The organism is Acetobacter garciniae, from assembly GCF_017377735.1.
GTDB lineage: Bacteria > Pseudomonadota > Alphaproteobacteria > Acetobacterales > Acetobacteraceae > Acetobacter > Acetobacter garciniae.
On the sequence record NZ_JAFVMH010000004.1, the window covers coordinates 227,806 to 282,415 of the forward strand.

A 54,610-nucleotide genomic window follows, 5' to 3' on the forward strand; every position below is an offset into this window, starting at 1 on the left:
ATGTTGCCATAGGACAGGATGGAGTCCGTCTGGTTTGTCAGTTCGTGCTCGTCCGCCATTTCATAGGCGCTGATGGTCGACAGGCGGCCCCATGAAAAATTCTTCGTATAGCGCACGTTCACGCCCCAGAAGAGATTGTCCTCGCGGGGTTTGGTGTTCCTGCCGTCTATGCCGAGTATTTTGGCAAAGCGCGGATCAAGGCCCCATTCGGTCTGGTAGATGTCCTGCGTGACCGGCACGTTGTAGGAATTGTACAGATTGTGCCCGGATGCGTATTCCGACTGGTCCGTGGTCCAATGGCCGCCGATAATCAGGTTGGACGTGTCGTCGATATCCCATTTCAGCTTGGCGCGCAGCGCGCCCAGATTGGCATTGCCGAAGCCCTGGCCCGCAGCATTGTGCTGATAGCCGCCCCCGGTCATGGACTGCCCGGCAATGCGGAATGACACCGACTGGGAAATGGGGCCGGAGACATAACCTTCCACCCGGTTGCGACCGTAGCTTGCGATATCCTCGGTCAGGCCGGCATGGAACTGGCGTGTCGGGTCGGCGGTATGGAAGTCGATTTCGCCCCCCGTGGTGGCCTGGCCATGCGTGTAGCCGGAAGGACCGGCGGCAATGGAAATATCGTCAAGGTCGAACATCATGCCCGTGGTCATGATCGAGACTGGCAGCGCAACGCCGTCCAGATAAGGCATGGTGGAGGGCGTGTTGTTCTGTGTGAAGTCCATCAGCCCCACACCGCGCAACGTGAAGTTCAGCGCCCCGGACCCGAAGGAGGGCTGGATAGTGAGATTGGGGGCCACGCGCTGGATATCGGTCATGACACGGATGTTGCGATCGGCCAGTTCCTGACGGGAAATCACTGTTTCGGAATGGGCGTCATGCTGGCCGGCCCCGGACGCACCCCGGCGGGCGGATACCGTAACCTGTTCGCTCTGCGCGCGCAGGGGGGCGTGATGCCGTACCGGCTTGGCGGCGGGTGTCTGCGTCGCAGCATCAGCCAGTGCGGGCAGCGGCAGGATAACGCCCGCCATAAAGCTGGTCATGATGGCCTGCCTTCTGAAGGAAAGCTCGGCGCAGCGCGGGAAAAGCATGATGGTCTTCCTTGTCTGGTGCGATGGCAGGCGACGGGCACGCGGCCGTGTCCTGATGGCGGGGTCGTTCATTATCTCGAATGTGGAATGATAGTCATGTTTTGTCTACCAGAATCACGCTGTTTGATAAAAAATGTTGCATACAAGATGGAAAGCAAACCGGAACGAAACGCCGCCGAAAAAGGTCACCCCCGGCCCCAAAATGCCCCACAAGGAATCGTGCAAATTAATCCCTTGATTTAAATGAGGAAAATTCCACCTGCCCTTTAACCGGACCTCCCTGCCCTGATTTCTGCGTCATGCCCATGGGGTGCAGAGAAGCAGAGGAACGAAAACCGCCCTCGCCAGGCCAGGGAACACAAGGGCGATTCGCCATCACCGGGCCGGATGTCGATTGCAGAACCCATGCGGGCTGCCTATAGTTCTTGTATGCGAGACAACGCCGAAAAAGATGCCCATAAAAATCCGCACCTGATCGAGGACCGCATCGTCCATGCCGCACTTTCCGGTCGCATCGCGCCGGGAGAGCGCCTGGGCGAGAAGGAATTGTCGGAGATTTTTGGCGTATCACGCACGCTGGTGCGCGAGGCGATGATGCGCCTGCAGGCCCGCGGCATCGTGGAGGTTTCTGCCCGTCGCGGCTGGTTCGTCATCGAGCCTTCCGTCGAGGAAGCGCGCCATACGATCGATGCCCGCCGCGCACTGGAGGTCGGCATGCTGGTCACCATCGACCGGGCCAGCCCGGCCATGATCCGGGCGCTGCGCGCCCATGTACGGGCCGAACAGAAGGCCATTGCCAGTGGCGACCGGGCGGAGCGCAGCTATCTGCTGGGTCATTTCCATGTCTGCCTGGCCGAAACGTTGGGCAATCCGGTCCTTGCGTCGCTGTTGCAGGATCTGACGACGCGCACGGTGCTGATTGCAGCACTCTATCAGTCATCGCACGATGCCCATGAATCCTGCGGCGAACATGTCGAGATCATCGATGCGCTCGAACAGGGCAATATGACAGAGGCCGCGCGCCTGATGGATGTCCATCTACGGCATGTCGAAAAGGCCCTGAACTATCGCAATGTCTCCAATCGCCTGGACCATCTGAAAGCAGCCTTGCAGGGAACGACCGACTGATAGCGCGCCCGGCGCTGGTAACGGGGTTGCTTTCTGCGCTTTCTTGTATACAAGATTCGACGGGACATACGCTCCCACTATCCCCGTTTGAGGAGTCGATGGCGTTGTGAGACGTTCGCTGGATCATCCTGAACATATGACGCTTGGGGGCATTCGCTCGGTCGCGCGGTGCGATGAACTGGGCGCGGCCCCTTACTCGGACGATCCGGCCGCCCTCTTCCGCCCCTATCTGGGACCGGGGTATAGAGCGACGCTTGCACGGATCACGACCTGGATGGTTGAGGCGGGCATGACCACGCGGATCGACGCCGCAGGCAACATCGTCGGCCGGTACGAAGGTCTCTCGCCAGACGCCCCGGCATTGATGATCGGGTCGCATGTGGACAGCGTGCGCAACGCCGGGCGGTATGACGGCATGCTGGGCGTCATGCTGGGGATCGAGACCGTCGCGTGGTTTGCCGCCCGCCAGCAGCGCTTTCCCTTCGCCATCGAGGTAATCGGCTTCGGGGATGAAGAAGGATCGCGCTTTCCCGTTTCGATGCTGGCGACCCGCGCCGTGGCCGGCACATTGGCGGAACAGACCCTGGACCTGCTGGACACGGACGGTACCAGCCTGGCCACGGCGCTGGAGACTTTCGGCCTTGACCTGGCCCACCTGCCCCAGGCGGCACGCCCGCGTGAACACGTGCTGGCCTATGTGGAGGCCCATATCGAGCAGGGCCCGGTGCTGGAAGCCGAGAATCGCGCGCTGGGCGTCGTCAGCGCCATTGCCGCGCAGTTCCGCCTTCGCGCGACGGTGGGCGGTGTCGCGGGCCATGCCGGCACGATGGCGATGCACCTGCGGCGCGACGCCCTGGCCGCCGCCGCCGAGATGGTGCTTGCCATCGAACGGATCGGCGGCGCGGGTCCGGACGATCTGGTGGCGACCGTCGGCCGGATGGAGGTCCATCCCGACGTGCCCAATGTCGTGCCGGGCGACGTGGTTTTCAGCATCGATATCCGTGCCGGGACCGATGCGGTTCGCAACCGTGCCGCCGATGCAATCCGCGCGGCACTGGCCGATATTGCAGCCCGCCGACAGGTGACGCTGAATGTTGCGGTGCAGCACGACCTGAAGGCCACACCCTGCGATCCCGGCCTGACGCGCCTGATGGAACAGGCCGTGCAAACGGCCACCGATGCTGCGCCGCGTACCCTGGTCAGCGGGGCCGGACACGATGCGATGGTAATGGCCGCTCTGGCGCCGGTTTCCATGCTGTTCATGCGCTGCCGGGGTGGTGTCAGCCACCATCCTGCCGAAGCGGTGATGGAAGACGATGTCGAGGCGGCATTGCGGGCCATGACGAATTTTATCGAACGCTTCGCTGCATGGGCTTCGGGCTGAAATGGGTCCATCGTCAAAATCGATGGACAACAAAAGGGCTTTTGAGCACGCAGGCGTGACAGGACGAGAGGAAACAGGGGCGATGTTTGAACAGATTGATCCGCCGTCGCGGCTGCTGATGGGACCGGGGCCGGTCAACGTGCATCCGCGCGTTCTGCGGGCGATGACGGCGGACATGCTGGGCCAGTTCGACCCGGAAATGACCGGCTACATGAACCAGACAATGGCGCTGTACCGTCAGGTGTTCATGACAGAGAACCGCTGGACATTCCTGATCGACGGCACGGCGCGCGCGGGGATCGAGGCAGCCCTGGTCTCGCTGGTCGAACCAGGGGCACGGCTGCTGATCCTGCGCGCGGGGCGGTTCGGCTTGCTTCTGTCCGAAATAGCCCAGCGCATCGGCGCCGATATCCGCACCCTCGACATCCCGTGGGGGGAGGTCGCGACGCTGGAACAGATCGAGGCCGCGATCGTCGAACATCGGCCACAGGTCTTCGCCGCGATCCATGGCGATACCTCCACCACCATGGCCCAGCCGCTGGACGGCGTGGGCGCGATCTGCCGCCGGCACGATGTGCTGTCCTATGTCGACGCCACGGCGACACTGGGCGGTATGGCGGTGGCGACCGACCCATGGGGCGTGGATGTGGTAACGGGTGGGTTGCAGAAATGCATGGGCGGGCCGCCGGGTTCGTCCCCCATCACCATCTCGGACCGGGCGGCGGCGCATATCATGGCCCGCCGGCATGTGGAGGCGGGAATCAGGGGCGCGAACACGCAGGATGGCAGCCGGGCGCGGATTGGGTCCAACTATTTCGACCTTGCCATGATCATGGAATACTGGTCCGAAAAGCGCCTGAACCATCATACCGAAGCGACCTCCATGCTCTACGCGGCGCGCGAGGCCGCCCGTATCATGGTGGAAGAAGGGCTGGAGACCCGTTTTGCCCGGCACCGCGCGGCAGGTGCTGCCATGTGTGCCGGATTGCGGGCAATGGGGCTGACGCTATACGGCCAGGATGCGCACCGTATGACCAATGTGACCGGTGTGGTCATTCCCGATGGGGTTGACGGCGAACGGGTGCGGACGCGGATGCGTGAGGAATTCGAAATCGAGATCGGCACCGCCTTCGGCCCGCTTGCCGGAAAGATCTGGCGCATCGGGGCCATGGGATACAACGCCATGAAACATAAGGTGCTGATCACGCTGGGCGCGCTGGACGCCGTCCTGGCCGCCGAAGGCTATCCCCTGCCACGCGGGGCCGGGGTGGACGCCGCCCACGCATCCTATCAGGGGTAAGAAAAGACCGATCGACCGGCCCGGAGCGCCCTCACCTCTTCCACTTCCGAACCACGGAAAGGCGTGACAACTGTCGGCGCGCCGGGCCAGTATCGCGCCGCTCCTGGCCGTTCGACTGGGTTCCACTTGTCCGCCCCCACTCGATCGCCGCAGCAACAGGCACGAGATTGCCGCGGCAGGCTCATGCCATCCGGCTCCTTCCGCCTGCTGAAGCGGTTTGGCAGAACCGCGTGCCAACTGACGAGACACCCCAGGATATTCCGATTTTCATGGCCATTCGCATTGAGAGCCGCTCCGCGTTCTTGAAAAATCGATCATTGATCGGTATAAGGAGATCAATGATCGAGTTCAGGGGGCAGCAATGGACGAAACGGTACCCACTCCGCGCGGTCTTCCTTTTGTCGGCAACCTGTTCGAACTGGACGGCCACGCACTGATCCAGAGCCTGATGCGCCTCTGGCGGGAACTTGGACCGATCTACCGGTTGAACGTGCTGGGCCAGTCTGGACTGGTCGTGGGGTCGCAGGCTCTGGTCAATGAAGTCTGCGATGAAACACGGTTTGAAAAATTCGTTCACAGCGCATTGATCAACCTCCGCCCCGCGACGGGGGACGGTCTGTTTACCGCTCAAAATAACGAAGCGAACTGGGAAATAGCCCACCGTATCCTGATGCCGGCTTTCGGCCCCCTCGGCCTGCGCGACATGCACGGCAAGATGCTCGATATCGCAGGCCAGATGCTGGATCGTTGGGAACGGTTTGGAGAAGACGCCGAAATCGACGTCGTGGACAGCATGACCCGCCTTACACTGGATACATTGGCGCTCTGTGCTTTCGATTACCGCTTCAACAGTTTCTATCGCGATTCCATGCATTCGTTCGTTGATTCGATGGTCAGTGCATTGCTCGAAGCATCCGCCCGCGACAGGCGGCCGGCCCTGCTGTCTCGCGCAATGCTCCGAACGCAGAGAAAGTTCCGGCATGATGTGGCCATGATGCATGAACTTGCAGATTCACTGGTTGCGGACCGTCGGGAAAAGGGGGCGATGGGGTCACGCGGCGATCTGCTCGATTCAATGCTTCTGGGCCGTGATCCGACTTCCGGCAAACAACTGAGTGATGAAAACATACGTTTCCAGCTCGTGACATTCCTGATTGCGGGGCATGAGACGACCAGCGGCCTGCTGTCCTTCACCCTCTACCACCTGCTGAAATATCCGGAAATCCTGCGAAAGGCACAGCATTGTGTCGATGATGTTCTGGGATCAAGGCTCCCCACACCCGCAGACATGCCCCGGCTGGACTATCTCGAGCATATTCTCATGGAAAGCCTGCGCCTGTGGCCCACGGCGCCGGCATTTGCGGTTACCCCGATCGCACCGACACGGCTTGCGGGCAAATATCCCGTCATGCCGGGGGATGAAATCCTCGTTCTTCTTCCAGCCCTGCATCGCGATCCTCTTGTCTGGGGTGACGATGTAGAGACATTCCGCCCCGAACGCTTTGAACGGGAGGCAGTAGCCCGTTTGCCGCCGAATGCATGGAAACCTTTTGGCAATGGGCAACGGGCCTGTATTGGTCGCGGCTTTGCAATGCAGGAAGCCCAGCTTGTTCTGGCCATGACGTTGCAGCGCTTCGATATCTCGGCGGTCGATAAAAACTATGAAATGAAGATTGCCGAGACCCTGACCATAAAGCCGGACGGGTTGCGCATGCATGTACGTGCCCGACCACGTGATGACACGCACGATCCGGCCTATCGTCAAAACAAGCAAGGCGCCGGATCTTCAATTGGATCGACGCAGTCTGCTGCTGAAGGCGAGCCACTTCTCATCCTGCATGGCGGCAGCACGGGCACTTGTGAAACATTCGCGCGAAAGATCGCGAAACAGGCGCGGCAGCATGGCTATACTGTGCGCATCATGTCGTTGAATGACGGATCTGCGGAGCTTTCAAATATAAAGAAGGCCGTTTTCATTATTGCCTCGTTTGAAGGAGAACCGTCTGACTCCGCACGGAAGGGTCTGGAATGGATCGAGCATCTTCCGCGCGAAGCACTGTCGAATCTTGACTATGCCATTCTCGGCTGCGGCAATCGGAACTGGACGCGGACATATCAGGCCGTTCCCAAGCGCCTGGAAGCGGCATTGAACAAGGCCGGCGCGCAGCCATTCGTGCCGAGAGGGGAATCCGATGCCGCGGGTGATTTTATCGAGATCGTGGAGCAGTGGATTACGGGTCTGTGGGTTGCTCTGGGCAGCAGCGCCATTTCCGTCATGTCGGCCACGCAACTCGAGTTCCTGCCTTCCCTAAGGCAGGCCGGCATGTCCACAGCGACTGCACGCTGCCTGGACAATACAAGGATGACACCCGAACAGTATCGCGGATATCATAAGCATCATATCGTTCTTGAACTCTCACCCACACTGCACTACAAAACCGGGGATTACCTTTGCGTACTGCCAAGCAACCCACCGGAAACCGTGGCAAGAGGCCTGCGGAGGCTCGGCCTCGATCCCGAGACACGCATTCGTCTTCATAATTCAGGCAATCAGGACTGGCCCGTTCCCGAACACGAATCTCTCCCCGTAAAAACCATCCTTGCGGATTTTGTCGAGCTTGAACAACCCGTCACATTGGACCAGCTCCGTCTGTTTGCTACGCGGACTGCCTGCCCGCCGGAAAAGGCACATATAGAGCGCCTGCTCGATCCCGCGCTTTATCAACGCGAGATCATGCACCCCCGGATTGGCACGCTGAGTTTTCTCGAACGGTTTGCATCCTGTACCGTCGGCCTTGCAGAGCTTCTGCCGCTGCTTCCGCCGATAGCGCCACGGCGTTATTCCATTTCATCGGCCCCCGAAGTCAACTCCCGTCGCTGTACGCTGACAGTTTCCGTTATCGATGACGCACCTGCTTCGGGAACCGGCCGGCATATCGGCGTGGCTTCGGGGTATCTGGCACGGCTGGTCAAGGATTCCGCCCTGACTGTCTCCGTTATGCCCGGCAGCACGGCGTTCCGCCTGCCCGAAGACCCGACAGTGCCGCTCATCATGATCGGTGCGGGAAGTGGCATTGCACCTTTCCGCGGCTTTCTGGAAGAACGCATGCAGCAGAAACGGGACGGTCTTTCCGTCGGCCCTGCGATAATGTTCTTTGGCTGTCGGAACCCGGACCAGGATTTTCTTTACAAGGGTATGCTGGCCCAATGGGAAAATGCGGGGATTGTCAGAGTGTTTCCCGCCTTTTCCTGTCCCGACCAAGGAACCGGGCAGTATGTGCAGGACCTGCTTGTCCAGCATGCCGGGCGGGTCATCGAACTGATGGCGCTGGGGGGCCGGATTTATTGCTGCGGCAATGCGCGCACGGTCATACCAGGAATAGAACAGGCCCTTATGGAACTTTGCACCCACGCATTGGAGACCAGCCCTGCCGTAGCCATGCGTTGGGCACGGCGCAATATTATACAAAAGAACCGTTATGCTGTAGATGCTTTCTCCTAGAGGGCCTGGATGCGCCCTGCACCAGGAGACATGCAACGTGGCGGACGCCAACAGCCTTGACCACATCCTTCCCCGCAGCGAAGGGGTCCAGAGACGGGGGCAGCAGCGCAAGGAAGCGTTGCTGGAAGCGGCTGAGATCCTGATTGCCGAATGCGGGCTGGACGGGCTGTCCATGCGTGAGCTTGGACGCAGGGCCGGCCTGCCCATCGCCTCGATCTATCATTATTTTCCGTCGGCGCAGGCCATTGTCCTGTCCCTTGCCGTCAAGCAACTCAAGCATATCGAGAGCTTCACAAACGAATTCCTCAGCGATGCCAACCCGACAGACATGACCGCCGAACAGTTGGCAGAGCTTGCCACCAAGGCTGTCGATGCTCTGGCAGAACGGCTGGCCCGGACACCGGCGGCACCAGCCATATGGAACGCCTTGCGCTCCACCCCCGCTCTGCGGAACATCGACCGCAACGATACGCTCAATCGTGCGCAGGTGATCGTTCCGTTCATCGCCTGCCTCCGCCCGCATGACACGGCTGAAGAACTGACCCGGCTGGCGGTCATATTTCTTGAATCGACCATCATCAACGTGATGTTTGCGCTTGAATCGCCAGAGCCGATGCGTTCTAAATTTCTGGCATCCCTACGCGATTACGTTGCCTGCACATTGCGCGGCTTCAAGCAGTCCTGAACGCTCAGGACGCGTCCTGTCGCACCATGTCGCATTGCGCCGCGCGTTCGCGCAGCTTTTCGAAGAACGAATAACGGTTCCACGACAGCTCATGTATGATGCGCTCTGAATCCGATTCAGGCTCCTCGATCAGCCATTCGATGGCCGCCGTCACCAGTTCCACATCCAGCCTGAGGGCGATCCGGAGCTGGTTGTCGTCCAGCCCGACCTTTACTACCTGCATCAGACGGTCAACGACGCGCTCGCGCGAGTTGACGCGCACCTGACGCAGAACCGGCGTCGCACGCATGGCCCGTATGATCCATATGCCGCCCGCATGGCTTTGCGTGATTCGGACCATTTCCCGGATCAGGGTACAGAATTTCTCGTGCACTTCATCCGTGGACGTGGCTTCGAGACCGCCCTGTTCGATCCATGCAAAAAGGGCCTCGTCCTGGGCTTCCATCAGGCGTTCGCCCATGGCTACCAGCAATGCGTATTTGTTTGGAAAATATCTGTACAGCGCAGGCGGGGTTACCTGGGCATGCAGGCATACGCGGTTGGTGGAGAACTGTTCCAGCCCGACCTCGGCCAGCAGTTCTCCCGCAGCGAGCAGGAGAGTCTCATAAGTCTGCCGCGAGCGGTCCTGCTGCGGGGCAGACTTCTGCTTCAACTTCACTTGCCTGGGTGCGTTCCTCATGCCCTCCCTGTATCATAATAACGGGACCCGAATATAGGCACTCCTCGGTTGCGCCATGCGCAGGCGTGTCAGTGGTCGACCATTTTGCGCAAGATGGCAAGTTCGGGTGGTGCGGTCAGTTCCGCTTCACACTGCCGCAGCGCTGCGAACGATTCATTGGCTGCCGCGATCGTCTGCGCGATGTCGTCTTCGGTCATTGCGTCGTTCAGGAACATGTTGTGCCACGGATGCACGTAAATGCCCCGCGCCAGCATTTCCGTCGTCCAGCGATATCCGAGTCGCATGTCGGGATCGCCTTCGAAGAGAAACAGCGGCATTTCAACCGGGCCGGTCTGCTGGAACGCATAACCGTGCCGTGTCGCGACCTCGTCCAGCCCGGTCCGCAGGGCCTCCCCAAGGCGGGACAGTTTTTCCAGATAGGGCGTTTCGCGAATCAGCCGCATGGTGACGTTCGCGGCTGCCATGGCGGCGGCCCCGTACCAGTAGGAGCCCGTGACATAGATGCTTGCCGCGGCTGCGCGCAGCCTGTCCGAACCCAGCACGGCAGAAAGCGGATGCCCGTTGGCCAGCACCTTGCCCCAGGTCGAAAGATCAGGCGCGACCCCGTTCAGCGTCATGGCGGAATCACGGGAAAGCCGGAAGCCGCACCGGATTTCGTCGGCAATCAGCACGGCATCCAGACGATCGCACGCGTCCCGGGCCAGACGCATGTAAGCGGGGTCGGCCATGGCTTGCGGTGCGAATGTGTCATGCTGGAACGGGGTTACGAAGATTGCCGCCAGATCGTCTCCCGCTTCATCGATCGCGGCCTGCAGGCTTGCGGTGTCGTTATAGTCGCAGAAAATCTGATGCGCCGTATCTTCGGCGATCACACCATGTCTGATCGGCGTGCACCATGACGCAGAACCATGATAGGCGCGCCGCGCGCGGATGATCTTTCGTCGGCCTGTATGGGCGCGCGCGATCATCAAGGCGATGGAGGACGCATCTGTTCCATCCTTGCAGAACATCGCCCAGTCGGCGTGGCCGATCATGCCCGTCATGTTTTCCGCAAGATCGACCATGGCCGGGCCGGGTCCGGTCAGCACATCCCCCGCCTGCATCTGTTCCACGAAGGCCGCATTGACTTCGGGCTGGCCGTAACCGAACAGGTTGGGGCCGTAGGCACACATATAATCGAGATAGCGGTTTCCATCGGTATCCCAGACATACGCCCCTTCTCCGCGCGCAAAAAACTGCGGCACACGGCCGGTCGGCAGGAGCATGGTGGAAAGATGGCCATACATCCCGTTCGGGATGACCTTGCGTGCACGCGCGCGAAGCTGCTCGTCATGATGGAGGGGATAGGAAATCAGGCTGTTTTTCATTGTAATATCTCTATTTCAGACGAAAAGACGTTTGGAACGACCAGGAAGGTCCTGGCGCGAAACTGCTGCGAGGGTAAGAAGCAAGGAGATGACGAACAGCGCCATGTCGGCCTCGAAGGCATATCCAAGACCCGATTGCGTCACGAAGGCCGACGTAATCGCGGGGCCGAGCGAGGACCCGAACAGCTGCGCGCTTGAAAGCTGCATGGACGTACGTCGTGACGGATCAATGTCGATCAGGAACTTGACCTGAAAAGGCAGCGCCATCATCCACAGAAATCCGAAGAGACTGATCGATGCGACGTAAAGCCACAGAGAAGGCGTGGTGCCCAGCGCCCAGGTGACGGCAAGCATTCCGATATCGGCCACCATGAGCATGACAACGGCCGGAAGCTTTCTTTCCAGAACCGTTCCCATCGCGCTTCCAAAAATCTGGGCGAGAAGAACGGTGGATACGGCGCTGCCGATAACATAGGCGTTCAGCCCGGAAATTTCCCCGATCCGTTCGACGAACACCCACAGCCCCATGATGCCTGCCGTGTAGAACAGGCAACCTGCAAGGCCCGTCCACCCCTGGGGGCGTATCTTTCCCCCTGCGTCTTCCGCATCTTCATGAAACTGCACGAGGGGCGAAAGTGCCGATGGAACAAGGGCAATGGCTGGAACGGCGCATAGGGTAAGAATACCCATGGCAACGAACGCGCCGCTGACACCGAACGAAGGCATGATCGTGACCGATAGAAATTCAGCGACAACAGCCTGCCAGATCGTCTGCACGGCAAGAAAAATGCCACTGACGCGACCGGGTGATACCGAGCGGGTGCTGATGCATATCACCAGCCAGACCAGTATCCCCGACGCCATTCCGGCCACGCCGCGTGCGATGTCGATCATGAAGCCTGTACCGAACCCGGTTAGTCCATCCGCCAGGGCCAGAACGGCGCAGGCTGCGCCGGCCCAGTATCGCAGATGCATTTCCCGAAGATAGCGGACAGACAGAAAGATCGTGAGCCCCAGTGCAAGAAGCTCAACCATCGACAGGCGTCCAAGCTCACCGGCGGTAATGCGATGCGCGCTGAGAAGGCCGTCCAGCACAAGGGGTTGCACGCCAAGCATCAGCAGGGCGGCGGAGCCAAGCACCATGCCCCCTGCAATCTGCGTGCGTGTGACCAGGGGCGGAAGTTCAGGAGCCATTGAAGAATCTCCGTTCGACATCGAAGGATGCCAGCATATATTTGTATTCAGAAAGTATAGTTTGCTTCCCCACCGAAATATCGCGGTGTTCCAACAACTTCTTCAAGAATTCCCAGCCCGCTGGAAAGGTTACTCATGAAATTGAGATATTTCTCACCGGTGAGATTCTTGCCAATGAAGGAGATCTGCAGGTTCGGCTTGGCCAGGGCATAGGTGATCTTGCCGTTGAACAGCCAGTAGGCGCGCTGCGCCACAAGCGGATTATTTGTGGAGTCGAAATATTGATGGCTGCGATAGGAGGAGTTCAGCATGAACTGCAGATCATCACCGTTCTGGAAGGGAACATGATACATTGCAAGCATCGTGGCTGTGATATGCGGTGCATTCGGCAACTGGTTTCCGCGATAGCTCACGGCGGAGGGCGTGCCGGCCCCCGCGGTGAAGCGACCGAGCTGCGCATTGAGGAAACTCACGTTGAGCTGCATCGTAAGGCGGGGAATGGGCGTCAGGTCGAATTCGGACTCGACCCCCTTGATCTGGGCCCGGGGCGCGTTGCCGAGCGTGCTGAGCGCAACGCCGTTGGAGCCGGGGATGAGATTATAAATCTGCTGATCACGATAGCTGTTAAAGAAACCCGCGGCATTCCAGCGGAGCCGGTGGCGCAGGAAATCCGCCTTGAAGCCGACTTCGTAAGCCGTAACGTATTCCGGCTTTACGGGACGGAGCTGATAGGCTGCATTGACAGGATCTATATCCAGAAAACCGCCGTTAAATCCGCCACTTTTGAAGCCTGTTGAAATACTGCCATATGCCATGATCGCATTCGTGAACTTGTGATCGATCGCCACACGCCATGACGCGGCGCGGTTCGTCAGGTTTTCCTGGATCGAATAGAGCGGCGTTCGCGCGGGCATGACGCCGCCTTCCTCGATTGACGCCAGCGTGTAGTCGTTGAATGCCTTGTGTTCATAGGTCAGGCGCCCGCCCAGGGTCAGGTGGGTACGGTCTAGAATCTCGTAATCCACCTGGCTGAATGCCGCGACGGATTGGGTAAACTGCCCGTTGATCGTGCGGGTGGCCATCGACGTGCCGTCTCCGGCTCCCGCCATACCCAGTATCTGGTCGAGATCCGTCAGTTCGTTAAGGGACTGATCCTGTTTCAGATGTTCGTTCAGGTAGTACAGTCCGACAAGCCAGTGATAGCGCCGTCCCGACCCATTCACACGAAATTCCTGACTGATATCGGTCGAACGCACACCGTAATCGATTTCAAGAATCTGGTTGGGACCGGCATCGGTATCTTCGGGATGAATTTTATGGCTTACTTCATAGCCGGTCAGGGACGTCAGGGTGAAGGGGCCGGGTGACCATTCAAGCTGAACCGAGCCACCCATGGCATTGATCCACAGCGGCCGGTCCCTGTTGTAATATCCTTTGTAGAAGCTTTTTGAGCCATTATAGCCATACAGATCGGTACAATGGCCCGCTGTTATGGCGGAATTGGAACATGTATCGCCAAAAGCACCGTTGAAGGTACCGACATTACGGTATTCATCGGGCCGACGCGAGACCAGGCCGCCATGGAAGTTGAACAGCAAGGTAAGATCATCCGCGGGTTTTGCCTTGATTTGCCCGCGATAGGCGAGATCGTTCGCGCCATTTGTCGTATTGTTATCGGTCAGGTCGCGGAAATATCCGTCAGAATAGTTATAGTTGATGGCAACACGCCCATCGACGCCATCGGCAATCTTGCCATTGAGAATACTTGTCATGGACACCGAATTCCATGATCCGTATTCGATATCCTGATTGGCGTAGAATTTGTCTGTGGGCTTCGCCGTGACATAGCTGATTGCGCCACCGGTCGTGTTCCGACCGTAAAGGGTGCCTTGCGGTCCTTTCAGAACCTCCACACGTTCCAAATCGAATGTCTGAAATGTCTGCCCGGCGGGAGAGGCCTCATATATCCCGTCTACATAGACGCCGTTTGGGCCTGCATTGTTCGTATTGGTGTCGTTCAGGCCGATCCCGCGTATTGCGATAAGGGGCTGGTTTCCCTTCCCGGACGGCATTGCAATCTGCACATCCGTAAGGTGTGACGCCAGGTCATCACTGGATTTGAGATTGAATTTTTTCAATGTCTTGGCGTCAAAGGCCGTAATGGAGATCGGAATATCCTGAATACGCTCCTGACGATGTTGTGACGTAACGACGACGTCCTCTATGGCCGGTGACGCTATTTTTGGTTCTGCTTTTGTGGCAGCAACCTCAGGGGCCTGCTGTGGCGTGCCCCGACTGGCGGTCGGCTTGGGGGTGTTTTTGGCCTTGTGCGGTGTCGATACTGTCGGCTTTTCCGTAGTTCGAGCTTCGCTGTGAGATGTTGCGAACACCAGAAGCGGGCCCAGAAAATACCAAGATGTGGTTGCTTTCATAACAATCGGCACTCCGGCAGGTTTTGGTTCGATCCCAGAACGATAGTCACAGCTACCGATACATTGCAAGCGGAATCGTTACGGATGCGGATGGAGTCGCACCGGTGGTAAAACGATGTATTCGTGAGCCTTGAATAGTTGGCTTAGGCGCAGTTGTTGGACCGCACCAAGAACTGGCCCGTGTCGAGGGGTCGGGATCAGACTTCCCGATCTGGGCGGGCCAGGCTGCCGGGCGTTCTTACGGCCAGGCCCCATATCACCCTTGCGGCGCTGTCGGCCGCCTGTGCAGGACACGAGGGTCAGGCCCCCCAATGGTGTCGCGCCAGGATGCGACTGCACGGGGCGAAGTTGACAGGCAGGGACCGCGGGATTAGGGCCGCGAAAATATTATCGCTGAGCGGGCGGTTGATGGAGCCCAGGCGGCGGGGCAGGTCCGTCACACTTTATGAAATCGATGGGAATTACTGACACGTGATTGATCAGGGAGGGAAAAGCCTCCCCGATCGGCATCGGCCCGATGCGGTGGCAGTTATGAATTGCGCTCGATCGCAACTGGCGCGACGGCTCCCCGACGGTGATCGCCTGCCTGTTCCCGCAGCGCCAAGTCCGAAACCTTTGCCGGTTGCGTAGTCGAGACCAGAGCGGGTGAGCTCGGAAGCGGCTGGCCTGCGCTTTCACGTATCTTCCAGACTGCAAGTCCACCGACGACGGCAGCAAGCATCATCCAGTAGGCCGGCATCAGCTTGTTCCCTGTGGCCGCTATCAGGGATGTCACAATCAGCGGGGTTGTGCCGCCGAACAGGGATACGGCGAAGTTATACGATATTGCCAGCGACCCGTTGCGTACCTCTGTCGAGAACAGGGCGGGCAGTGTGGATGGAACGACCGCTGTAAAGCATACGAAAGTGGCCGAGAGCAGAAACACGCCGCAGACCAGCATTACGCCGCCGGCCTGAAACATGAGAAAAGATGGAACAGACAGGAGAAAGAACCCAAAACACCCAGCGAGTAATATGGTTTTTCTACCCACCCGATCCGACAACGCTCCAACGAAAGGGTTGGCGAAGATCATTCCGACCATGATCATGAACGATACACTTAAGCCGGTTGATTCGTCGTAACCAAGTTCCACATGCAGATAAGTCGGAAGATACGTGAGGACGAGGTAATATCCGACGTTGATTGTAATGACAATTCCCGCGCATTTTGCAAGCTGGTGCCACTGTCCTGCGAATGTACGACCAAGCTGGCCCGAAGCAGTGCCCTCACCTGCCAGCGTCTCACGCTTTTCCAGCGCTCGGAACGCAGGCGTGTCCTCCAGGCTCTTGCGGAAATAAAGGCCCACGATGGAAAGAGGGGCCGCAAGCAGGAACGGGATGCGCCACCCCCATTCCTGCATGGTGTGGGTATCAAGCAATGTCATCAGGACCGCGACTATGCCAGCACCCAGGCTGAAGCCGACCAGTGTCCCAACTTCCAGCCATGCGCCGTAGAACCCCCGCCGCGTATCGGGAGCATATTCCGCAATGAACGTGGTCGCGCCGCTATATTCGCCTCCGGTTGAGAAGCCCTGGGTCAAACGGAGTAAAAGCAACAAGATGACAGAGAAAATCCCTATCGTTTCCGGCAAGGGAATGAGACCGATGCCAAGTGTGGCGCCCCCCATCAGAAGGATGGTCAGGGAAAGCACTTTCTGGCGTCCGATCCGGTCTGCCAGGGGGCCGAGAACTATTCCACCAAGGGGACGCGCAAGATAGGCGACGGCGAACAGGGCAAAGGCGTTTATCAACTGTGTCGTCTTTGTTGCCTGAGCGAAAAAGACCTGGCCCAATGTGCCCGCAATATAGAGGTAAACCGCCGCATCGTACCATTCGACGACATTGCCCAGGGCCGCGGCCGTGATGGCGCGACGCATCTCGCCACGGTTGATGATAAGCGAAGGCGGTTGCGCGCAAGCGCTGGACTGCGTTGAAAGAGGCGTTGACACTACGAACGTTTCTCCGTCCCGAGACATTTGAGAAGGCACTTTGGGCAAATTGTGGCAGCACAAGCCGTCTGATTTCCTTGGGTTCAATACGGTCGCCGTTCGGAGGTATCCTGCTTACACAATGACATGAACGAACACCTCGCAAACGTCTTTCATATTCCCGTTATTCGAAAGATGGCGCGGTCATCACTTTAATCATCGAATCCTGGCATGTGCATGAACGGGATAGGGACGATCATGGAGCGCGGGAACCGTCTTGCAAGGATGGGCTGTCACCAGGGCCCGCGTTTACGGCTCTTATTGAGCGGACGTTTCCAATGCGTGTCAATATACGAAAAAGATACGCAACGATTGACATCCCCCATCCAGGGGAGATTGCGCTTGATTATGATGGTGGTCGAGGTAGTGGCGGCCTTTGAAGAAAACGGGATCAGAAGGATGGGTTATTTTTCTCAACGAAAAAGTTTCTTTTCAATACAATGGCCTTTTCCACATGGCCCATACCTCTACGGCCTCTCAGAACGCCGCACCATGCTGGGGGACGGGCACATTAATTTAAGATTCTCTCAAACCAATGACGCAGAACTCTGATGTTTATCCAAGTGCGCAGGTGCCGCAGAAAGAACCGATCGCAGCAGACTGGCTGCTACAGCTACTCCCTTCAATTTGCAGGATAATGAACTGCGCAATATCTTCGACCCCGGCTTGAACGATATGGTCAGCCTTGCCTTGCGCTGCGGCATGGGAAACAGATCCGGTTTGCCTGGCCTTTTTCGGGTCGGGGAACGCTATAATCGAAGATGAGACAACGCAATGTCAGACAATACCTATTTTGACCAGAGCCGTCTCAGGGAATGGGCGCTGCGTTTTGCACGCTTTCCAAGCCAGCAGACGCATCGCTTCGAGATGGAGCCTGAGGTTCAGAACTTTCTGGGCGGGCCCGTCAACGAGATTTTGACGGAATGCGGCCTGCCCCATGTGCGCGACCGGATGGGGAATGTCATCGTCGATCTTGGCGGGCCCGAGGGCGCGCCCAGCCTGACGCTTATGGCCTATGCGATGACCCATCCCGCAAGCCGCATGGAACGCCCTTTTGCGGGTGAGGTTATTGACGACGGCGCGCGGCTGCGCGGTCGTGGCCTTTCGGAACAAAAGGGAGCGCTCACCGCCGCCATGGCCGCCGTGGCCGCTGCCAGGGATTTGCCCCGCAACTGCCAGCTGTCCCTCATCGTGACCTCGGCGGGCGAGACCGGTCGCCACGACGCGGCGCAGGTCGCGCTGGAAACCTTGGGGTATATGCCCGACGCTGCGGTCATCGTGGTGGGCACGGGAAGCCGGCTCGCCCTCGCCAACAAGGGCCGGATCGACATCGATATCACCGTGCGTGGCAAGGTCGCCCATTCCTCCACCCCATGGGCCGGGGTCGATGCCATTACCGGGGCCCGCAAGGTGCTCGATCGGGTTATGGCGCTCGATGTGCGTGGGTCGGAACATCCGGGCCTTGGGCATGCCACGCTCACCGCGACCGCGATCCGTTCCTGGCCGGAGGCCACCCATACCATTCAGGACGAGGTCCGCATGACCTTCGACCGCCGCCTGTTGCCTGGCGATGACCCGGATGCGGCGTTCGATGCCGTGGTCGATGCCGCCCGGATCGGAGCGCCATGGCAAGTTGAAGCCGCCCGCGGCCCGCATATGTTCCCCGCCGAAATCAAGGCGGACGGGCCGATGGCGCAGGCTATCGCCGCCGGTTGCGCGTTGATGGACGTGCCGGCCCCCGAGCCGTTCTATTCCAATGGCTCGCTCGATGCCGGCCTGTTTCATGCAGCGGGTTCCGAAGCCGCGATGTGGGGCCCGGGCGACATGAACCTGTGGCATTCGAACGAAGAAAGTATCGGCCTGGATGAGATCGAAGCCGGGGCCCGCGCCTATCTGGGGCTGATCCGCAGCTTCGGGGCCTGAACACCCTGCGTGAGGGATCACGCGGGGGCTGGACATTGATGACACGGAAATATCGGAGCGATAATGTCTTTCCCTTATGCGCCGCTCAAACTGGGTTTGATCGGCTGTGGCGGAATGGGGGCGCGCCATGCCCGTGCCGCTTGTGAAATGTTCCAGCGCGGCTGCAAGGCGATCGAACTCGTGGCGATCTGCGATTCAGACCCCGCCAAGCGCGCTGCCATAAGCAGGATGGCGGTGGCGAGCGCCATGCCCGCCCCGGCCGAGTATGAGACGGTTGAGGCCATGCTGGCCGATACCCGCATGGAGGCGGTGGATATCGTGCTGCCGACCTCGCTGCACCACAAGGTGATCCTGGCTGCATTGGCCGCGGGCAAGCATGTGCAGGTTGAAAAGCCGCTCGCGCTGACAGTGGCCGCCTGTGACCTGATCGTGGAAGCGGCTAGGCACAGCGGGCGCGTGGTCTCGGTTTCCGAGAATTTCCGCCGCATTCCCAGCAATCGCGCGCTTGCGGCACTGCTGAGGGGTGGCACGCTGGGGCTGGTGCAGACCATGGTCTCACGCTGCTTCGCCTCCCCCGAACCGCCGGTGAAAGCGGGCGAGCCGGCGCGGGTGAGCCCGCAGTGGTACCGTGACCGCACCCGTGCGGGTGGCTATCAGGTGCTGGAAATGGGGGTTCATGAAGCCGATCTGCAACAATACTGGTTCGGCCCCGTCGAGACGGTCATGGCGCATACCGGCCGTTACCCGTCGCACAAGGCGGTGGCGTGCAATGCCAGCGAAGACATAATGAACGCCACTTTCGGCTTTGCGGGCGGCATGGCCACATCGGTGGTGTTCGGCGCGATGATGCGCGGCGTATCGGTCGAAGACAGGCTGTTCGTGACCGAGGATGCGGTGGTCCGGAGCGGTGCTTCGCACGCCTGGCAGAATGGCAGCCTTGTCCGGGCCGATGGCTCGGCACTGAGCGCTGAAGACGCCACCCGGACATGGCTTGACGGCCTGAGTGCGGAGCAGCGCGCCCTGCTCTTGCCGGAAGGAGCGTGGGACAGGCGAACCGTCTTGTCCGACCCGACCGATCCGCTCACCTATGGTGTCGGTGTGGCACTTTACGATTTTGCCCGCGCGGTTCGTGGCGGTACCTCGCCCGAGATCTGTGCCGATGTGGCGCGCAGGGCGGTGGCGGTTTGCTGCGCGGTCATGGAATCCGACCTGCTGCGCGCCGAGGTAGCCGTGGCCGATGTGCTCTCGGGCAGGATATCCGCAGCGCAGGCCCCGCTCAACACCGCACTTGAACTGGCCTGAAGCGCGCTGTGGCGTACGGAAAAGCTCCCGCACCTTGAAGTGCCGGAGCTTTTTCCATTCCCGGGAGGCGGCTCAGCTACGGCAACTGTCAAACAGCCGGGCGAGAAAGGCCTCATACAATGCGAGTTGCGAGCCTTCGATGAACTCGTCAGGCACATGGGCCTGCGCGATGGAGCCCGGCCCGCAGATTATCGTGGGAATGCCCGCACCTTGCTGGAACAGCCCGCCCTCCGTGCCGAACGCCACCTTGATCACCTCATGGTTGCCGACCAGCCGCGTCATGGCCTGCACGATGGGGGCATCAATCGGGGTCTCTACCCCCGGAAAGGCCGCAATCGGCGTGAAGACGATATTCGCCGCTGCATCGACCGCCCGCATCTGCGGTATGAGTGTCTCTTCCGCATAGCGGCGCACGTCGGCCACCAGCGCGGCCGGGTCATCCTGGGCAATGGTGCGGAATTCGAACTCGAACCCGAAATGCTCGGGCACCATGTTAAGCTGCGTGCCCCCAGCCGCGACCCCCACATGGGCGGTGGAATGCGGGGGATCGTACATGGGATCCTGTGCCTGCCGGGCCAGCTTGCGACCGATATCCTGAATATAGACGATCAGCCGGGCACCATATTCGATGGCGTTGACGAATTCGGGCGCGCGGGCCGAATGGCCCGGTGTGCCGGTCACGCTGACCGCAACCGCCTGCTTGGCCTTGTGGCCGATACACAGGTGAAGCAGGGTCGGCTCACCCACGATGCACCCGATGGGCGGTGCCGACAGTTCGCGCGCGCAGGCCACCAGATCGTCCGCGCCGGTGCAGCCAAGTTCTTCATCATAGCTGAAGGCAAAATGCACCGGGCGTTCAAGCGGCAGCCGGGCAAGCTCCGGGGCCATGCCGATGCAGCAGGCAAGAAAACCCTTCATGTCACAGCAGCCGCGGCCGTAGAACCGGCCCGCTTTTTCGGTGAGTTGATGCGGCGGCACGGTCCAGTCCTGGCCCTCGGTCGGAACGGTATCGGTATGCCCGGACAGGACCCAGCCCGACACATCACGCGGGCCAAATGTTGCCCATAATGCGGCCTTGCCCGGCTGGTGCGGTGCGGGCAGCCGGGTGCACTGCGCCCCCAGACTGGTGAATTCCCGCTCGGCCCAATCAATCAGCGCCAGGTTGGACAGGGTGCTGGTCGTATCGAACCCGATCAGCGTCCGCAATGCCGCAACCGTGCGGGCCGAGGGGCGCGATGTCATATCCATCTCTTTGCCTTTCGTTCTGTCTGTCACAGATCCAGCACCAGACGCGCGCTGGTGGCGCGCGAACAGCACAGGGCGATCTGGTCGTTCGCAGCCTGTTCCTCCGCACTCAGAAAACTGTCGCGATGGTCAGGCGTGCCCTCCAGCACCGTACACAGGCAGGTGCCGCAGATCCCCTGCTGGCAGACCGTTTCCACGCTGATCCCCGCCTGAGCCAGCGCGCCGACAATGGAGGTTCCAGGTGGCACCTGTACGCTGCGGCCGCCTGAGCGGGCAAGAACCACCTCGAACCCGCCATCGGCCCCAGCGTGTGGGGAAGCGGAAGCGGAACCGAAGGCCTCGCGGTGGAGCGCTGCCGGGGCAAAGCCCAGGGCACGGGCGCTGGTCTCGATATGGTCCATGAAGCCCTGCGGGCCGCAGCTATAGACCTGCGCACCGGGGTTGGCCGCCAGCGCACCTGCCGCATCGAACCGGCCGGCCTTGTCCGAGGCATGGATCTGCACCCGGTGGCCAAAGGGCAGGGTCGCGATATCTGCTGTAAACGCCGCGTCCCCTGCGCTGCGGATGCAGTAATGCAGCGTGAAGGGCTGGCCCCGCCGGTGCAGCACATGGGCCATGGCCAGCAGCGGCGTAATACCGATGCCCCCTGCCATCAGCAACACTGGACCTGCCCCCGGCGCAAGCGGGAACAGGTTGCGCGGTGCGCCAACACGGATCTCCTGCCCGGCGGCAAAACGGGCATGCAGCGTTTCGGACCCCCCGCGTGAGGGCCGGGCACGCAGCACCGCAATACGATAATGCCCACGTTCTGCCGGATCGCTGCACAGCGAATACTGCCGCACCAGACCGGGTTCGATCTCCACATCGATATGCGCTCCGGCCTCAAAGGCAGGCAACTCCGCCCCGTCCCTGGCACACAGGTCGATAACCAGCACCCGGCCGGCCTGCAATCGCGCTGCCACGATCACCGCGGCAATATCTGTCCCGGTCACCCCCAGTCCCCCCTTTTGGCCTTGCATGGGGTTGGTTCTATCCGAGCCGGCTGCTTTGGTCGTTTGGCATTTATGCCGCGCTTAGTTTTAGATCCTGTAATCCATCCCAGTCGACCGAACCCACGTCACATGGGAAGTTATCAAACTGAATGCCTATATGATTTCAATTTCTGCGGGCCTAGGGGCACTGCTAATATCGTTTCATCAAGTCTTATGCCTGTTCGCCGGGAAGCCGGATCAATGAAAGATCGAGCCACGATGACCCACCATGAACGCATTGCCCCCCTTGCCGAACTCCAGGCCAATGTTTCGGTGCCGTTTGCCCAGGCGCGTGCGATGCCGCGCAGCGTCTACCTTTCCCAGGACTTCCTTGATATCGAAAACCGCGACATTTTCGGCAAGGAATGGCTTTGTGCCGGTCGTGCCTCGGCGCTGGCCAAACCCGGTGACTATCTGACGATGGAGATCGCAGGCAAACCCGTCATTGTCGTGCGCGATCGTGACATGACGCTGCGGGCATTTTCAAATGTGTGCATGCATCGGATGTCGACCCTGTTGCAGGGATCTGGCAACACCCGCGCCATTGTCTGCCCCTACCACGCCTGGACCTACAGCCTCGACGGGTCGCTGCGCGGCACGATGGCCATGGAGCAGAACGAGGGGTTCTGCAAGGATCACTACAAGCTGCCCACATTCCGCTGCGAGGAATGGCTGGGCTGGATCATGGTGAGCATCAACCCCGATATCGAACCAGCGGCACAGAAATTTGCCCATCTGGGCAAGCTGGTCGAGCGCTACGGCATGGAAAATTACGTCCAGGCCTTCAGCGAGACCATGGAGTGGGACACCAACTGGAAGATCCTGGCCGAGAATTTCATGGAAAGCTACCACGTTCCGATCTGCCACCGGAAGACCATCGGCCCGCAGGTCTCACTCGACGAGGTCGAACTGGAAGAAGGCCACCCCACCTATAATTACCACTGCTCCCTGAAGGGGGAGGAGAATTACCTGGCCCTGGCTCACCCCGACAATACCCGGCTTGAGGGGGAAGACCGGCGGCGCACCTATATCATTTCGCTTTATCCGGGGCTCTTCATCTCGCTGTCGCCGGGTTATTTCTGGTATCTCTCGCTCTATCCCATCGCTCCGGGCAAGGTGCAGGTCGTCTATGGCGGCGGCCTGGCGCCCGAGTTCATTGCCGATGGCAAGTCCGCAGAGCATTTCGCCGCGCTCAAGAGCTTGCTCGACGAGGTGAACGAAGAAGACAAGGGTTGCACGGAAAAGGTGTTCAACGGCCTTCGCGGCGGGCTGGCGGAGCCGGGGCATCTGTCGCATCTGGAACGGCCGAACTACGATTTTGCCAAGTATATCGCCTCCAAGCTCACGGCATGATGCGCCAGCGCCCGGCGTGGGGGGCTCAGCCCCTGCCGCGCGCGGGCGTTTGCAGGAATGGCGGGGCAGGTTCTTTCATATCGGCCTCGTTCACCTGCCCGAGGATAAGCGGCACCAGCGCCTCCATGGCGAGCGAGGTGCTGGCCGTGCTCGGCAGCACGAGGCAGTGATGCGAGCTCTGTTCCAGATCGGGTGCGTTGATCATGTGCAGGGTGCCGCTTTTTACCCGCTCTTCGGCAATGTATTCGGGCAGTAGACCAAGGTAGTTCCCGCTCAGCAGCAGGCAGGTCATGGCTTCCATGTTGTTGGCCGTGGCACGGATGTTCATTGACTGAAAACGCTCGGCATCGGTCCGCCCCCAGTAACTGCGCAAAATGAACGGGTACGGGGCAAGGGCCGCAGTGTCCTGCACTGCCGTAACGCCATAGAGCGGATGCCCCTGGCCGCAATACACCCGGTGTCGCTCGCTCATCACCCGGTGGAAGGCCAGCCCCGCCACAGGCCGCACGAAGGTGCTGATGGCAGCGTGCAGTTCCCCTTCCAGCAGGCGTCTTTCAAGCTGTGTGCGGTCGTCCACCATAAGCTGGACCTCGACATCGTTGTCGAGCTGGTTGAAGTCACGCAACGCTGCCGCCAGGGGCATGTGCGGATGCATCATCAAGGCATCGACCATGCCCAGGCGAACCTTGCCGGTCAGCCGTTTTTTCAGGGACAGGATATCGTTGAAATTATCGTCGATGGTGTTGAGCAGTCGCAGCGCCCGCTCATAGGTGGCCTTGCCCCGATCGGTCAGTTCAAAGCCCGCCCGGCCGCGCTGGCAGAGTTTGAAGCCAAGGCGGCGCTCAAGTTCGCTGATATGCAGCGAGATGGTGGAAGTGGACGTATCGAGCACGCTTTGCGCCGCCGCCAGCCCCCCGCATTCCGCCACCGCCCGGAACACGCGCAGCAACCGCACATCAACATCGGCTAAACGCCCCATGACCCGATCTCCGTAATGCCCAATAATGACGTCGATAATGTATATTTGGGAAAATTAAAACTGAATCGACACATATTTGATAGATTCAGAAGTGTGCCCCTGCCGCTATGCCCCACCCTTGATGCCCCGATAGACAAGCCCATAGCCACAGGATCGCCGCGTGATCTTGCAATGGCCGCCCTTGTCTCCGTGCGGCTGGGCCGCATCATCGGCAAAGAGTATTCGGCACAGTTCTGGAGCAACCTTCCCGGCCCTGCTGCGTAGACAGCACACACACAGCCCCGCGCCGTGTCTTGAAAAGGCAGCATGCGGCGTAACAGCCTTTTTTAAAGGTTATCGCTGGCGGCAGGACTCTTCACCAAAAATGGGGCAAGCCGCCTGACCTCCGCCACATCCCGATCACCGGAGAACGGCCAGCACCGCGCCCTCTGAATGACCGTTCCTGTGGCTGAATTGCCGTCTTGGAACAGGGAGACGAATCATGAAAGCACTTGTATGGCACGGCAAGAGCGACATTCGCTGTGAAAGCGTTGCCGATCCGGTCATGGAAGACAGTCGGGACGCGATCATACGGGTGAGCGCCTGCGCCATCTGCGGATCGGATCTGCATATCTTTGACGGCGTAATCCCGGAAATGCAGCATGGCGACGTGCTGGGCCACGAAACCATGGGCGAAGTGGTCGATGTGGGGAAAGACGCCGGCAACCTGAAAGTGGGCGACCGCGTGGTGGTCCCCTTCACCATCGCATGTGGGGAATGTTTCTTCTGCAAGCGGGGTTTTTACTCCGGATGCGAACGGACCAACCCGGATCGGGCCAAGGCGGAGCGGATGTGGGGTCATTCGCCGGCCGGGCTGTTCGGCTATTCCCACCTTCTGGGCGGTTATGCCGGTGGGCAGGCGGAATATCTGCGGGTTCCCTACGCCAATATCGGGCCGATCAAGGTTCCCGAGCAATTGACCGACGAGCAGGCCCTGTTCCTGTCGGACATTTTCCCCACCGGTTACATGGCGGCCGAGTTCTGCAATATCCAGCCTGGCCAGACGATTGCCATCTGGGGCTGTGGGCCGGTGGGACAAATGGCAATCCGCAGCGCGTTCCTTCTGGGCGCCGAACGGGTCGTTGCCGTCGATACCGTTCCCGAACGGCTGGCCCTGGCCCGGGACGCCGGGGCCGAGACGATCGATTTCAAGACAGAAGATGTCTATGATCGCATCCAGGCTTTGACCGCCGGCCGGGGCGCCGATAGCTGCATCGATGCCGTCGGCACCGAACCAGACACATGGAGCGCTGCCGAGGCGGTCGTGGACCGCATCAAGACGGCGACCTTCCTTGGCACCGACCGACCGCATGTCCTGCGGCAGGCCATCCTGTGCTGTCGGAATTTCGGCACCGTTTCCATCGTAGGCGTCTATGGCGGCTTTTTGGACCAGATCCCGATGGGCTCGGCGATCAACCGGGGCCTGACGTTCCGCATGGCCCAGACACCCGTCCAGCATTACCTGCCTATGCTGATGGACAGGATCGTCAGGGGCGAAATCGACCCCTCTTTCGTCATCACGCACCGCGCCACGCTGGAAGAAGGACCGGACCTCTACAAGACGTTCCGTGACAAGCGCGACGGATGCATCAAAGTCGTCATGACACCATAAGGACAGCCCTCGACCCCATGCAGGATCAATGAACATCGTCGCGAAGGGCTGCCGCGAAACCGCCAGCCCTATTCGACAAAGAACCCTGATTACTGAAGCATTACTGCTGGATGCCTTTCGATACCTTCATGGCCGGAAGCAGGTGCTCAGACCCATTGCGCGTTGCGTCCCGACTTATGACACCTTCTGGCGCCCAAGCGCCGTCAGTCAGGCTTGTGGTCACGTTGGGTTTCATCGGACATCGGTGCCGGCGCACGTGTTATGGACTCAGGGGCGGCTGGTTTCTGTTTTGAAGCAGGGTCCGATTTCGGTGAGATATTGTCCACTCTTACATTGGAATTATCTTGCTCCTTTGTGGAGCGCGGCGTCGTTTGTTCCTGTGAACTGGCACGATTGTTTTTCGTTGGCTTCGAGACCGATGGGGGAGGAGGGGACTTTGGCACAACGAATGGCTGTGCCATGGCCAGTCCCGGCAAGGCGAGCGCTGCCGCTATCAGCAGCAATCCACCCGGGCGATGCCCGCGTCCAGCCCGTTGCCATCCGCGCGTTATTTCCTTGGAAAATAATTTTATATTTACGAAATCTTTATGAACGAAACTCATGACACGATTCTCCTCTTACCCCTGGAGGAACGGCAGCGTGCCTGCCGGGGTTCCGATTATTCGTCAATAAATTTCCCTGATTTTACTCGAAGGCAATTCGCTCTACCGCGGCTCTGGCACTACACACAACAGGAACCGCCGGACTGCCATTCTTTCCTGTTATTTTTCATAAAGTTCTTTATTTCTTCGTATTATATCGCATTTTAATGCCCCATTCCGACATAGGAAAGGGTGATTGTTTCTTTTGCTTCATTTCTAGAAAAATTTTGAATTTTATTTGGCTTTTTTGAAACTTCCTATCCGACGAATGGTTTCTTGTAGGTCGGTCGAATCACCGGCCGTCTTTATCAACAAGAAGGAACAGGATAATGGCAAACCAAGGCGGTAGCCATGAACAGCATGTTAAGGCTGGTCAGCAGAGCCACAAGAACAGTACTGCATCGTCGGACGATCATACCGGCGAGAGCAGTTCCGGCACCCGCGGTGGCACGCATGAGCAGCATGTCAAAGCCGGGCAGCAGAGCCACAAGAACAGTGCTACATCGTCGGACGATCATAACGGCGAAGGCAGTTCCGGCACCCGCGGCGGCACGCACGAGCAGCATGTCAAAGCCGGGCAGCAGAGCCACAAGAACAGTACTGCATCGTCGAACGATCATAACGGCGAAGGCAGTTCCGGCACCCGGGGTGGCACGCATGAGCAGCACGTCAAAGCCGGACAGCAGAGCCACAAGAATACCTGATCTGGTGCCAGAGGGCGGGGGCTCACGTCTATCGTCGAGCCCCCGCCCGAAGGCCACATCTCCAGTTTAACGCCTGGTCCGGCCAATCCGGCAGGGAGTGGTTTTTACGTAGCTCTCAATTCCGCCGTGGCGGGGAGCATTGCCCCGAGGCCCTTGGGCGACGAATGCCATGTCGCCCTGCTGGAACCCAATACAACCCCTGAACACAGACAATGTGACAAACGATCGGATTGTGCATGTCCTTTCCAACATGTAGTGGGAAAGGAACAGTCACATTATCGACCGCTGATCCAGCTTACCGCCGGACCAGCCAGACGATCAGCGACAGCACCACACTGACCACAACACAGGTTGCAACCGGCGCGTAGAAGGTAAAATTCTGCCGCTGGATCACAATGTCGCCCGGTAGTCGTCCCAAGTGTAGCCGAGCCAGGAACGGCCAAAGCACCCCGGCGAGTACCAGCACAACACCGAGAACGATCAGGGTTTTAGACATAAAGTGCCTTTAGCGTTGAGCAAGCTGGCTTTCGAGTTTCTTCTTCTCTGCCGTCAGCGCGTGGACATGCTCCGGGTTGTCCTTTTCCGCCCGCGCCAGATCGCGTTCCACCTCTTTCAGCCGATGGGCGAGGCTCGCGGCCGAGGGTTCGTGATGTGTCGTCATGGTCTTGCTCCTATTTCCTGTCCAGAATCTTGCGGGCAAGGATCACAAGGTCGGATTTCTCCATTCCCTCGGGATTGTGCCGGGCCTTCTTCGCGATCTCGCGTTCCAGTTCCGAGGCATGTTCACCGCCCTTGAGCACGAAATCGGCCAGTTCCGTCACCTCAGCCTTCGTCAGCAGCTTGGGCTCCCTGACCGCCCGCTCGGCGAGGGCATGCAAACTGCGCGTTTCATGGGGAAGCTTGTCGGTCATGTCGATCCCGTCCTGTTCTGGTCATGCATTTTCAATCTAGACATGGGGACGCGCTCATACGGATTACAGGACGACTGACGCGGAGCAGCAATGCGCACGAGACGATCAGGGGGACGTTCTGTGATGGGGTTGCTGCAATCTGCAAACGATCTCTGCCATGGATTATGCCAAAGCGCCCACCTCATTCGTTGGAGATCACCGTCCAGTGCTTGGGTATGGCTTCACTCCTCCCCGTATCCTTGGGACATTAAACGGCTGGAAGGCCATGCCGAACGCAATATGCGGATTGTTCCACGAAACTGGCATCTGGAAAACGCATATCCGCTCAATCCGACGCCATATTGCGATTTGTTCGCAATATTATTAGTATCCTGTTCCGCCTGTGTACGAACGGCGCGCGAGGAGAGAAGGTAGCTGAACATGACAGGTTCCGGTTCCAGAACCTGGCCGGAAATATTCTCTGAGCAGAGACCCGGCCTGTTACGCTTCCTGCGCCAGAAACTGGGCAACCGTGAACTTGCCGAAGACCTCACTCAGGACGTGTGGGTCAGGATTGCAAGAGGTAGCTGCGCCATCATGCCGGACAATCCGGCGAAATACCTCTATCGGATTGCCACCAATCTTGCGATTGACCATCTGCGGCGCGCGCGTCACAGCATCGAAATTCAGGCAGACGATCTTCAGACGGAAAATGTTGTCTGTGAAACTATTTCACCCGAAGACGCCGCGATCCAGCGTGACCAGATTGAACGCCTGCGCGCGGTGCTCGATACCCTTCCCCCACGCAGTCGCGAGATTTTCATGCTCGCAAAATTCGAGGGACTTTCTTACCACAAGATTGGCGGCATGCTCGGCATGACCCGACACATGGTCATGAGCCATATGATGACTGCCCTAGCCGCCGTGGAAGATGCATTGGAACCACCATCAGGCGAGCCCGAAAAATAATTTCTGTTTCTTCTCCCGTCCCTGCTCGCCATCCGTCTTTCTGTATAGAAGACCGTTCATGCCGCCTCTATGGCTGGACGGAGACCATCGACAAGATCTTTGCCGGATATCCAGAAAGACCACGAACACCATGACGCAACATACATCCGACGCCCAGATCCGGCAGGAAGCGCGCCAATGGCTGGTGGTCCTGAATGACGCCGATACAACGGATGAAGAAAAACGCGACTTCGCATTATGGCTCAACCGGGGGGAAAGGGAGAAACAGGCCTGGGAACGCGCAAAAGGTGTGTGGTCTCGCCTTGATGATCTTGCGCCAGCGCTGACTATACCACCGCCAGCCGAAAAACCTGTTCAAGCGGCTAATGACACGGGCTCATCCCGGATTACCCGCCGCCGTATGATAACCGGGGCAGCCGCGACCGTTGTTGGAATGGCCTCTGGCGGCAGCTATCTCCTGACCCACCCCGAGGTCTTTGCAGACCACAGGACGGGCATAAGCGCGGGCAAGACCGTAACGCTGGCGGACGGCTCGCTCGTAGAACTCGCCCGCAGTTCGGCGATCTCCGTTTCATGGTCACCGCAGGCCCGGCATATTACCCTCCATGAAGGAGAAGCCCTGTTTACCGCCCGGCACGACCCCTTACGACCGTTCATTGTGAACGCGGGCCCTGCTGTGGCACAAACAGCAGGCGCCAAATTTAACGTGAACCGTCTGGACGACACCACTTTGGTGACGGCCATAGAGCGTGAACTGACCGTCACCCCGCCATCAGGGGGCATTCTGTTGACGGCAGGTCAGCAGATACGTTGCATGACGGATGGCGCCCAGGGGCCATTTACGGTGGACACGGCTTCCGTCCTGGGCTGGCGCAATGGCCGGATTGTCGCTGACGGCATGAGACTGGCCGACCTGACGACAGAACTCTCACGCTATCGACGGGGCCGTATTCTCATCACGGGAGCCCGTCTGCGTAACCTTCCCGTGACAGTAGTACTCGACGCCAGCAATCCCGACGCTGCGCTTGACACGCTTGCCGGGTCGCTTCGTCTGCGCGTTCGGCATTTCACGCCCTGGCTTGTCACCCTGTCCGCCGCAAGCTGACCGACATCTAAAAAAATCACAAAAAAACGTCTCACCGCCGACCAGTGCCGTTCGTCGTCCGTCTTTAACAATAGGTGCGATTTTTTCGCATTTGCATATGATGCCGGGCACTGCCCCTTACACAAGGACGACGGTAAGAAACCATGCACCCAAAGATCGCGACGGCCGGTGCCGATCTGCTCTCCACAAATCCCAGAGAAAGCGCGATCAGAGCGCCCCTCGCGACGTTTTCCCTGCTGCGCATCCTTGGCCTGACAACGGCGCTCGCATCCATTGTCATCGCCCCCCTGCGGGCAGCAGCCGATACCACGGCCCCCACGGCTGCTGTCGAGCAGAAATTCACGTTGAATATTCCTGCTCAGAAGCTGTCCTCGGCACTCGTCGCTTTGTCGAACGCAACAGGGACACAACTCGCCTACAGCACACAGTTGAGCGATGGCCTTCGCTCATCGGCTCTTTCCGGGACAATGTCAGTCCATGCTGCCCTGGCGCAAATTCTGAACGGAACTGGCCTGACTTACCGGCTCAACGGCAATACAATTTTACTCTTCAAGACGTCGTCTACCATAACCCTCGGTCCCGTCCGTGTGGGAGGAACTGTTGCACACCAGGACCCGACCGGGCCCGGCTCCGGTTACGTTGCTGAAAATACGATGGCGGGCACCAAGACCGACACACCGATTATGGAAATACCAAACTCGATTAATGTTGTTACGAAGCAGCTTATGCAGGATCAGCAGCCGCAAAATGTGGCTCAGGCACTTCGCTATTCCCCAGGAATAATGGCCGAGAGTGAAGGAACATATGGAAACGGTTCTGCGCATGGGGCTGATACAGGCATTATACAGCGCGGCTTCAGCACATCGCAATTTGTCGACGGTTTGATGACGAATTCCGTCAGCGCGGGAGAGACAGCATTTTTGGAGCGCATTGAGGTCGTGAACGGGCCTGCTTCGGTCATGTATGGTCAGACCACACCTGGCGGCATGCTGGCGATGAGCCTTAAAAAGCCAACGGATACACCGTTACGGCAAGTGTCTGTCGGGTTTGGGAATTGGGGTCGTTATCAAGCAACTTTCGATGTCAGTGACAAAATCACACAATCGGGCAATGTCCGCTACAGAATTGCTGGAATAGGTGTCACGCAAGGCACCCAGACAAACTATGTCGACTACCACCGCGTAGGAGTAATGCCTTCAATAACGTGGGATATTGATAGGAATACATCTTTGACTCTTCTGGGTATGTACATGTACACACCTGGCGAAGGTGTTGCGAGCCAATATCCTCGTATTGGAACTTTATCTCCCGGGCCTTATGGTCAAATCTCCCGCAGCACGTTCTTTGGAGAACCAAATTGGAACAAGATGGGTGACAAAGATGCTATGTTTGAATATCAGTTCAAGCATAGTTTTAATAAATATATAAATTTTAGCCAAAATTTCCGATGGGAAAATAGTGACCGACATCAGGAGACGACTTACGTAAAGACTGGGGCACTAACACCGACAGTCGTTCCCTTGCAGCCGATGAATTATTACACAAACACAAACACAGTAGGGATGGACGCCAGGCTTTTTGGAAAATTCAACATTGGGTCCGTTAATAATACGTGGGTAGTCGGGTCAGATTTTAGGCAGTATCATTACAATTCTCATTATCTATATGATTATACCACGACACCGTCCGTCAATGTCTATGACCCATCCTATCGTTATATACCATGCTACTCATGGGATCGTGCAGGCTGCCAGATCATGGGGTCAGTCTATAATACTCAATATTTTCAGGAAGGCGTGTATTTTCAAGATCAGATAAAGTGGAAAGGGCTTTCTATTCTTGTGGGGGGAAGGCAGGATTGGGTTAACATGAAATACACAGGAGATTCCACGTCTTCAAATCAGAATGCGAACAACGTCAAAATAACTCAAAATTATTTAAATACTGACAAGCCGCAACCTCAGTCAGCTTTTACGTGGCGAGCAGGGATTATCTATAATTTTAACTTCGGTCTCGCTCCGTATTTCAGTTACGCGACGTCTTTCATCCCACAGATTGGTCAGACCGATTATCAGGGGCACCCATTTGCACCGTTGGCGGGTAAACAGTTGGAAGCTGGCCTTAAATATAAAGTTCCGCAAAAAGATATCATGTTAACAGCGGCTGCATTTCATATCGAAGAAGATAATTATCTTATTAGCGATCTTGCGCATACTGGCTACAGTACAAACGCCGGACGCGTCCGGTCTCAGGGATTCGAAGTCTCTGCAAATGCAAATATTACTCAAGATTTGCGAATGATCGCTTCATATAGCTACACCGATATACGGTATGCCAAAACGAACAAGACAGCCAAGAGATATGATCTTGACACGTCTTCCTCCTATGGGGCGGCAGTTTCTCAGGAGGGAATGTCTGTCCCGTATGTTCCAAGAAATATGTTCTCATTTTTTGTAGATTATACGATCCATTTTGGAAGATTAAAAGGATTCGGTATTAATTTTGGCACCAGGTACACCGGATTTACGTACGCAGATAGCGTTGAATCATTCAAAACTCGCCCATATGTTTTGTTTGATGCTGGAGCGCACTATGATTTTGGGCAGGCTTTTTCCGCTTTAAAGGGATTAAACGCACAACTGGCAATGTCGAATTTGGCCAACACATATTACGAAACTCAGTGTTCCAGTTCTGTCTGTTATTTAGGGCAAGGACGTCGCGTGTATGGAAATCTGACATATAACTGGTAAAATTTTACCAGCCGAAACTTCGGTGCCTTTCCCCGTTTGAATTCAACACCTTGTCCCCCGCCTCGAGGCCAAAGTCGAGGGTAGACTTGCTGCAAGACGCGTTGGTTTGCCCCCGGTAACATTCCAGGGGCCAGCCATGCCTAATTCGTCGACACTGCGCAACAGGCGTGGGTTTTCCCTGCAACATCCATGAGATCGCTACGCTGCCAGCTTTCCTCCGGGACCGGCACAACTATTAGCCTCTCCTGAACGATGGAATACAAAAATGCCCGTCGTGATCTTCTACCCTCTCGTTTTCTGTAGATCGGTCCAGCCGGTCCGGTTCGCCGGTGATCATATCTGCCCGCAGCACTTCTTCGCCGGGCTATGGATGCGATGGACGTTGGTGCGCAAGCTGAAGGAGTGGGGAAGTCATGAAAGATGAAGTCATCCGCAGGAGGTTCTGGCCCGGCTCAAAGGCCTGACGGCTCCAGGCTGAAACGGATGACCGATCCCTATACTACCGGATGACGGTGGACATTTAGATATCCGGCATACTCCCCGCGGGGGCGGCTACATAAGCCGCCGGACAACTTCAAGCAGGACATTCGCACCTTCGACCAGCGCCTCGTCCGAGGTGAATTCATCCGGGTTGTGGCTGATACCCCGTCTACTTGGAACGAAGATCATCGCGGTCGGGGCGATCGCTGAGAGCATCTGCGCATCGTGACCAGCGCCGGAAGTCATGCGGCGCGAGGTAACGCCGCGGCTTGAAGCTACATCTTCAATCAGGGCAACAATTTCCGGATCAAACGTGACGGGGGATGAACGAGCAAGCTGCTCTGCCTGGATTTTCACGTGTTCGGTTGTCTGGAGACGTGACAGAAATTCAGCCAGTGATCGCTCGTCCTTAAGAAGCCGTTTCTCGTCAGGATTTCGTAGATCGACGGTTAATGTGGCGCGAGAAGGAATAACGTTGATGGCGTTGGGTTCAAAAGCAATCGTGCCCACCGTAGCGACACCGGATGCCTCCGAAGCACTGGCTCGATCATGGACAAAAGTCATGATCCGCGCGGCGACATAACCGGCATCGGACCGGAAGGCCATAGGGGTGGTACCCGCGTGGTTGGCTTGGCCTTCAATGGTGATACGCTGCCATGAAATACCCTGCAGGTCGGCAACGGCTCCGATTGACGTACCGGTACGTTCCAGTACTGGCCCTTGCTCGATGTGGAGTTCCAGATAAGCAGCAGGGTGCAAAAAACCGGGAGTATAGTTGCCGGCATATCCGATCCGGTTCAGTTCACTTCCCAGTATCGCACCGTCGGTGCCGCGTGTGGCAAGCGCCTTTTGCAGGTCCAGTCCGCCTGCATAAACGCAGGATCCCATCATGTCGGGCGAAAACCGCACCCCTTCTTCATTTGTAAATGATGCGACGACAATCGGTCGATCCGGGCGCACATCCGCATCCTTGAACGTCTGGATAACCTCGAGACCCGCGATTACGCCGTAACATCCGTCATAAATGCCGGCATTAATGACTGTGTCGATATGCGAACCCAGCATGACCGGCGGCTGGTCACGATTTTTGTCATTTGCCCATATTCCAAAGATATTACCGATCTGGTCTATCGCCACGTCCAGTCCGGCAGCCCGGATCCAGGAGACAAGGCAGTCACGCCCCAATCTGTCGGCATCTGACAAGGCGAGACGACTTAATCGACCATCGCTCTCCCGTCCAATGGTGCCGAGTTCACGAATATGGCCAAGAAGCCGCTCGCTATTCACTGAAAAAGTTGCCATCGGCTTAGACCTGAATGCCGGATAAGGAGCTGACTTGGCAAGGCTGCTGTCCCATTATCTCAGCGTAGCGGACCGGATCGGTAGCGCCTTCCGTATTGATGACAAAAACACGCGATGTTCCATCAAGTCCGAGGGCTGCGCGTTTCCTGGGGGATGCCATGACACGGAGCAGGCCGGCAAGCCCCACTCCCCCGCTTTCGCCCGAGATAATGGGCGGGTCATCCCCCGCGGGGTGGCCCAGACGCTGCATGATATGGACTGCGTCTTCCTCATCGACCGTCATGAAGGCATCAGCGGTGCGGGCCAGGATACGCCAGGCAGTAAGGGAGGGTTTATAGCATTCCAGCATGGCCATGATGGTGGGCTGGGTGGCAGGAACCGTCACAAGCTGCCCTGCCTCCGCCGTTTTATAAAGACATGCAGCGCGCGCGGGTTCGACCACCGTAAAGACCGGCCGCGCGGCACCCATTACAACCGCCAGATGCCCGGCAACGGCCGCCGCAATTCCCCCAACACCTGCCTGCACGAAAACATGCGTCGGAGGACGAGACATCTGGCGCAACGCTTCACAAACCAGATTGGTATAGCCCTGCATGACAAGACCGGGAATATACTCATAACCGGGCCATGAGGTATCCGATATGGTAATCCAGCCATTATCGGCGGCCGCCTGCGCAGCGGCGAAGACCGACTGATCGTAGGTTCCATCGACATGCCGGATTTCTGCACCGAAACGGGCGATAGCGGCAATGCGATCCGGGCTTACCCCTTTATGGACAAAAATGACCGCTTTTGCCCCTACCGCAGCAGCACCCTGTGCGACGGCGCGCCCATGATTGCCATCCGTCGCGCAGGCGAATGTCATCCCTGCGGCAATGGCGCGTACCATCGCACCATACAGTTCGGATACATCCACCACCCGTCCTTCCTGTTGGACGGCTTTTTCCAGCACCAGCCGGGCGACTGCGAAGCCACCGCCGACCGCCTTGAAGCTCCCTAATCCCAGCCTCTGCCCTTCATCCTTGACATGAATGCTGCCTATTCCAACCTCCCGCGCCATTTCGGGCAGGCTATATAGCGGCGTCGGTGCGCTGTGCTCTTTCATGCTCAGGAACCGTTCCACTTCCTGCACCGCATTTCTACCCACCAGGAGCGTGTCAGATGAAGAAAGGGGCTGGTTATGGGACGAGCTGTTATTCAGAAGAAACATTGTTACATAATCTCCCAATGCGTGCCCGCAAACATATTGCAAGACCCGTGAATTATCTGCTGTATTAAATAGTATCTTTTGCATTTTTGTTTCATGAAAGTGGGGGTTCCGTGTCTTCATCTGCCGATGTGTCCGACCTTGACCGGTTTGACCTTGCGATCCTGGACATTTTGCAACGTGACAATACGACGCCCCAACGCGTCATAGGTGAGGCAGTGAACCTTTCCGCTCCTTCGGTACAGCGCCGGATTAAGCGCATGGAAGAAAGCGGCGTGATCAAGGCCAATGTATCAATCGTCAATCCCGGGTCCGTCGGGTGTAACATAACGGTTCTGGTGGAAGTGGAAGTCGTAACCGAGAGCGCTGAACTGATCGAAGCCGCCAAACAGAGCTTCGCGACATGTCCGCAGGTCCAGCAATGCTATTACATTACCGGGGATACCGATTTTTTTCTCGTTATGCTTGTCGCGACAATGGCGGAATACGAGCAGTTAACCAAAACGCTTTTTTTCGGGAATAATAACGTGAAGCGGTTTCGTACAACCGTGGTCATGGATCGGGTCAAGATCGGCATGACCGTATCGCCTCCCGGCTTCACGAAAAACCAATCGCATTCATAATGCCTGTTGGAATGACAGGGGCGTTGCCTCCATCTCTTCCCGCTCATGCCGGACTCGAAACAAAATTTCACGAATACAGGGAAAATAGAGCGCTTTTTTTATCGGTTTTGCAATATTTATAAAACGTGCTTGGCCTGCTGGCTCGAACCTGCGGCAAAGATCTGGTTCGAAAAGCCAGCCATCTTATTTATGTTTTCTGACCAGGGTCATATTAGGAATAGTCCAATGTTCATGATGTGAATGAAGGTCGTATTAAATAGATATACTTTCATATCACGACATAGGATTTATATATCCCTGTCAAAGGAAGAGAAATGACAGCTATGCGTAAGCCCCCTCAGAGAGGATTCTGTCCGTCCGAGTTTGCGTTGCGGCTACAGAAGATGCAATCGATCCTACAGGCGGAGCAACTGGACGCGGTATTCGTCACTTCTCCATCAAACATCCGCTATTTCACCGGATTTGATTCGCAATTTTGGGAAAGTCCGACCCGCCCGTGGTTTGTAGTCGTCCCGCGTGAAGGATCCATCATTGCCGTAATCCCTGAAATCGGCGCACCTGAAATGGCACGAACCTGGGTAGATGATATCCGTACATGGCCTTCTCCCTGCCCGGAAGATGACGGGGTTTCCCTTATGGCAGCCACCCTGTCCGCCGTTCCGCGCCGCTTCGGCCGCATTGGAGCAGAAATGGGGCGCGAGATGGCGCTCCGTATGCCGGTTGCGGATTTCCTGGCTTTGCGGGGCCGTATGCCCGAGACGGAAATCGTCGATGGAACACCCGCATTGTGGCGTGCCCGAATGATCAAGACAGAAGCGGAAGTGGCACATATCCGGTTTATCTGCGAGGTGGCGAGCGATGCCTATATCGGATTGCCTGACTTGGTTGCGATCGGTGACACCGAACGGACGGTCGTTAAACGTCTGCGCGCGGATATGTGCGCTCGCGGTGCAGACAACGTACCCTTCATGCCAGCAATTTCCGGGCCGGGCGGTGTGCCGCAGATTGTCTGTGGACCACAGGATCGGGTGCTCACGCATGGGGATGTCCTGTTCATTGATACCGGCGCGACCTATGACGGCTATTTCTGTGATTTCGACCGTGTTTACGCCGTGGGCGCAATCGATGACGCGGCACGACGGGCCAATGAGGCAATATGGGAGGCGACGGAGCTGGGAATTCGTGCGGCGCGGCCCGGCGTGACGATGGAATCGGTCTGGAAAGTCATGGCGCAAGCCCTGCAGGATGCGGGGTCGATAGGGAATAATGTCGGCCGACTGGGACACGGCCTGGGAATGCAGTTGACAGAACCCCCATCGTTCCGGGCTGGTGATGAGACTATCATTCAACCCGGGATGGTCCTGACGATCGAACCCGGCATGGAGTATGCCCCGGGCAAGATGATCGTACATGAGGAAGACATCGTTATCATGGACGATGGAGCCCATCTCCTCACGATCCGGGCTCCGAAGGAAATGCCCGTTATTTCCTGACAATATAGTCAGTTATGACGTTCAACCTCCTTCTTTGACCCTAACGTAACATGTGGTGTGGCCCGTGACGTATAGACCCGACCAGAATGCGGATAACATACTGGATGCCAGCCCGGACTTTGAAAAGCCATTGGGCGGCCGGCATGTTACGATGATCGCCCTGGGGGGCATGATCGGTATAGGCCTGCTGGTTGGGAGCGGGGCCGGAATACGGCAGGCAGGCCCGTCGGTTCTCATAAGTATACTTTATGCAGGCCTTCTGGTGTTCCTGGTCATGAAGACCTTGTCCGAACAAATGCGCGTCGATCCGGGGCGTGGCTCATTCCTGTATTATATCGGTGCCGGAAACGGGGCATGGTCTGTCTTCGTCAGTGGGTGGCTTTATTGGCTTTACTGGGTCATGGTCATGGCGGTTGAAGCCTTGGGAGGCGGCGAAATACTCCAACCCTATGTATCGTCACCCGTATGGCTGACAGCACTTCTTCTGATTGTGTTTGTCACAGCGATAAATATCATATCGACCAGGCTGTTTGGAGAAATAGAATTTATACTCACGTTATTTAAGATCACGTTTATTGTATGCTTCTGTCTCATATGCATCTGGTTTCTTGCTTCGGATTTTTACACCATCAAAAATGCTTTTGGTGTCAATCTGATTGGAAAACCCTTTTTCCCTAATGGCATTCGTGCAACATTATATAGTGTACCCATCATCATGTTTACCATGGCTGGGTCAGAAGTTATTACTCTTACGACCAAAGATACAGATTGCTCCAGTGAACAACTCGCCTGGCTGTCACGGCTCGTCGGTATCAGAATGGCGGGATTTTATCTTCTGCCAATTTTTTTCGTGTTGCTTATTCTGCCAAGCAATAGCCTTCAGCCCGGGCAATCTCCATTTGCGGCCGCGTTTAAAAATATGGGCTTCGACTATATGGTTATAGTCATAAACGCCGTGATCGTCTTGACACTGGTCTCGTGCCTTAATTCCAGTATCTATATCAGTTCTCGCGTTTTGGTGAGCTTGGAGAGTGCCTCTCATGCGCCACGAATCTTTATGGGGAAGGAAGCCGGGTCACCCTTCCATGCCATCCTGATGTGTTCTCTCGTCAGTATGACTATGGTTCTGTTTGCATTTTTTGTCAGCTCCCGAGCCTTTGATTTTCTTCTTAATTCCAGCGGATGTGTTGTTCTGATTGTCTATTTCCTGATTACCACGTCTTTTCTGCGTTGCGTAAAAACCAGAAATGATGTCGTCTCATCATACAGCGTGATAGGGGCGTTCATTGCAGCGCTCATGATCTTTGGCACATCGATCTGCCTTTTCTTTGATGAGAATATGCGGGCAGAAGCGGTGGTCTGCGGTATTCTGGTAACAGGCACCTATTTTTTCTACCGGCTTTATATGGCCCCAGCCAAAATCTGACCCTGCTTACATCGTGCGGGGGTCAAACCGGCTCAGAACGCGGGCCGCACTATCGCTCCATTGGGTCAGTGCGCCCTGCGTCTGGGTTCCGGGTGGCCGAGACGATGCAGGAGATCAGGCGCCGGATCTCGACCGATAGGTGATTTTTCTTGTAGATTGCCGATATAGTCGACGTATATCGCGCTTCCGATGTTAGTTCACGCAGCTCGCCTTTCGCAATCAGAGATCTGGCAACGTGTTCCGGAAGGTAGCCAACATAGGCACCTGATCGAATCAGCAGCATAGCGGCTTCGATCGAATTGACGTGTGCTGTGATCCGCCCACGGAACGGGATTGATTTGCGGCTGGTTTGCGTCAGATAGTCCCTGAATAGGCTGGGAACGTCGGTCAGTTCCTCAAGCGAACACTCCATGGTCTTGTCAAATAATCTGTGCCCTTTGGCACAGACCAGAATATTGGTCTCACCCATCAGCGGATCGTAAAGCAAGCCGTCGAAACTGTGGAAAGAGGGAGCAATGCCGATATCATAGCCGCTATCGAGCACCCTGCGTTCGATTTCGGTGGGATCCAGAATATCTACGGATAATTGGATACTGGGATACGTTTTGACGTAAGTGTCGAGGATAGCCGAAAGTGAAAAGCTACTGCTCGACTGAAGAGCATCGCAAACGCAGATTTTGACTTCCCCAAAGGCGCGTTCACGTGCCCGGGCAATGGCGACGTTATAGTCGTTTGCAGCTCCGACAAAACGGCGGGCGGCTTCTACGACGACCTCTCCCCTTGGGGTCAACCTCAGGCCGGAGCGACCACGCTGGCACACGGAAAAGCCGAGGCGCGTTTCCAGCTTCTTGATATTCATGCTGATCGCCGAAGCGCGACAACCAAGATGCGATTGTGCTGCACGAAAACTGCCGCATTCGACAACGGTCAACAACACGCGCAGGAGATGCAGGTCCGGCTGTTCGAAACGCATAATTGTCTCCCGTGAAACAACGGTAGTGGTTATTATACCATGCCATTTTCCGATTATAATATCAGGAAATTGATAATCCCAAATCAGCCTAACCTTCCTGTCATTCACATCGTCAGGCTGGCTTTTTTTGGCAGTGTGAATTTTTACGAACCTCGAAACTGTCTTTCCCGCCAGCCAACGCAGAAACCTCAAACATGGATCAATGACCGTTGAACTATGAATATCCCACGAAGGACTTATCCCGCAGACCTCCGATGCCGTATGGTGGGGAAGGTTTCAGCAATGGGAGATATTGGAATGCCGACGCTAACCCTGCCAAAAGGCACGCAGATCATTCATAGGGAAACGGTGGCAGCTAAAGAGCCCTGGTCCCGCCAATTGGCGCCTGGTCAATATCTGACGATTGTCGATCTCGAAGGGCAACAGGCGGTCGATTTTCTGTGTTACAGCGCTGGTTTGCCAATCGACCGCATTAACCTTCCCAATACGAATAAACTCAATAAATCTCTATATATTACAAAAGATGCGAAGATATATTCCGACCTTGCGAAGGTTATGTTCTCGGTAGTCGAGGATACTTGCGGCTTTCATGACACCCAGGCTGGCTGTTGCAGCTGCGAGATTGATAAGGTGCGCTATAATGTCACAAAGACCGAAAGCTGCCGCACCAACTTTATTTCCGAGTTATCGCGATGGGCGCTAGGCCCGTCGGAAATTGTTTCGAACATCAACTTTTTCATGCGTGTAAAGTTCGATGCAGAAGGAACTCTCAATATCACCGACGGCATTTCGAAAGCGGGCGATTATGTAACCCTCAAAGCGGAAATGCCGGTTGTTGCCGTCATCTCCAACTGCCCTCAGCAAAACAATCCGGCCGCAGGTTTCGGGCCAACACCGATTGAAGTGATTATCTCCGCCTGAACAACCCGGAACAGGCCTTGTCCCGGATGACCCCGATGGAGCCCGAGGGGAAAGCTTTTCGGCGACAGGGCTGCTGAGCGTAGCCCGAAGGCGGAACGGGACAGGCCAACTGAAGCTTTGAGCTACCGTCATTGCCCGAGATCGTCAGTCTGTAATTTCGATGTTTCTTGCTCTTTCGGGTGGCGCTTCTCGCCGCCATCATGCCGCTCTCGTCAGTGATTTGAGGGAGATGTGTGAGACTGCCATATTTACGAAGGAAACTGTATATTTAATAATATTATTGACTCATTAAAAGCGTTCTATTTATATATATGACGTTCATAGATTGTGCTTAGGCACGTGAAGGATAACGTCATGTCGGACCGTCTTTCTCCCTCCTCCCCCGCCGTTTCATCAATCTGGTATACGCGCTGCCCCGTTCCCACCGCGACCGGTATCGCCCTGGAAAAGGGCTGGCTGGCGGCAAGTTTTCGCGAACAAGGCATCGAACTGCGGTCCCTGCGCGACTCTCCGGAAGAACACGTGCGCAGCGCGCATTTCAACCATCACCTATTCGGCCTGTTCCGCGAGGGCGGGAACATACCGGCCATATGGGCCCGCGCACGGGGGCAGGATACTGTCGTTGTAGGGCTGACCTGGGTGGATGAGGCGCAGTTCATTCTGGTCCGGCCCGAGAGCCCCATTTTCAGCGTCGCGGATCTGGCTGGCAAAAGCCTGGCCCTGCCGACACGCCCGGATGATACGATCGACTTTGCCCGCGCAATGGCGCTGCACGGCTATGTCTCCGTTCTGGCGAGTGAGGGGTTGACCCTGGACGACGTCACGATACGCGAAATCAAGGCCGGCCCGACCCGTTTTGCGCAAAGCGGCGGCGATACCAGACCCTGGCGCGATGTCATTGCCGACGCATTGCTCAGCGGTCAGGCCGATGCCATCTACACCAAGGGCGCGCAAGCCGTGGCGCTGCAACGCGAACATGGGTTGCGAATTATCGCCGATATCAACGCTTTCACGGACAAGACGCTCAAGATCAATAACGGAACGCCGCGCCCGGTCACGGTCGACCGCCTTTTTGCCCGGACGCGGCCCGATCTGGTGGCGCGTTACCTTGCCGTGCTGCAACGCGCGGCGTTATGGGCAAAAACGCATGAACAGCAGGTCTTTGAAATCGTAGGGCGTGAAACCAGCACGACCGCATCAGCCGCCCAGGCGGCCTATGGCGCGGGCTTGCCGCACAGCCTGGAAATACGGCTGAATCCCGAATGGATCAATGCTTTGGAAATCCAGAAAAATTTCCTTCTCCAGCACGGTTTTCTCAAGGCGGATTTTGATATCCATTCATGGATCGATGCACGCCCCTTGCAGGAAGCCGCGACCCTGGCCTTGTCGGCCTGAAAAAACGGGCCCGTCAAGCAACCGGCCCGTTCTAGTACACATCCTGCGCGGAAAGCCGCATATTGACGATCATATCAGGCAGGTCCGCGCAGTTCATATTGCCAAAAGGTGGCAATACACGCAGCTGCGCGGGCAAAAGATCCGGATACAGGTCGGCAAGGAACCGCATGACGAAAGCCACCCGTTCGTCAGACAGGAAATAGATCGTATGGCGGCCTTCGCGCCGCCCTTCTATCAGCCCCGCTTCGCGCAGAGAAGTGATCTGCTGCGACAAGGTGGGCTGGCGAATGGACAGGACCAGTTCCAGTTCCGCAACCGAGCGGGGGCCTTCAAGCAGGCTGCCCACAATGGCCAGGCGGTTGGGATTGGCAAGCTGCTTGAGCAGTTCGAGCGCATCGTCGGCAGGCTGATCGTCTGCAATTTTTGTCATGAATCGACCTTTTGGATCTCGTGACGGTGCCGGTCTCATAATTCCACGCCGGAACTATGCTTAATTACGGCCCGTACCGCAACCCGTTCCTGGGTTGTTCTGCTTTATCGGCTGGAATCCGCTGGGCGTGTCGATATAATGCGTCGCATGAATGCCTCCTCCCTCTGCGCTCCTGCGGTCATCAGGGGCGGTAAGCCCCTTCGTATCGGGGTCCATCCGACCAATCTGCACCTGCTCCTCGCCACACGCTGGGAGGGCGCGTTCCACGATCTCGATATCGAATTCGTCCGCTATGCGAATGGGCGCGAGAGTGCTGCCCTTCTTGCCGCGGGTGAGATCGATCTTTGCGGCACCAGTTCCACAGTGCCGATTTTTGCCGCCTCCACCGGGCTGGATGTCACGTTTCTTGCGGCCTCCGCCCAGCGCCGGCGGGATGGCGCGCTGGTCGTCTTGTCGGACTCACCCATCCAAAGCATGCAGGACCTGGCGGGCAAGACGGTCGGGCTGGCGCGGGGATCCTTCCAGACCTACCTGCTGGCCAGGGCTCTTGAAAAATCAGGACTGAACCTGAACGACGTCACCATGTGCGACGTCCTGCCGGCCGAGGGCCTGGCCGCCCTGCAACAGGCCCGGATCGATGCGCTGGTCACGCTGGCCCCGTATCAGGACTATGCCCTGACAACGGGCAACATGCGCCTGCTGCACGGCTCGGATGCGCTGATCCCCAACCGGTCCGTCTTCTGGACCACGCGCGCGAAAAAGATCGGCACCTATACCCTGGCCCGTTTTTTCGAGGGGCTGGAACGTCTGAGCCGTGAAATCCCGCAGAATGTCGCACAGGCCGCCTATATTCTGGCGGCGGATGACACCAGCCAGGGCCTGCGCCGTGCCTGGCAGCGCGCCATTGTGGCGCGGGACTGGAGCATCCATCATATCAACACCACGATCCTGCACGAATTACAGGAAGAAGCTGACGTGCTTTTCGCCCATCACGTTCTGGACCAGCAGGTCAATTTACTGGCCTGACTGCCTGTCGGCTACCGGCCTGACCGACCGGCAAAAGCAGCGCGCGCCGCCACGCATATCGCCCTACCTGGCCGGCGCCTTGCCTAGAAATGATACATGCCCTGAATGAAGAAGCTCCGAGGCTGGCCCAGAATGCTCGACGCCAGGCCGTTGACGGGGGTGATCGTCAGCGTGTCGTAATGCGTATTGGCGATATTCAACACCGACACGTCAAAGGATAGCCGCTTCGCGTCAAGCGGGAACCATGTCAGATGCGTGTTGAGCAGGCTGTAGGCTTTCTGCTGCAAAAGCGGGTCCGTCGTCTGCGACGAAAGGGTCGGGAAGAAATACTGCCGCGCATAATACTGGAAGTCCGCCCCAACGGTAAGCGCACCGGTTGGCAGGTGAATGTCATAGCGGGCAAAGCCGTTCAGCGTGATATGCGGAGAACGGGGTAATTGCGCGCCCAGAATCCCATCGGACGAGGAATCCTCGGACGTATAGCGGGTGTACAGCACACCAAGATTGACCCCCAGATGCAGATCGGGAATGGGATCGGCCAGGGCCTGGACCTCCGCCCCCTGAATAAGCGCCTGGCCCGCATTGCGGAAAATCACGGTCGTGATACCGTTACCGATACTGGTGGGCACATTGACCAGGGCGTTCGCATAATCGTAGCGGAATATATCCGCATTCAGGGTCAACTTGCGGTTCAGCCAACGGGTTTTTACACCCAGCTCGTAGGAATTGATTGTCTCGGGGTTGATCTGCGTCAGCTGCACAGCCGAAAAGCTTTCACCCGGTACCCTGGCATATCCCGTAAAGCTGTAATTGCCCGGCATCTTACCCGAAGCAAAGCGGAAATAAGCCATGGCATGCGTGTTCACGGTATACTGCACCGTGAAATCGGCATTCCAGTTCCGGAATGTATTGTGGCTTCGCTGCGAATAGATATTGGACGCCCCCGCGGGAAGCTGCTGCAGGCTGGCCAGCGGACTTCCCGCACTGCCGCTAAGCGGTGTCGCGTAATATCCGTTCTGGATATCGATCCCTTCGATAGACCAGCGCAATCCGCTGCTGACCTTGAGCCGGGAGGTAATATTATAACCGGCATTGGCGAACACCGAGCCGTTTTTCCAGTTCTGGTGATAGGTGTCGTTGGCATAAGGTGGGATGGAAAATGGCTGCGACACACCCGCCGCGTTGACCGGACTCTGGTAATAGGCCGTGGCGTTGACACTATCGAGATGTTCAAGCATGCCGAACAGGCCGGCCATCCAGGTCAGCCGCTGGTTCTGCCGTGACGCGATCCGCAGTTCTTCCGTCGCCTGCCAGTAATTGCCCGTGCTGTAGGCGCGCATATACGGCGTATTCCCCACAAGTGGGGCGATATTGGGGTTTGAACCACCCTGGCTGCGGTCATTGCCTTCAACCGCGGTGATGGAGGTAAGCGTAAAGGCCGGCTGCCGCCATGTCACCTTGGCAAACCCGCCTGTTTCCTGAACGAATTCCTGATCGGACAAGGTATATACGCGGTCATAAGGCAGTTTCTGTACGGCCGATGGCGTGTTGTATCCCGGGACATAGACAGTGCCCGCATTCCCGAAACCGCTGACATTTCTTGTCGTATCGGCCGTATATTGCTGCGGCATGACCGTTCCGTCAAACCGGCGGAAATGGGCGTTGAGCAGAACATCCACGTTACTGCTTGCCTTGATCAGAAGCTGCCCGCGCGCTGCCGTATCCAGCCCGGCACCCAGCGTCTTGTTGTCGTAAAGGTTTTTTTGCCAGCCATCGCTGTTATCGGCATAAAAGGAAATGCGCCCGGCCAGCTTGTCGGGTATGAGCGTCCCACCCGCGGCAAACTGCTCCTGGGAATGGTTGAAGCTGCCATAGCCGAATTTTACATAATCATCACGCGTGAATGACGGGGCCTTGGAGATGAAATTGATGGCGCCGCCATTGGCGTTCTTACCCCACAGCGTGCCCTGCGGCCCGCGCAAGGCTTCCACATGATCGAGATCGAAAAGCGGAAAACCCTGGTTATAGACGTTGGCGATGTAAACCTCGTCATAATAGATGCCCACAGGGTTGACCGTATTGGCGTTGACACTGTTCGTGCCGATACCACGCATGAACCAGCGCGGGCGCTCCGGACCTTCCGTCGTGGCAGCAGAGGCATTCGGAATCATCTTGACGATATCGTTTGTTCTTAAAAGCTGGGCGTCACGCTGCGTCTGATCGCCCGAAATCACATTCAGCGCGATCGGCACACTCTGGGCGTCCTGCCGCCGCCTTTGTGCGACGACGGAGACCTGCTCCTCCCCCGTGGCAGCGACGGGTGCCGCCGCCTGCTTACGCCGTTCCTTTTGCGGTGTGGCGGGTTTGGGTGGCGTGACGGGGGTGGCGGATGTTGCGGCGGATGCCGGTTCGATGTGGGATGCAATGACGGTAAAGGCGAGAAAAACAACGCGAGAATGCCCGAAAAACTGTTTCATCAGATGCTCCACGCTTAAACACGATAACGAGTCGCCTTTTATATAAAACAACATAATTAGTTAGTATATGTTTTTATATAAAATTATTGACCGTGATTTATCGGCTTAAATCGCATGCGCGCAAGCCTGCATTGCCGTGTGCCCCGTGGGCACGCGACAAACAGCACCTTGAAACAGAAAACGGAAAATTATCGGCTAATGCGTGGTTTATTCGTCGTTTCCGACATTCAGCGCATCCAGTATTCGCCTTTTGGCCGCGAGCAGGGTTGTTTCCTCCCCCGTACGGGGACGCGGCGTGTGGATTTCGAGCACGCTGTGTATTCGCCCCGGCCGGGGCTGGAGAATGACCACCCTGTCGCCCAGCAGAAGGGCTTCCTCGATGTCGTGGGTCACCATGATCATGGTGGTGCGGCGCGTCATCCACAGGCGTTGCAGTTCCCGTTGCAGGTGCAACCTTGTCAGGGCGTCAACCGCGCCCAGAGGTTCATCCAGCAGCAGGACGGAAGGGGACGTGACCAAGGCCCTGGCAATGGCGGCGCGTTGCGCCATGCCGCCCGACAACTGGTCGGGATAAGCGTTTTCAAAACCGTCCAGTTTGACAAGCGCGATATGACTTTGAACCAGATCGGCCTTGCCTTGCGTGCTCAGTTCCCGGTTGGATCGTAACGCCATTGCGATGTTTTGCCGCACAGTCAACCACGGGAACAGCCGATGATCCTGGAAAACAAGCCCGCAATCGCGTGTCGGCGCTTCCACCCCCTGCCCGCCGATCTGGACAATGCCGTCAAATGTCTTTTCCAGCCCGGCGATGATCCGCAAAAGGGTCGATTTACCGCAGCCACTGGCCCCGACGATACTGACAAATTCACCGGCCTTGACATGCAGCGTGATGTCACGCAGGACCGGCATGTCCTTGCCATTCATGCTGAATGCCTTGCTGACACCCTCCAGCACGACATCCTTGCCTGACAACGGCGCCACAAAGGGGCTCTGACGCAAATGGAGCACGGACGCGCTCATGATCTGCTTTCTCCTGCGATTGATAGCTGCGCTCCGGGCACGGCATAATGAATAAGCCGGTCGAGCGCCTTGTTCAGGGCAATACCCGTGATGGCAATCACGGCGATACCGATCAGCATCAGGTCAGGGCGGAACTGTTCCTGCCCCGCGACGATAAGTTCGCTCAGACCCGCGCCACTTGAGAGAAACAGTTCCGATACCACGGTCGCCATCCACGCAAAGGCAAGCCCCTGCCGCAATCCGTTGGCCACAAACGGCAAGGCCGCAGGCAGCAGGAGCAGTTTCAGCCGCACCCAGAAGGTCAGGCCGAACATATCCGCAACGTCCTGGTATTTTTGCGGAATGACGCGCATACCTTCGTAAGTGCTGAGTGTCACCGGCACGCTTGTCGCCAGCGCCACAAGCACCAGCTTTGCTGGCTCCCCAAGCCCCAGCCACAACACCAGCAAGGGAATAAGGCTGAAAATCGGCATATAGCGCCATAGCGATACGACAGGCCCGAAAAGCCAGCGCATCCAGGATAGACCGCCCAGCGCCAGGCCGGTGGCAACCCCCACCAGCGCTCCGCATGCAAAGCCGATCATCACCCGCCGGATCGACGCCAGCAGCGCCCACCAAAAAGCACTTTCCCTGACAAGATGCAGGAATGTTGCAGCCAGGGCCGCAGGGTTGGGAATACCTTCCCCCCCATGGCGATCGGCAAGCTGCCAGACCAGCAGCACTGACAGCGGCAGCAATAGTCCCGTACCGGTTACAGCACGCCAGGCGCGCGAGACCGTGCTGTCGGCAAGGGCTTTGGCCTGTGATGAAAGATACACCATTACCGATGTTTCCAATACATGACACGGGCCGCACTTGTGCGCAGCGCCATGTCCAGCAACAGGCCGGTGGCGGTCGTGACAATGGCGCCTGCCATGACAGTGCCGATATCGAACATCTCCCGCGCCTCGTTCATCATCTGCCCCAGCCCTGAAGACGCGCCAAAAAGTTCCGCCGCCACGACCAGTCCCCAGCACCTGTTCAAGGCAATACGGCTGCCCGTGAGCAATGCGGGCAGGATAGCGGGCAGGTACAGCAGCCGAAAACGGTCGCGGGCGCCGAGTTGGAGCAGAAAGGTGACCTCTTCATAACGGCCCGAAACATTTTGCAAACCGTCGATGACGGCCAACGCCAGCGGAAAGAACGTGGCCACCGCCAGCATGAATACAATGAATGTCTCGTTGATACCGAACACCATGATCAGGAGCGGACCAAGCACAATGAAGGGAACCTGCCGCAGGCCCGCAAAGCTGGGGGCGACCTGACGCCACAAGCGCGGTTGCGTGCCGCACAGAATACCGAACAGGAAGCCTGCAAGACCGCCCACGGCAACCCCCAGAACCACACGCCTGATGGATGCAAGCCAGTTGCGCGCCAGATCTCCATTGCGTGCGAGATCGGCCAGCGTTGCCCAGACATCGCTCGGCGCGACCAGGACCGGCGGTGGAAAGCGCCCGCTCCAGCACAGCGCCTGCCAGGCGGCCAGCACTGCGCCGGTCGTCAGCAATGCGGGCAGGACCGCGCGCAGAACGGTCCCGACCCTGGCGATACGTAAGGAATTCGCATGGTTTTGCATTATGGGCATGGTGGTTCTGATTAATGTGCAGAATATTTTCAGACATTATCATGATTTGACGATTCTACAATGATAAATTAAAAAATATAACGTTATAATGTGTTATTATGCCCCGCACGATCACGCGGAATGCCCTTTCCATCGGCACAGGCAAAAGGAGACTGGACGTATCATGCAAAAAAAACCAAGCCGCTATCTGGTGTCGCGCCGCGCCTTTATCGGCGCGTCTGGCGCCATACTGACGGGTTTGCCCAAGGCCCGTGCGGGCACACCGGACACGGTACGTATCGGCATACCCCGTGTTTTTGATGCGACAGGCAACCCGGTCGATGCCTCGGGCACGCTGGGCCCGGTCACGCTCGATCTTCTGAACAAGGCCGTGGCAGCACAGGGCACGCGCGTGGATTGGCGCTATTTCATCAATGCCGGGCCTGACATCAATCAGGCCTTCGCGGCACGCGAGATCGATCTGGCATTATACGGCGACTTTCCCGCCGTGATCGCCCGGGCTGCCGGGCTTGATATCCGTCTGGTGCTTCCCGCAAGCCGTGGCGCGAACGATTCATACCTGGTTGTGCCCACCGCGTCCCCTTTCAGGACAGTAGAAGATCTGAAGGGCCATAAGCTGGCGCTTAATGTCGGTCGGCCATGGACATTGGCCTTTGCGCGCTTTCTACGGCAGAAAAACCTCTCCCTGTCGGATTTCCAGGTGCATAACCTGGTGATGTCGGATGGTGACGCGGCTGTTGCCTCCGGCCATGTAGATGGACAGGTCACGCTGAACGGGCTGACGCTGCAGGCACGTGGCCTGGCCCGCGTGATCTGGTCCACCGCTGAGGAACCCCTTTCATGGAAGTTCGGAACAGGGCTTTTCGGGCAGCAGGATTTCCTTCAGCACCATGCGGAACTGACCCAGCAGATTGTCACGGCCCTGGTCAAAGGCGCATATTTTTACGCGCAGCCCGAAAACCGGCAGGCTTATCTGGACATAGCCGCCGTAACACGCAACCTACCCCCGCAATTGAGGGAACAGGCCTGGGCCAACAAATCCCTTAATGTCGTGCTTTCTCCCTTGTTCGACGATTACATCGTCCAGCACTACCGCGATGTTTCGCAATTCGCCTTTGACAGCCATCTGATCCGGCACACGGTCGCCCCGGACGATCTGCTGGACAAGCGCTTCGTGCACAAGGCGCTGGCCGAGCAATCTGAACAGGTTTTCTGGCCAGTTCTGAACGCCGACGGTCAGGCCGCCACGTCCAAAACCCCCTGAAAACGCAATCGCCCCGCAAAGCTGCGGGGCGATACACGTTCTTGCGCATCCACTGGCTGCATTGCGGCCAGTGGAAACACGCTGGTCGGGTTGAGACCTCGACGTTACAGATCGGTTGCCGGCAGAAGATGTTCGGCCTTGGCGCGCTCGTACAGTCCGCTTCTTTTCCACTGCTGGCGCAGCACGCCGGGCCCGAACGGGCGGGAACCCCCGATAGCCTGTGCGCGAATCTGGATATCTGCCCCTTCCTCAAGCAACAGGATCAACTCCGCAAGGTCACGCAGCCCCTTCCAGCCCCAGACCGTTGCCCCACCATTGGCCTCGATAATGCCCGGCGTGCCGGGAGCGCGCGCCAGCGTTTCGAGAATGAAGTCATCTTCCCCCTGGCGACGGTCTATATAAACCGGCAGTTCACGGGCCAGGCGAAAACGCTGCACAGGCACATAATGGAACGGAAAGGAACGATGGGTCTGCGCCCACGCCCCCAGACTGGGGGCATGAACGTGGCTGATGCTTGTAATGTCAGGATGTTCGCGCAGGACACTGGCATAGCGTTCCAAACCGCCCGACTTGCCGGCGACCAGCTTGCCCTGTAGATCGAAAACAGACGCACTCAGTGCCTGTTCAGGTTCGAACGGACCGGGGTAGCTGACCGCGACCGCCAGGTTTTCACCGGGTACACGCTCGACAAACCCCACGGTCCCCGCGGCAGTGATGGTCCCGGTCGAACGGAACGCTTCGAACGCCCGTTTGGCTTCCGCCTTGACGGTGTCTACAAATGCCGCGACAGAGGCGTTCAGCGTCGTGGCGGGTCGGTCTTCAGAAAGCACTGTGCTCATGTCTCTTATCCTTGGGTTGAATGGATGCGGTCATACGCAAACCGTCTTTTCAGGCTGGAACGGCCTGGGGCTTGTGTGCCAGCACGTGGTCATGCTGGTTGGCGGGGCGCGGGAGGCGCAGCCGCTCACGCAATGTGCTGCCTTCATATTCGGTACGGAACAGGCCGCGCCGCTGTAATTCCGGGACGACCAGGTCCACGAATTCTTCCAAAAAGCTGGGATTGAGTGGTGAAATAAGATTGAACCCGTCCACCACGCCACGCACGAACCAGTCTTCGATCTGGTCCGCAACCTGGCTGGGGGTGCCAATTACCACCCTGTGGCCGCGCACGACGTTATAGCGCAAAACAAGCTGTCTGATGCTCAGCTTTTCCCGCTCCGCCAGGCGCACCACCTGCTGCCAGCGCCCCCTGCCATTTTCGGGCACGGGAATATCGGCTGGCAAAGGACCATCGAGCGGGTAGCCTGTCAGGTCGACGCCCATCAGTTCGACAGGGCCCGAGAAATTGACGGCTTCCTGCAATTTCTCGAATTTTTCCTGGGCTTCCTCGGCAGTACGCCCGATCGAGAAGGACAGGCCCGGCGTGATCTTCATCTGGTCTGGCGTGCGGCCCCACTGCGCCATGCGACTTTTCACGTCGTCATAATATTCCTTGGCGTCGTCAAAGAACTGCGCGGCGACATAGATCATTTCCGCATGCCGGGCTGCGAAGTCCCGCCCGGTATCGGAACTTCCCGCCTGGACGAAAACCGGGTACCCTTGGATGGGCCGCGGCAGGTCAAGCAGGGCGTCCACGTCGTAATACCGACCGTGGTGGTGAACCGGATAGCCCTGGGCAGGGTCCAGAAAACGTCCGCTGGCCTTGTCGGCATGGTCGAAGGCGTCATCATCCCAACTGTCCCAAAGTTTCTTGGCCACTTCGATAAACTCTGTCGCCCGGACATAGCGCGCTGCATGATCGAGTGGCTCCTTGACACCGAATGTCTTGATCGAACCGGGCGAAAGAGAGGACACGACATTCCACCCGACACGGCCCCTGCTCAGGTGATCGATTGAGGCAATGGTCCGCGCAAGCGTATAAGGGTGCGTGAAATTGGTGTTCACGGTGGCGACAAGGCCGATATCACGGGTCGCAACTGCCAGAGCCGAGATCAGCGATAACGGTTCGAAGCCGTGAAAACCATGTCCTTTTTCATAACCGGACAGCTCAGCACCATTCGCGCCGACAAAATCGGCCAGGAACACGGTATCAAACTTGCCCCGCTCGGCGGTTTGCACGAGCCGTAGCCAATAGTCGAAATTCGGTCCGCCACCGGTTACTGATTCAGGCTGTCGCCACGCGCCGGGATGATGCCCGTAACGCGTCAGAAAAGCACCCAGCACAAGCTTGCGCTTTTCACCATTTTTGTCTCTGGCGATACTCATGGTTAAAGTCCTCCGATAAGCCATCGCTTGCGTCAGTATGGACCGATGGCGCGATGTGAACGAAAAGACGCATGACCGGGCGTTCGTTATCGTATGCAAGAACACGCACCAGTTATCGCACCCGACCTGGCTGCCGCTGCGAAACCCGCCCCTTCTCACGCCAACAACGATTCCTTATGCGCATTATCTCGCGACACACGCACCATTATACACATCATATATCGTGTCAATAAATGATACATATTTTTATATAACATTTATTTCGTGTTAATGTGCGCTGGTGTCATGCCGTGCAGACGGAAGGGCCCCACTCTTCACCTCTGGCGATCTGAGCGTCGATCTGGCGCGGCGGCACATTGTCAACTTCGCGTCTATCCGGCAGACGTGACAAAAGCTGCAAGCTGACCCTGAGCGGCCATGACATCTCATTACCGAAATGGGACTCGGCTATTGGCGTGTCAGGCTTCGATGACCAGGCGCGCATGGGTAAGATTCCAGAGCGTGTGCCCGTTGAGGCAGTCGTTATAGTCAAAAATGGGCAAACCTGCGTCGGCGGCGACGTCGCGTGACGGTTCGGATATCCTCGCCGCTCTTTCGTGGTTGTAATCCCCGATGCCTATGCGGTTGGGTGCTCTAGGGTAGTCCATTGAGTAAGATGGAATTCACTGCTGTGAAACGCCCGAGCCGTCACAAATCATATGCCTAGCTCGACTATTATTTCGAGCATGAAGATGCCTTTACCGAACATCCATTGAGGATTTAGAGTAACGGGATATCGGAACCTGTAGCCTATTTGCGATAATACGCCAGGGACCTGAGCAGAGTTACGACCCAGCTTCACCTCTAGCCCGTTTGGCCGCATAAAGCGCGGCATCAGCGCGCTACAGGAACGCCTTGGACGTGTAACGTTGTGCCAGTCATCTGTATATCAATGGCTTCTACAATCCACAGCGATGCCTTTCATATCTGCGTGGTATCAGCCCCCTCGCTTTCGAAGCAGGAGCGACGAGAGGCTCTCAAGATTCTGAAGAGGCAACCCAAACAGCGCTGGCTATGGGCGGCAGATCGTGCGTCGCCCCCTTGCATCGTCGGACACACAACCGCCGCAGATACCAGATGCTCAACATCATCAATAAGTTCAATCGGGAACGTCGGGCGATGCTGCAGCTGCGGCAGTTCCGGTCGAACGATTTAATCGACATGCTGGCCGATCTGTTCATCGAGCATGGGTCCCCTGAGTATATCCGGTTTGATAAGGGCCCCGAATTCGTCGCCAACGCGATGCGCGGATGGTTGGGCGGGTGGCGCGTCCCTCACTCAGCGTTGCTACGCGGAATTCTCCCCCGA

At 57.6% G+C, this 54,610-nt stretch carries 45 protein-coding genes and 1 pseudogene (1 of these 46 cut by a window edge); 23 read left to right on the top strand and 23 right to left on the bottom strand.

Translation table 11 applies throughout. The features are described from left to right. On the bottom strand, window positions 1-1,049 hold the beginning of the coding sequence (locus tag J2D77_RS10290) for a TonB-dependent receptor (RefSeq protein ID WP_230975707.1). It extends 1,210 nt beyond the left edge of the window; 1,049 of the gene's 2,259 nt are visible here — the first part of the coding sequence; it begins with the start codon at window positions 1,047-1,049; the stop codon falls past the left edge of the window. Between J2D77_RS10290 and J2D77_RS10295 the strand changes: the two genes are divergently transcribed. The 6 genes from J2D77_RS10295 to J2D77_RS10320 all read left to right on the top strand — a co-directional run bounded on the left by J2D77_RS10295 (window position 1,048) and on the right by J2D77_RS10320 (window position 9,096). Further along, window positions 1,048-1,188, top strand: a complete 141-nt coding sequence (locus J2D77_RS10295; RefSeq protein WP_207846258.1) for a hypothetical protein — start codon at window positions 1,048-1,050, stop codon at window positions 1,186-1,188. The genes J2D77_RS10290 and J2D77_RS10295 overlap by 2 nt on opposite strands. A 338-nt stretch (window positions 1,189-1,526) precedes the next feature. Further along, window positions 1,527-2,225, top strand: a complete 699-nt coding sequence (locus tag J2D77_RS10300) for a GntR family transcriptional regulator (protein WP_207846194.1) — start codon at window positions 1,527-1,529, stop codon at window positions 2,223-2,225. Window positions 2,226-2,361: 136 nt separating this feature from the next. Further along, window positions 2,362-3,609, top strand: coding sequence for an allantoate amidohydrolase (locus tag J2D77_RS10305; protein WP_207846257.1), 1,248 nt, complete (start codon window positions 2,362-2,364; stop codon window positions 3,607-3,609). Between the two features lie 82 nt (window positions 3,610-3,691). Continuing rightward, the gene (locus J2D77_RS10310; protein ID WP_207846195.1) at window positions 3,692-4,909 is read left to right on the top strand and encodes a pyridoxal-phosphate-dependent aminotransferase family protein; all 1,218 of its coding nucleotides are present in this window, start codon (window positions 3,692-3,694) and stop codon (window positions 4,907-4,909) included. A gap of 361 nt (window positions 4,910-5,270) precedes the next feature. Then, window positions 5,271-8,411 (top strand): cytochrome P450, encoded by a 3,141-nt coding sequence (locus tag J2D77_RS10315; RefSeq protein WP_207846196.1) that lies wholly within the window; start codon window positions 5,271-5,273, stop codon window positions 8,409-8,411. 37 nt (window positions 8,412-8,448) lie between these two features. Further along, complete coding sequence (locus J2D77_RS10320; protein ID WP_207846197.1) at window positions 8,449-9,096, top strand: TetR/AcrR family transcriptional regulator; 648 nt, start codon at window positions 8,449-8,451, stop codon at window positions 9,094-9,096. Window positions 9,097-9,100: 4 nt separating this feature from the next. On the opposite strand, the gene J2D77_RS10325 is transcribed toward J2D77_RS10320, so the two are convergent. The 5 genes from J2D77_RS10325 to J2D77_RS10345 form a co-directional block, all read right to left on the bottom strand. Continuing rightward, window positions 9,101-9,748, bottom strand: coding sequence for a TetR/AcrR family transcriptional regulator (locus tag J2D77_RS10325; RefSeq protein ID WP_207846198.1), 648 nt, complete (start codon window positions 9,746-9,748; stop codon window positions 9,101-9,103). 95 nt (window positions 9,749-9,843) lie between these two features. Continuing rightward, window positions 9,844-11,142 (bottom strand): aminotransferase class III-fold pyridoxal phosphate-dependent enzyme, encoded by a 1,299-nt coding sequence (locus J2D77_RS10330; protein WP_207846199.1) that lies wholly within the window; start codon window positions 11,140-11,142, stop codon window positions 9,844-9,846. A 15-nt stretch (window positions 11,143-11,157) separates the two neighbouring features. Beyond that, window positions 11,158-12,336, bottom strand: coding sequence for an MFS transporter (locus tag J2D77_RS10335; protein ID WP_207846200.1), 1,179 nt, complete (start codon window positions 12,334-12,336; stop codon window positions 11,158-11,160). Window positions 12,337-12,383: 47 nt separating this feature from the next. After that, window positions 12,384-14,768, bottom strand: a complete 2,385-nt coding sequence (locus J2D77_RS10340; protein ID WP_207846201.1) for a TonB-dependent receptor — start codon at window positions 14,766-14,768, stop codon at window positions 12,384-12,386. A 529-nt stretch (window positions 14,769-15,297) separates the two neighbouring features. Then, a complete protein-coding gene (locus J2D77_RS10345; protein ID WP_207846202.1) occupies window positions 15,298-16,755 on the bottom strand; it encodes an MFS transporter in 1,458 nt (485 codons plus the stop codon). Window positions 16,756-17,106: 351 nt separating this feature from the next. On the opposite strand from J2D77_RS10345, the gene J2D77_RS10350 reads away from it, so the two are divergent. From J2D77_RS10350 to J2D77_RS10360, 3 genes are all read left to right on the top strand, one after another. Beyond that, complete coding sequence (locus J2D77_RS10350; RefSeq protein WP_207846203.1) at window positions 17,107-17,346, top strand: hypothetical protein; 240 nt, start codon at window positions 17,107-17,109, stop codon at window positions 17,344-17,346. 222 nt (window positions 17,347-17,568) lie between these two features. Next, window positions 17,569-18,717: a M20 family metallopeptidase gene (locus J2D77_RS10355; RefSeq protein ID WP_207846204.1), complete on the top strand. Its 1,149-nt coding sequence runs from the start codon at window positions 17,569-17,571 to the stop codon at window positions 18,715-18,717. Window positions 18,718-18,780: 63 nt separating this feature from the next. Then, window positions 18,781-20,019 carry a Gfo/Idh/MocA family protein gene (locus tag J2D77_RS10360; protein ID WP_207846205.1) on the top strand — a complete coding sequence of 413 codons (1,239 nt, stop codon included), beginning with the start codon at window positions 18,781-18,783 and terminating at the stop codon, window positions 20,017-20,019. A 72-nt stretch (window positions 20,020-20,091) separates the two neighbouring features. On the opposite strand, the gene argE is transcribed toward J2D77_RS10360, so the two are convergent. Together argE and J2D77_RS10370 are read right to left on the bottom strand one after the other, a co-directional pair. Next, window positions 20,092-21,261, bottom strand: coding sequence for an acetylornithine deacetylase (gene argE, locus J2D77_RS10365; protein WP_207846206.1), 1,170 nt, complete (start codon window positions 21,259-21,261; stop codon window positions 20,092-20,094). A gap of 29 nt (window positions 21,262-21,290) precedes the next feature. After that, entirely contained in the window at window positions 21,291-22,256 is a 966-nt protein-coding gene (locus J2D77_RS10370) for a PDR/VanB family oxidoreductase (RefSeq protein ID WP_331000098.1), read from the bottom strand. A 240-nt stretch (window positions 22,257-22,496) separates the two neighbouring features. Between J2D77_RS10370 and J2D77_RS10375 the strand changes: the two genes are divergently transcribed. Then, the gene (locus J2D77_RS10375; RefSeq protein WP_207846208.1) at window positions 22,497-23,648 is read left to right on the top strand and encodes an aromatic ring-hydroxylating oxygenase subunit alpha; all 1,152 of its coding nucleotides are present in this window, start codon (window positions 22,497-22,499) and stop codon (window positions 23,646-23,648) included. Between the two features lie 25 nt (window positions 23,649-23,673). Here J2D77_RS10375 and J2D77_RS10380 read toward each other — a convergent pair whose 3' ends face one another. Continuing rightward, window positions 23,674-24,627 carry a LysR family transcriptional regulator gene (locus tag J2D77_RS10380; protein ID WP_207846209.1) on the bottom strand — a complete coding sequence of 318 codons (954 nt, stop codon included), beginning with the start codon at window positions 24,625-24,627 and terminating at the stop codon, window positions 23,674-23,676. A 481-nt stretch (window positions 24,628-25,108) separates the two neighbouring features. Here J2D77_RS10380 and J2D77_RS10385 point away from each other — a divergent pair, with 481 nt between their 5' ends. Continuing rightward, window positions 25,109-26,278: a zinc-dependent alcohol dehydrogenase gene (locus J2D77_RS10385; protein WP_207846210.1), complete on the top strand. Its 1,170-nt coding sequence runs from the start codon at window positions 25,109-25,111 to the stop codon at window positions 26,276-26,278. Between the two features lie 203 nt (window positions 26,279-26,481). Here the strand turns inward: J2D77_RS10385 and J2D77_RS10390 are convergent, their stop codons facing one another. After that, window positions 26,482-26,880: a hypothetical protein gene (locus J2D77_RS10390; protein ID WP_207846211.1), complete on the bottom strand. Its 399-nt coding sequence runs from the start codon at window positions 26,878-26,880 to the stop codon at window positions 26,482-26,484. Window positions 26,881-27,248: 368 nt separating this feature from the next. Between J2D77_RS10390 and J2D77_RS10395 the strand changes: the two genes are divergently transcribed. Further along, window positions 27,249-27,623, top strand: a complete 375-nt coding sequence (locus J2D77_RS10395; RefSeq protein ID WP_207846212.1) for a hypothetical protein — start codon at window positions 27,249-27,251, stop codon at window positions 27,621-27,623. A 295-nt stretch (window positions 27,624-27,918) separates the two neighbouring features. On the opposite strand, the gene J2D77_RS10400 is transcribed toward J2D77_RS10395, so the two are convergent. From J2D77_RS10400 to J2D77_RS10410, 3 genes are read right to left on the bottom strand one after another with little or no spacing between them, the layout of a single operon-like run. Next, complete coding sequence (locus tag J2D77_RS10400) at window positions 27,919-28,119, bottom strand: DUF2905 domain-containing protein (RefSeq protein WP_207846213.1); 201 nt, start codon at window positions 28,117-28,119, stop codon at window positions 27,919-27,921. A 9-nt stretch (window positions 28,120-28,128) separates the two neighbouring features. Beyond that, window positions 28,129-28,284 carry a hypothetical protein gene (locus J2D77_RS10405; RefSeq protein ID WP_207846214.1) on the bottom strand — a complete coding sequence of 52 codons (156 nt, stop codon included), beginning with the start codon at window positions 28,282-28,284 and terminating at the stop codon, window positions 28,129-28,131. A gap of 10 nt (window positions 28,285-28,294) precedes the next feature. After that, window positions 28,295-28,534, bottom strand: a complete 240-nt coding sequence (locus tag J2D77_RS10410) for a hypothetical protein (protein ID WP_207846215.1) — start codon at window positions 28,532-28,534, stop codon at window positions 28,295-28,297. A gap of 420 nt (window positions 28,535-28,954) precedes the next feature. Here J2D77_RS10410 and J2D77_RS10415 point away from each other — a divergent pair, with 420 nt between their 5' ends. The 3 genes from J2D77_RS10415 to J2D77_RS10425 all read left to right on the top strand — a co-directional run bounded on the left by J2D77_RS10415 (window position 28,955) and on the right by J2D77_RS10425 (window position 33,337). Next, complete coding sequence (locus tag J2D77_RS10415; protein WP_207846216.1) at window positions 28,955-29,482, top strand: RNA polymerase sigma factor; 528 nt, start codon at window positions 28,955-28,957, stop codon at window positions 29,480-29,482. A gap of 130 nt (window positions 29,483-29,612) precedes the next feature. Next, complete coding sequence (locus tag J2D77_RS10420) at window positions 29,613-30,587, top strand: FecR family protein (protein WP_207846217.1); 975 nt, start codon at window positions 29,613-29,615, stop codon at window positions 30,585-30,587. Window positions 30,588-30,730: 143 nt separating this feature from the next. After that, window positions 30,731-33,337 (top strand): TonB-dependent siderophore receptor, encoded by a 2,607-nt coding sequence (locus J2D77_RS10425; protein WP_207846218.1) that lies wholly within the window; start codon window positions 30,731-30,733, stop codon window positions 33,335-33,337. Between the two features lie 552 nt (window positions 33,338-33,889). On the opposite strand, the gene J2D77_RS10430 is transcribed toward J2D77_RS10425, so the two are convergent. Both J2D77_RS10430 and J2D77_RS10435 read right to left on the bottom strand, forming a co-directional pair. After that, on the bottom strand, window positions 33,890-35,119 hold the full coding sequence (locus J2D77_RS10430) for a Zn-dependent hydrolase (RefSeq protein ID WP_207846219.1): 1,230 nt from the start codon (window positions 35,117-35,119) through the stop codon (window positions 33,890-33,892). Window positions 35,120-35,123: 4 nt separating this feature from the next. Beyond that, the gene (locus J2D77_RS10435; RefSeq protein ID WP_207846220.1) at window positions 35,124-36,329 is read right to left on the bottom strand and encodes a diaminopropionate ammonia-lyase; all 1,206 of its coding nucleotides are present in this window, start codon (window positions 36,327-36,329) and stop codon (window positions 35,124-35,126) included. A 110-nt stretch (window positions 36,330-36,439) separates the two neighbouring features. On the opposite strand from J2D77_RS10435, the gene J2D77_RS10440 reads away from it, so the two are divergent. The 3 genes from J2D77_RS10440 (at window position 36,440) to J2D77_RS10450 (ending at window position 39,868) form a co-directional block, all read left to right on the top strand. Next, window positions 36,440-36,949 (top strand): Lrp/AsnC family transcriptional regulator, encoded by a 510-nt coding sequence (locus J2D77_RS10440; RefSeq protein ID WP_207846221.1) that lies wholly within the window; start codon window positions 36,440-36,442, stop codon window positions 36,947-36,949. A 314-nt stretch (window positions 36,950-37,263) separates the two neighbouring features. Further along, window positions 37,264-38,442: a M24 family metallopeptidase gene (locus J2D77_RS10445; protein WP_207846222.1), complete on the top strand. Its 1,179-nt coding sequence runs from the start codon at window positions 37,264-37,266 to the stop codon at window positions 38,440-38,442. A gap of 64 nt (window positions 38,443-38,506) precedes the next feature. Further along, the gene (locus J2D77_RS10450) at window positions 38,507-39,868 is read left to right on the top strand and encodes an amino acid permease (RefSeq protein ID WP_207846223.1); all 1,362 of its coding nucleotides are present in this window, start codon (window positions 38,507-38,509) and stop codon (window positions 39,866-39,868) included. Between the two features lie 49 nt (window positions 39,869-39,917). Here the strand turns inward: J2D77_RS10450 and J2D77_RS10455 are convergent, their stop codons facing one another. Further along, complete coding sequence (locus J2D77_RS10455; RefSeq protein WP_207846224.1) at window positions 39,918-40,841, bottom strand: LysR family transcriptional regulator; 924 nt, start codon at window positions 40,839-40,841, stop codon at window positions 39,918-39,920. Window positions 40,842-41,123: 282 nt separating this feature from the next. Between J2D77_RS10455 and J2D77_RS10460 the strand changes: the two genes are divergently transcribed. Further along, the gene (locus J2D77_RS10460; protein WP_207846225.1) at window positions 41,124-41,762 is read left to right on the top strand and encodes a DUF1989 domain-containing protein; all 639 of its coding nucleotides are present in this window, start codon (window positions 41,124-41,126) and stop codon (window positions 41,760-41,762) included. 354 nt (window positions 41,763-42,116) lie between these two features. Further along, window positions 42,117-43,157, top strand: coding sequence for an ABC transporter substrate-binding protein (locus J2D77_RS10465; RefSeq protein WP_207846226.1), 1,041 nt, complete (start codon window positions 42,117-42,119; stop codon window positions 43,155-43,157). A gap of 31 nt (window positions 43,158-43,188) precedes the next feature. Here the strand turns inward: J2D77_RS10465 and J2D77_RS10470 are convergent, their stop codons facing one another. Continuing rightward, window positions 43,189-43,587, bottom strand: a complete 399-nt coding sequence (locus tag J2D77_RS10470) for an ArsR/SmtB family transcription factor (protein ID WP_207846227.1) — start codon at window positions 43,585-43,587, stop codon at window positions 43,189-43,191. Between the two features lie 147 nt (window positions 43,588-43,734). On the opposite strand from J2D77_RS10470, the gene J2D77_RS10475 reads away from it, so the two are divergent. Further along, window positions 43,735-44,613 carry an ABC transporter substrate-binding protein gene (locus J2D77_RS10475; protein ID WP_207846228.1) on the top strand — a complete coding sequence of 293 codons (879 nt, stop codon included), beginning with the start codon at window positions 43,735-43,737 and terminating at the stop codon, window positions 44,611-44,613. An 83-nt stretch (window positions 44,614-44,696) separates the two neighbouring features. On the opposite strand, the gene J2D77_RS10480 is transcribed toward J2D77_RS10475, so the two are convergent. The 4 genes from J2D77_RS10480 to J2D77_RS10495 form a co-directional block, all read right to left on the bottom strand. Then, on the bottom strand, window positions 44,697-47,090 hold the full coding sequence (locus J2D77_RS10480) for a TonB-dependent receptor (protein WP_207846229.1): 2,394 nt from the start codon (window positions 47,088-47,090) through the stop codon (window positions 44,697-44,699). A 207-nt stretch (window positions 47,091-47,297) separates the two neighbouring features. Further along, entirely contained in the window at window positions 47,298-48,110 is an 813-nt protein-coding gene (locus J2D77_RS10485) for an ABC transporter ATP-binding protein (protein WP_207846230.1), read from the bottom strand. Then, on the bottom strand, window positions 48,107-48,931 hold the full coding sequence (locus J2D77_RS10490; protein WP_207846231.1) for an ABC transporter permease: 825 nt from the start codon (window positions 48,929-48,931) through the stop codon (window positions 48,107-48,109). The genes J2D77_RS10485 and J2D77_RS10490 overlap by 4 nt, the downstream gene beginning before the upstream one ends. Continuing rightward, the gene (locus J2D77_RS10495) at window positions 48,931-49,734 is read right to left on the bottom strand and encodes an ABC transporter permease (RefSeq protein WP_207846232.1); all 804 of its coding nucleotides are present in this window, start codon (window positions 49,732-49,734) and stop codon (window positions 48,931-48,933) included. Before J2D77_RS10495 ends, J2D77_RS10490 begins: the two co-directional genes overlap by 1 nt. A 163-nt stretch (window positions 49,735-49,897) precedes the next feature. On the opposite strand from J2D77_RS10495, the gene J2D77_RS10500 reads away from it, so the two are divergent. Continuing rightward, window positions 49,898-50,998: an ABC transporter substrate-binding protein gene (locus J2D77_RS10500; protein WP_207846233.1), complete on the top strand. Its 1,101-nt coding sequence runs from the start codon at window positions 49,898-49,900 to the stop codon at window positions 50,996-50,998. Window positions 50,999-51,102: 104 nt separating this feature from the next. Here J2D77_RS10500 and J2D77_RS10505 read toward each other — a convergent pair whose 3' ends face one another. Next, on the bottom strand, window positions 51,103-51,837 hold the full coding sequence (locus J2D77_RS10505) for a class II aldolase/adducin family protein (protein ID WP_207846234.1): 735 nt from the start codon (window positions 51,835-51,837) through the stop codon (window positions 51,103-51,105). A gap of 49 nt (window positions 51,838-51,886) precedes the next feature. After that, window positions 51,887-53,263 (bottom strand): LLM class flavin-dependent oxidoreductase, encoded by a 1,377-nt coding sequence (locus tag J2D77_RS10510; RefSeq protein WP_207846235.1) that lies wholly within the window; start codon window positions 53,261-53,263, stop codon window positions 51,887-51,889. A gap of 1,116 nt (window positions 53,264-54,379) precedes the next feature. Here J2D77_RS10510 and J2D77_RS10515 point away from each other — a divergent pair. Continuing rightward, window positions 54,380-54,610 (top strand): annotated as a pseudogene (locus J2D77_RS10515) (hypothetical protein); the annotation flags it as partial.

Bases quoted from the DNA above. Each gene is read 5' to 3' on its own strand.
- J2D77_RS10295 (WP_207846258.1), top strand. From the start codon at position 1,048: ATGATGGCCTGCCTTCTGAAGGAAAGCTCGGCGCAGCGCGGGAAAAGC.
- J2D77_RS10300 (WP_207846194.1), top strand. From the start codon at position 1,527: ATGCGAGACAACGCCGAAAAAGATGCCCATAAAAATCCGCACCTGATC.
- J2D77_RS10305 (WP_207846257.1), top strand. From the start codon at position 2,362: ATGACGCTTGGGGGCATTCGCTCGGTCGCGCGGTGCGATGAACTGGGC.
- J2D77_RS10310 (WP_207846195.1), top strand. From the start codon at position 3,692: ATGTTTGAACAGATTGATCCGCCGTCGCGGCTGCTGATGGGACCGGGG.
- J2D77_RS10315 (WP_207846196.1), top strand. From the start codon at position 5,271: ATGGACGAAACGGTACCCACTCCGCGCGGTCTTCCTTTTGTCGGCAAC.
- J2D77_RS10330 (WP_207846199.1), bottom strand. From the start codon at position 11,142: ATGAAAAACAGCCTGATTTCCTATCCCCTCCATCATGACGAGCAGCTT.
- J2D77_RS10335 (WP_207846200.1), bottom strand. From the start codon at position 12,336: ATGGCTCCTGAACTTCCGCCCCTGGTCACACGCACGCAGATTGCAGGG.
- J2D77_RS10340 (WP_207846201.1), bottom strand. From the start codon at position 14,768: ATGAAAGCAACCACATCTTGGTATTTTCTGGGCCCGCTTCTGGTGTTC.
- J2D77_RS10355 (WP_207846204.1), top strand. From the start codon at position 17,569: ATGTCAGACAATACCTATTTTGACCAGAGCCGTCTCAGGGAATGGGCG.
- J2D77_RS10360 (WP_207846205.1), top strand. From the start codon at position 18,781: ATGTCTTTCCCTTATGCGCCGCTCAAACTGGGTTTGATCGGCTGTGGC.
- argE (WP_207846206.1), bottom strand. From the start codon at position 21,261: ATGACATCGCGCCCCTCGGCCCGCACGGTTGCGGCATTGCGGACGCTG.
- J2D77_RS10375 (WP_207846208.1), top strand. From the start codon at position 22,497: ATGAAAGATCGAGCCACGATGACCCACCATGAACGCATTGCCCCCCTT.
- J2D77_RS10380 (WP_207846209.1), bottom strand. From the start codon at position 24,627: ATGGGGCGTTTAGCCGATGTTGATGTGCGGTTGCTGCGCGTGTTCCGG.
- J2D77_RS10385 (WP_207846210.1), top strand. From the start codon at position 25,109: ATGAAAGCACTTGTATGGCACGGCAAGAGCGACATTCGCTGTGAAAGC.
- J2D77_RS10390 (WP_207846211.1), bottom strand. From the start codon at position 26,880: ATGAGTTTCGTTCATAAAGATTTCGTAAATATAAAATTATTTTCCAAG.
- J2D77_RS10395 (WP_207846212.1), top strand. From the start codon at position 27,249: ATGGCAAACCAAGGCGGTAGCCATGAACAGCATGTTAAGGCTGGTCAG.
- J2D77_RS10400 (WP_207846213.1), bottom strand. From the start codon at position 28,119: ATGTCTAAAACCCTGATCGTTCTCGGTGTTGTGCTGGTACTCGCCGGG.
- J2D77_RS10405 (WP_207846214.1), bottom strand. From the start codon at position 28,284: ATGACGACACATCACGAACCCTCGGCCGCGAGCCTCGCCCATCGGCTG.
- J2D77_RS10410 (WP_207846215.1), bottom strand. From the start codon at position 28,534: ATGACCGACAAGCTTCCCCATGAAACGCGCAGTTTGCATGCCCTCGCC.
- J2D77_RS10415 (WP_207846216.1), top strand. From the start codon at position 28,955: ATGACAGGTTCCGGTTCCAGAACCTGGCCGGAAATATTCTCTGAGCAG.
- J2D77_RS10420 (WP_207846217.1), top strand. From the start codon at position 29,613: ATGACGCAACATACATCCGACGCCCAGATCCGGCAGGAAGCGCGCCAA.
- J2D77_RS10425 (WP_207846218.1), top strand. From the start codon at position 30,731: ATGCACCCAAAGATCGCGACGGCCGGTGCCGATCTGCTCTCCACAAAT.
- J2D77_RS10430 (WP_207846219.1), bottom strand. From the start codon at position 35,119: ATGGCAACTTTTTCAGTGAATAGCGAGCGGCTTCTTGGCCATATTCGT.
- J2D77_RS10435 (WP_207846220.1), bottom strand. From the start codon at position 36,329: ATGTTTCTTCTGAATAACAGCTCGTCCCATAACCAGCCCCTTTCTTCA.
- J2D77_RS10445 (WP_207846222.1), top strand. From the start codon at position 37,264: ATGACAGCTATGCGTAAGCCCCCTCAGAGAGGATTCTGTCCGTCCGAG.
- J2D77_RS10455 (WP_207846224.1), bottom strand. From the start codon at position 40,841: ATGCGTTTCGAACAGCCGGACCTGCATCTCCTGCGCGTGTTGTTGACC.
- J2D77_RS10460 (WP_207846225.1), top strand. From the start codon at position 41,124: ATGGGAGATATTGGAATGCCGACGCTAACCCTGCCAAAAGGCACGCAG.
- J2D77_RS10465 (WP_207846226.1), top strand. From the start codon at position 42,117: ATGTCGGACCGTCTTTCTCCCTCCTCCCCCGCCGTTTCATCAATCTGG.
- J2D77_RS10470 (WP_207846227.1), bottom strand. From the start codon at position 43,587: ATGACAAAAATTGCAGACGATCAGCCTGCCGACGATGCGCTCGAACTG.
- J2D77_RS10475 (WP_207846228.1), top strand. From the start codon at position 43,735: ATGAATGCCTCCTCCCTCTGCGCTCCTGCGGTCATCAGGGGCGGTAAG.
- J2D77_RS10480 (WP_207846229.1), bottom strand. From the start codon at position 47,090: ATGAAACAGTTTTTCGGGCATTCTCGCGTTGTTTTTCTCGCCTTTACC.
- J2D77_RS10485 (WP_207846230.1), bottom strand. From the start codon at position 48,110: ATGAGCGCGTCCGTGCTCCATTTGCGTCAGAGCCCCTTTGTGGCGCCG.
- J2D77_RS10490 (WP_207846231.1), bottom strand. From the start codon at position 48,931: ATGGTGTATCTTTCATCACAGGCCAAAGCCCTTGCCGACAGCACGGTC.
- J2D77_RS10495 (WP_207846232.1), bottom strand. From the start codon at position 49,734: ATGCCCATAATGCAAAACCATGCGAATTCCTTACGTATCGCCAGGGTC.
- J2D77_RS10500 (WP_207846233.1), top strand. From the start codon at position 49,898: ATGCAAAAAAAACCAAGCCGCTATCTGGTGTCGCGCCGCGCCTTTATC.
- J2D77_RS10505 (WP_207846234.1), bottom strand. From the start codon at position 51,837: ATGAGCACAGTGCTTTCTGAAGACCGACCCGCCACGACGCTGAACGCC.
- J2D77_RS10510 (WP_207846235.1), bottom strand. From the start codon at position 53,263: ATGAGTATCGCCAGAGACAAAAATGGTGAAAAGCGCAAGCTTGTGCTG.